This is a genomic window from Pseudomonas sp. MWU12-3088, from assembly GCF_023242405.1.
Classification (GTDB): domain Bacteria; phylum Pseudomonadota; class Gammaproteobacteria; order Pseudomonadales; family Pseudomonadaceae; genus Aquipseudomonas; species Aquipseudomonas kribbensis.
This window is the reverse complement of record NZ_JALJEA010000015.1, coordinates 57,672-114,475: the sequence shown is the minus strand read 5'-3', so window position 1 is coordinate 114,475 and position 56,804 is coordinate 57,672. Positions and strand designations below refer to the sequence as shown.

Genomic DNA, 56,804 nt, shown 5'->3' with positions numbered 1-56,804 from the left:
AGCACGGTGATCGTGATTGGTCTGGGGCTGGTTTATATGTGGATTGGCAAGCCGTATGACCATGGGAAGGCGCCGGCTGGGGATGCCTGGAAGGTGAGTCGCTAAACACAATCGCCCCGGAGATTCAGATACTTCCGGGGCGACTTACGAATCCAAGCTACTTAAAAACGTACCTACAAATCAGGAAGGTGTAATCAACTCGACGGAGGGGAAGTAATTGCGGTAGCGCTTAGAGTCTCGTGTTAACAACGGTAGTTTTTTTACAGCTGCATGAGCACCAATGAAAAAGTCCGCCAACACGTTGTGTTTTCCTCCGCCTACCTTTCGATAACGAACGAACGCTTTACCAGCCAAAAAGAGCGCAGGTCGCGGGATTTCCTGCATGACCAAGCCGAGCTGATTAACTACCCCATCCAGAGCTTCAAACGTTGAAAACGTCTGGGATAACTCTGCATAGACGATCGGGTTAATGACCAACTCATGAATTAGCGACTGAGCGCGAAGTTGCTGGATAGACCAGTCGGCCCAAGCTGGGTCGTCCTCCAAAACGTCAATCAATACATTGGTATCAACCAACACCATTAATCATCACCCCGAAGCAACGCCATCAAATCATCGGTTCGCCATTTGATATCGGCTTTGCCACGAACAGCATCAAATCGATCCGGAATTTTTGCTTTGCCTGTATCGGGCTTCGCACTGTGCAGTACCACCTCTCCCTGCTCATTGACACTGAACTCAATCGCCGAGCCCGGCGTGAGATGCAAGGCATCACGGATTGGCTTGGGAATCGTCACTTGACCCTTACTCGTCATGGTTGTCGTCATGTCATGCTCCTTGAGTATTACTCGATACACCAACGTAATACTTGGTTTCGGGATCTGCAACCGCCGCTGATCGTAGGACTACTCCGACCGATTTAAAGGACGACAGCGCAGTGCTTTAAAGCGTTTTGCTCTGACGATAAACAGCTGCCATAGGTCGCAGTGCCCCGCCTGAAACAAGCCGTAACTGGAAACCGAATATTGGATCGTCGGGAAGAAACCTGAGGTTCGTTCCGTGGATTCGAATGAATATAGGAAAAATTGTGGCTAAGGGGCCTCCTCTCTGCAGAACATGCAAAAACAGGAAATTCCTACAGATGCTGCCTACGAGAAAGATCTTCAATTCCGACAACAAGCGTCGAGTAACCGGGCTTGGCACCATAAGCACCTGACCGATACGCTTCCTTTCGGCAGCGAAGTCAGCAGCCCGGTGTCGAAGCCGGAACAAAATCAAAATGGCGCAACCGCACTCATCCGAGTGGCGGCTCTATTCTCAATATTGGAGTCGACAAATGCCCAATCAAACTCAAAATTCCTCTAAAGATCATCCTTACTTCATCCCCACCGTATTCACCCGCCACAACCGCTTCCTCCACGCCCTCCTGCTTGATCATCAAGCCTGGTTCTGCGCTCAAGATCTGGGCCGCATGATGGGCCATCCCTTGACCCCACGTGTCACCCTGAAACTCGACCCCGACCAACGCCGCACCGTCCGGCTGCGCAAGTACGGCAAAGTTGTCGAAACGCCGATGGTCAGCGAATCCGGCATGTACACGTTACTCGTGCACCATTTCATCCCGGAAAACCGCAATCTGCGGCAATGGCTGAGCAATGAGGTGATTCCCATCCTGCGGGAAACCAGCTCAGCAACAGAGGAAAACTACCCGAGCCTGAGCTCGGTGCATTGGGCCGGAGTCACTGTGCCGCTGCTGCACTGGCAACAACAGGCGTGGGTGAAATGGCGGGACATGCCTGAGTTGATGCAGGCACAGCGTCCACGGTAAACCTCAAGAGTGAAAAAGGGGCGGACTTCACAGTCCGCCCCTTTGGTTTTTCACGTCAAAACCGCGAAACACTCCTCATCGCATCCACCAGATACCGCATCGCAATACGGTCGCTCTCCGACAACTCCCGGTAACGCTCCACCAGCTTCAGTTCGTCAGGACTGAGCCGGCGTCTTCGCCGGACGTTGGTGAGGCAGGGAAAGATGCCCAACATTTCGGTAATGCCTTGTCCTTTTGCCATGGACGTTGTCCTTTTCCAGTACGTCAGAATTTTTCCAAAACCGCATCGCCCTGCTCCCTCAAGCAGCGATTTGAGCCCTGCCGGTCGGGTGAGTCGTGACCGGCCATGCCCATAGAATAGAAATTAAATCGGCGCTGAAAAGCGGTTTTTAGAGTAATTAGTCGAAAAAAGCAGATATGCCCTGTAAATCAGAAAAGGCTGTGGGATAAGTAACCGTAACGTCTTGTTTCATTGAGACGCTGTCGCCGTGTAATCAATGAATTTTGCAAAATCAGCGAACGGATTAAGCTAGCGCGCATCTGTTACTAGTCCGTAGCGTTTGGCCGAAGGCTTGTCCGAACCGTAATTTCTGATCCAGTACGTGCCAGGAACGGCGCGGGATTGTCCACGACAGGTTGTATCTATGCACCGCAGGAATTTGCTCAAAGCGTCCATGGCCATTGCGGCTTATACCGGTCTTTCGGCCACGGGCCTGCTGGCCTCCCGCGCCTGGGCCGCCTCTGGCGGTGCCGCCGACGGTGAAGCCCAGGCCTTCGACTTCGAAACGCTGAAGCGCCAGGCCAAGCAACTGGCCGGCAGCGCGTATCAGGACACCAAGCAGGTGCTGCCGCCGACCCTGGCGACCATGACCCCGCAGAACTTCAACGCGATCCGCTACGACGGCGAACACTCGCTGTGGAAGGAGAACAAGGGTCAGCTCGACGTGCAGTTTTTCCACGTCGGCATGGGTTTCCGCCAGCCGGTGCGCATGTACAGCGTCGATCCCAAGACCCGCACGGCCCGCGAGGTGCATTTCCGCCCTCAGCTGTTCAACTATGAAAACACCTCGGTCGACACCCAGCAGCTCAAGGGCGACCTGGGTTTTGCCGGCTTCAAGCTGTTCAAGGCGCCGGAGCTGGATCGCCATGACGTGGTGTCGTTCCTCGGCGCCAGCTACTTCCGCGCGGTGGATGCCACTGGCCAATATGGCCTCTCCGCCCGTGGCCTGGCCGTCGACACCTACGCCAAGAAACGCGAAGAATTCCCTGACTTCACCAAGTTCTGGTTCGAGACTCCGGATCAGAACGCGACCCGCTTCGTGGTCTACGCCCTGCTCGACTCGCCGAGCGCGACCGGCGCCTATCGCTTCGACATCGATTGCCAGGCCGAACGTGTGGTGATGGAAGTCGACGCCCACATCAATGCCCGTACCGCCATCGAACAACTGGGCATCGCCCCGATGACCAGCATGTTCAGTTGCGGCACCCACGAGCGCCGGATGTGCGACACCATTCACCCGCAAATCCATGACTCGGATCGTCTGGCCATGTGGCGCGGCAACGGCGAGTGGATCTGCCGCCCGCTGAACAACCCGGCGACCCTGCAATTCAACGCTTTCGCCGACACCGACCCGAAAGGTTTCGGTCTGGTGCAGACCGACCACGAATTCGCCAATTATCAGGACACCGTCGACTGGTACAGCAAGCGCCCGAGCCTGTGGGTAGAACCTACGACCGCGTGGGGCGAAGGCTCTATCGATCTGCTGGAAATTCCTACAACCGGCGAAACCCTCGACAACATCGTTGCGTTCTGGACGCCGAAGAAACCGGTAGCGGCCGGTGATTCGCTGAACTATGGCTACAAGCTCTACTGGAGCGCACTGCCGCCAGTCGGCACGCCACTGGCGCGGGTGCATGCGACCCGTTCGGGCATGGGTGGATTCGTCGAAGGCTGGGCACCGGGCGAGCACTACCCGCCGGTCTGGGCCCGTCGTTTTGCCGTGGACTTCACCGGTGGCGGTCTGGATCGCCTGCCGCAGGGCACCGGGATCGAACCGGTGGTGACTTGCTCCAACGGCAAGGTGCAGGACTTCAGCGTGCTGGTGCTGGATGACATCAAGGGTTACCGGATCCTGTTCGACTGGTACCCGACCAACGACAGCGTCGATCCTGTGGAGCTACGCCTGTTCATCCGCACCAACGATCGCACGCTGAGCGAAACCTGGTTGTACCAGTACTTCCCGCCGGCACAGGACAAGCGCAAGTACCCTTGATGCGTTGAGCCGTCAGGCCAACGGGCAGTACAAGTGGATATCGAGGGGTTCCAGTTCAAACAGCTCGGGATCCGGTTGTTCCAGCAACCGGCAACCCTGGCGCTGGTAGAACTCCACGGTATTGCGCGATTCGGTCGCCGAGACGTACAACGCCTCGGCGCCGACCTCCCGACCATGCTCGCAAGCCAGGGCAAACAATCGCCCGCCCAATCCCTGCCCACGCCAGGCAAGGCTGATGTGCAGAAACTTCAACTGCCGCATCTTCAGGCCCTGATTGTGAATAACCCGGTTATCCACAACCACTGCCGCCACCAGAGTCTCGCCATCGAAAATCCCGTGTAACCACCCGCCGCTGCGCCAGCACTTTTCCAATACCCGCGCATTCTCCTCCGCCTCCCCTTCGGGCCAGCCGCGCATGTCAAAACGCGCCGGATACAGGATCAACTCACCGTTCTCCACGCGATAACATTCCTCAACCAGCTCACTGCGATCGATCAGCGCCAGCAGCGGCAAGTCCGATTCAGTCAGCGCTCGTTCGATCAACATTGCAGTCCATTCCCTTGCGATTCCGGACGGCAGACAAGAAAAACCCCGCCGGTTCAATGGCGGGTTTTATAGGCTGTGCGGCGGGTCGGAATCAATCCCGCAGATCAGACTCGTGAATCGGCTGATCCCGATGGGTCGCACGTTGATACTGCGCCGGCCACACCGCTTTGCGTCCGCCCAGATCATCATCGGCGTGCAATGGCCAGTAAGGGTCACGCAGCAGCTCGCGGGCGAGGAAGATGATGTCGGCCTGACAGGTCCGCAGGATGTGCTCGGCCTGGGCCGGTTCGGTAATCATTCCCACAGTGCCGGTGGCGATGCCTGACTCCTTCCGTACCCGTTCGGCGAAGCGCGTCTGATAACCCGGTCCCACCGGAATCTCCGCGTTCGCTGCGGTGCCACCCGACGATACGTCGATAAGATCCGCGCCGAGGGTTTTCAGGCGTCGCGCCAACTCCACGGTTTCATCGGGGTTCCAGCCATCTTCAACCCAATCGGTGGCCGACAGACGGACGAACACCGGCAGTTCTTCCGGCCACACCGCGCGTACCGCCTCGGTCACTTGCAACACCAGACGGATGCGGTTTTCGAACGAGCCGCCGTACTGGTCGCGGCGCTGATTACTCAATGGCGACAGAAACTGGTGCAGCAGATAACCGTGCGCCGCATGCACCTCCACCACACTGAAACCGGCGGTCAGCGCGCGTTTGGCCGCGGCCACGAAATCCTGAATGACTTGGGCGATCTGCCCCTCATCCAGCTGTTTCGGCTGGGTGTGTTGCGGGTCAAAGGCAATCGGTGAAGGCCCGACCGGGGTCCAGCCGCCGTCATCCGGTTTGACGCTGCCATGCTTGCCAATCCACGGCCGATGGGTGCTGGCCTTGCGCCCGGCGTGGGCCAGTTGAATGCCGGCCACTGCGCCCTGCGCGTTGATGAATCGGGTGATGCGTTGCAGCGGTGCGATCTGTTCGTCGTTCCACAGGCCCAGGTCTTCGGCGGTGATCCGCCCGTCGGCCGTGATCGCCGTGGCTTCGGTAAACACCAGGCCCGCGCCCCCCACGGCTCGGCTGCCGAGGTGCACCAGATGCCAGTCGTTGGCCAGGCCATCGACACTCGAGTACTGGCACATCGGCGACACGGCGATGCGGTTGGACAGGGTCAGTTGGCGAAGGGTAAAGGGTTCAAGCAGCAGACTCATGGGGCACCTCTCAAATCAGTGGGCAGGCTCCAGGGTTCTGTTTGAAAAGTCGACGAGTGACAGGAAAAAGGTGCAGCACCCGCCCCCGCGGGCAAAAAATTCGACAAGACGTCACAAGGCCAATCAAGCAGTGCTTAGAGCCTAGTCGACATCCGGGGATGAGGGAGGGTTCAGAAATGAAACAGCACAATTGAAGCGTCCTGCGCCCCTTCAGTTAAGGGGCGCGAAGTCCTTTAGCGCGGTTCGATGTGGGCAATCATCAACTGCACGGTTTCATTACCACGAAACTCGTTGAGATCGAGTTTGTAGGCCAGTTCGACCCATTTGATCGTCGGGTTCGGCCAGATATCGCGATCGATGCCGAAGGCGATGCCATCGAGCTTCACCGAACCGCATTCGGTTTTCAGCACCACTTTGAGGTGCCGCTCGCCGACTACCCGCTGCTCGACCAGCTGGAACACGCCGTGGAACAGCGGCTCCGGGAAATGCTGGCCCCAAGGCCCGGCGTGACGCAAAGCGCGGGCCAGTTCCAGATGAAACTCCTCGACTGCCAGCGTGCCGTCCGACAGCAGTCGCCCGGTCAGATCTTCTTCACGAAGTTGCCTACGCACTTCGGCGTCGAAGGCCTCGGCGAACAACGGAAAATTCTCCTGCGGCAAAGTCAAACCAGCCGCCATCGCGTGGCCGCCGTACTTGCTGATCAGGTCCGGATGCTGCGCTGCCACCACGCTCAACGCATCACGAATATGAAAGCCTTGCACCGAGCGCCCCGAGCCCTTGAGCAAGCCGTCGCCAGCATCGGCGAACGCGATGGTCGGGCGGAAATACCGCTCTTTCATCCGCGACGCCAGAATACCGATAACGCCCTGATGCCATTCCGGATCGAACAGGCACAACCCGAACGGCATCGACTCGACCGGCAAGTCCTTGAGCTGGGCCAGCGCCTCGCGCTGCATGCCCTGCTCAATGGATTTGCGGTCCTGGTTCATACCGTCCAGTTGCGCGGCCATTTCCCGGGCCAGCGCAGCGTCGTGGGTCAGCAGGCATTCGATGCCCAGGCTCATGTCATCCAGACGCCCCGCCGCGTTCAGGCGCGGGCCGACGATAAAACCAAGATCGGTTGAAGTGATGCGCGAAGCTTCACGCTTGGCCACTTCCAGAATCGCCTTGATCCCCGGCCGCGCACGCCCGGCGCGAATCCGCTCCAGGCCCTGGTGCACCAGAATCCGGTTGTTGGCATCCAGCGGCACCACGTCGGCAACGCTGCCCAGCGCCACCAGATCCAGCAGTTCGCCGATGTTCGGTTGTGGCTTGCTCTCGTACCAGCCGAGGCTGCGCAGACGCGCACGCAACGCCATCAAAACGTAGAAAATCACCCCGACCCCGGCCAGTGCCTTGCTCGGGAACTCGCAGCCGGGCTGGTTCGGATTCACCAGGGCATCAGCTTGCGGCAGTTCATCGCCGGGCAAGTGGTGGTCGGTGATCAAGACCTTCAGGCCGTGACGTTTCGCGGCCGCTACACCTTCAACGCTGGAAATACCGTTGTCGACGGTGATCAACAGTTGCGGCTCGCGGGTCATCGCGACTTCGACGATTTCCGGGGTCAGGCCGTAGCCATATTCAAAGCGGTTCGGCACCAGATAATCGACGTGCGCCGCGCCCAGCAGGCGCAAGCCAAGCACGCCCACGGTGCTGGCCGTCGCGCCGTCGGCGTCGAAGTCGCCGACGATCAGGATCCGTTGACGCTGCTCCAGCGCCGTCACCAGCAGGTCCACCGCCGCATCGATCCCCTTGAGCTGCTGGAACGGAATCAACCGTGCCAGGCTCTTGTCCAGCTCCGCCTCGGACTGCACGCCCCGCGCCGCGTACAGGCGGGTCAGCAGGGGTGGCAGTTCACCGAGAAACGGCAGAGTGGCGGGCAACGGGCGAGGATCGATACGCATGGGGTGACAGAAGCTTCTCTTGAATACGTGGGATTTTTCGGGAGTAACGCGGACTTAACCGCGCTCGCCTTGCAGCCAGGTGAGCTGGACTTCGTGCTGACCGCGATCATCGGTGACGAAGATCGTGCCTTCACTGATCATCACGTCCCACTTGATGACGCGGGGCATGTCCTGAGCCAGGGTTTCCAGCACTTCCTGAGGAACAGCGGCAATGTTGACGTTCTTCAGGTTTTTGATCGCCGGAATCACCTTGCCTTCCCAGACACGCAGGCTGCCGTAGGCCAGCAGGCTGGTGCGTTCGGTGCGACGGGAGCACCAGGTCAGGCGATCCGCATCAGGCTGGCCGACTTCGATCCAGTGCAGGACGCGGTCGTCCAGGCTCTTTTCCCACAGCGCAGGTTCATCCACGTCCGACAGACCACGACCGAACGACAGTTGCTCGTTGTACCAGAGCGCGTAGGCCAACAGGCGCACGGTCATGCGCTCTTCGGTTTCCGAAGGGTGACGGGCGATGGTCTGCTTCACGTTCTCGTAAACGCTGCGGTCGAGATCGGTGAGGTTCAGTTCGAATTTGTAGGTAGTGGACGGCTGGGCCATGAACGGGCTTCTTGATACGAGGAAAGTCGGCAAGTCTAACCGATGCTGTAGGCAATCCACGAATTGATGGCGATCAACCTTGCGCGACTGACAGCCGGCTATGTTAAAACGCTGTATCTGCTCAGCCTTGTCCTACAGGATTTCGCATGCCGTTCGCCAATAAACCGCTCAGCGGTCTGAAAGTCATCGAATTGGGTACCTTGATTGCCGGGCCGTTTGCCTCGCGCATCTGCGGCGAGTTCGGTGCCGAAGTGATCAAGATCGAATCGCCGGACGGCGGTGATCCGCTGCGCAAGTGGCGCAAATTGTATGAAGGTACCTCGTTGTGGTGGTTCGTCCAGGCTCGCAACAAAAAGTCCCTGACCCTGAACCTGAAACACCCCGACGGCCTGGCGATCCTGAAAAAACTGCTGGGTGAAGCCGACATCCTGATCGAGAACTTCCGCCCCGGTGTGCTGGAAAAACTCGGCCTGAGCTGGGAAACCCTGCACGCGCTGAACCCGAAGCTGGTGATGGTGCGCTTGTCCGGTTTCGGCCAGACCGGCCCGATGAAGGATCAGCCAGGTTTCGGTGCGGTCGGCGAATCCATGGGCGGCCTGCGCTACATCACCGGTTTCGAGGACCGCCCACCTGTGCGCACCGGGATTTCCATCGGCGACTCGATTGCAGCCTTGTGGGGCGTGATTGGCGCGTTGATGGCTTTGCGTCATCGCGAGGTCAACGGTGGACTCGGCCAGGTGGTCGATGTGGCCTTGTACGAAGCGATCTTCGCCATGATGGAAAGCATGGTGCCGGAGTTCGATGTTTTCGGATTCATTCGTGAGCGCACCGGCAACATCATGCCAGGCATCACGCCTTCGTCGATCCACACCAGTGCCGACGGCAAACACGTGCAGATCGGCGCCAACGGCGATGCGATCTTCAAGCGTTTCATGCTGATCATCGGTCGCGAGGATCTGGCGAACGACCCTGCACTGGCGAGCAATGACGGGCGCGACACCCGCCGTGACGAGTTGTACGGCGTGATCGATCGCTGGGTCAATTCGCTGCCGCTGCAAACCGTGCTGGATCTGCTGAACCAGGCCGACGTCCCGGCCAGCCGGATCTTCAGCGCCGAAGACATGTTCAACGATCCGCAATACCTGGCCCGGGAAATGTTCCTGCACGCCAAACTGCCGGACGGCAAACCCTTCAAGATGCCGGGCATCGTGCCGAAACTCTCTGAGACACCCGGCACGTCCGAATGGGTCGGACCGCAGCTCGGTGAACACAATGCGCAGGTACTCCACGATCTTGGCTACGACGAGAAGCAGATCGCCCGGCTGCGCGAAGACGGAGCCATCTGAGCTGAAACGCCGACAGGCCTCAGCCTCCAACCGCGCCCGCCACTGGTGGACGTGGCGGCTGTTCGGCCTGCTTTTTCTGATGGTCTTGCCAGCATGGGCGCAGGCTAAACCGACGCTGATCTGGCTGCTGCGTGACCTGCCGCCGCTGACCATTCTCGAAGGCCCGAAAAAGGGTCAGGGCGTCATCGATCAACTGATGCCGATGCTGATAGCCGGCATGCCGCAATACGAACACACCCTGATGCGGGTCAACCGCGCCCGGGGCCTCCAGATGCTCCATGAACACCCGTTTGCCTGCGATCCGTCGCTGCTCTGGAACAGGGAGCGGGCACAGTGGATCGCGTTCTCCATCCCGGCTTTCCGCGCAGTCAGTAATGGTCTGGTGGTTCGTCGCAAAGATCGCGAAATGCTGGAGCCTTTTCTGGTCGAGGGGCAGGTCGATCTGTCGGCGTACCTGGCCAACGGCGAGAGAAAAGTCGGGGTGGTGGCCGAGCGAAGTTATGGCGAATACGTCGACACGCTGCTGCGTCAGGCACCCAGTGGCTCGCTGACGCCGCACTATGGCAACGATGCCCTTAGCAGCCTTCTGTCGATGCAGCGACTGGGTCGGCTGCAAGCAGTGCTGGGTTACTGGCCGGAAATCCGCTACCAGGCGCGTCAGGTTCAGATCGCTGAAGACGAGCTGGAGTTCTTCCCCGTTCACGGTGCGGACAAGTACATCTCGAGCCATGTCGGCTGCACCGATACCACCCAGGGTCGCCAGGCGATCCGCGAAATCGATCAACTGCTGCGCACCCTGCCCCACGAACACTTGAACCAGCTCTACGCCCAGTGGCTCGACCCTGAAATGCGTCCGGACTACCTGGAGCAGGCACGGATTTTCTTCCAGCAGCAGGCCGCGCAGTAAATCCCGGACAAAAGAAACCCCGAGAAGTGGGGAGACGACTCGGGGTTAAACGTGGTCTGTATCAAAGACCCGTAGCAGCAAGCGACAAGCACCGGAGCACAATGCTTGATCCTGCTGTTATGGGGTCTGACTGACCTGGATGCAGGAAGGTTCCCACAAAAGTCCCATCAGTTTCAGAGCAGCGGGCGCTTGTCGCGGGCAACGTTGCGCAATGCAGCAATCACACACGGCTCCAGCCGGCCTTCGGCGATCAGGATGTCGCGATGCAAGCCATCGACCACATCCGTCAGTTGGCGCTTGTCGCTCAACTGCGCCCGATTGAATTCGCGTTCCACCACAATGGCGCCACTGCCGTTCTTCAGTGTCACCAGGCATTCGCCCTGCAGACCGCGAGGGGTCAGCGTTACCTGATACGGGCTCAGAGCCTCACCGAGCAATAGACTGATACTTTCCATCTCGATCTCCACTCAATAGTCCGAAAACACAGTGCCTGGGGCGTGTCCACAGTAAATGACCACCGGCCCGAGAAGAAAGTTCTGCATATCGGCGGCCTCTGCGGGAGAGTCACCGACCTGTCGGAGCATGCATGGAGAAGATGACAGAAAAATAACCGATGGCTTCAGGCGCTGACCGAGCGTCGGGGCGACGACAGATAGCGATCGAGCAGATTGCGCATCAGCACCGCCGAAACCGGCGTATACAGTCTGCCCAGGAGCTCTACCCCGCTCTCCTCCAGTAAAGATTCCAGGTCGGCCAGTACGCTGGGAGCGACCACCCCCAGCAGAATCAACGATCGGGCATCCCGTCGGGCAACCAGATGGTTGATCAGTGCCAGCCCCTCACCACTTTTGAGCTGCGGATTGCAAATGGCGATATCGACAGCCCCCCGACGATCCAGCGAGCGCTTTGCCGCGCCCAGCGAAGGCGCGGTCAACACGTCGTAGATTCCAATGGCGTTGAGCATCTGGTGCAATGCCATCAACTGAAACGGGTCGGGTTCGAGAAGCAGGATTTTGAGCGAGCGCATTGGACGACCTCTTGCACGACAATCGCGGTTTCTCGCCGCAGTGGCTTGTCACTCTAGGGCAGTCGTCCTAAGCCTCCCATCAGAAAAGTAGCCAGGTTTTATAGGACATTTCCTATCTTCAACGCAGACATCGACACCCGCTATCGGTCTGCCTCTGAATGATGTCCGTCCAGCCCCCCAGCAAGCCGCGCAGCGCCCCATCGGCACCGTAAAAAGGCACCGTCCACTGATAGACCTGCCGAGAACCGCCCTTGAACATCAGATGCCGTCTGCTGAAGCGCGTCTTGCGGGTGCGCAGCTGCACCATGAACTCATCATGAAGCATCAATGCGGTGGCTTGCGGAAGCACGTCGAGCTCACACAGCGTCCGCCCCTGCACCTGCTCAAGACGCACGCCGAGCGCCTCTTCATAACTGCGATTGCACATGATAAGGCGCCCCTGAAGGTCACGCACGAACACCGGGTCCGGCATGGCATCGATCAACGCATGCTGAAAAGCCAGTTGATCGCCCAGATCTTTCTCTACCTCACGTCGCTGCTTTATCTCGACTGCGAGCCGGCGGCTCCATAGCAGCAAAAACAGGCCGAACACTCCGAGCACGCCCATGCCCCAGCATCCCCACTCGAGCATTCGCGCCCCGAGCGAAGGAGACGGAGCGGGAGAAATGCCGTCCAGCCATTTCAGGCGCATGGCACGCAGTTCGGCTGCCGAGAAGGCTCCAAGGGCCTTGTTGAGAATACTCAGCAACTCAGGCAAGCCCTTGCGCACTGCCAGATGATCCGCCTCCCACTTGCCCTCCACCAGACCTCCGACCTTGAGCAGGCCCGATGGAAACAACTGCGCACCGATCTCGTTTTCGATCGTGGCGTAAGCCTCGCCACTCTCCACAACCGCCCGGGCCTCGGCGTAGGTCTTGACCGAGCGTATCTCGATCAGCGGATGGTCGCGTCGGATACTTTCCTCCAGTGCATGCCTGGCCGGCAGCACAAGAACCCGCTTGTCCAACTCTTCAAGCGACTGCACCGCCGGCTCACCTGCACGCCCGACGAACACCCAGCCTGCACCACCGAAGGCATGGCTGAAATCGAGAAACTGCTTGCGCTCCTCGTTCATCGCCAGCGTGGTACTGATGTCGGCGACGCCACTTTCGAGCCGCTCAAGCATGTGGTTGGTGGAGAACGACTCCTGATGCACGAACTGCAAACCGGTCATGGCGCTGATGTGCTTGAGCACATCGTTGTTCAGGCCGCTCCACTGACCGTGTTCGTCCTGAAACAGATACAAGGGATACTGCACCGAGGCGACTGTCACCCTGGGGTTTTCACGAATCCACTGTTGCTCTTGCGCGTCCAGCTCAATGGGCTGGATGTTCAACTCTGCACCTTCTGAATGCATCGTCAGATGGGCCGCCTCGGTCAATTGCAGAACCCCCGACAACCCCAATAAAAACAACCAGCTCAGCGCTGGCCTCCATCCTGAATAAAACCGCATTGCCACATCCTTCGTCATCGACTCGCCCGTCCTTCGTGGGCGAAACAGGCGCAGTGTGGCATGCAAAAACAAGAAAGCCCGTCAGGAGACGGGCTTCAAAATGTGACAGCTTTCAGGGCTTAAAGCGGCTTGCCGCGATTGCCATGCTGGCTGACAAAGGCTTGCACGGCTTTCAGCTCGTTTGCCAGAACGGTGCAGCGCTCTTCTCTCTCAAACAAATCAGAAAGGTGTGCAGGCAGTTCGAGAGCTTTTCCTACGCCGGCTTTCTCCACCGCGTCCGGGAACTTGACCGGATGCGCCGTACCCAGGATCACCATCGGGATGTCCAGGCTGCGACGGCATTCGCGAGCGGCTTTCACGCCGATGGCGGTGTGCGGATCCAGCACTTCACCGGTCTGCGCGTAGACTTCGGCGATGGTTTCGCAGGTTTGCGCGTCGTCCACGGCCAGCGAATCGAAGAGCTTGCGGGCTTCGGTCCAGCGTTCCTGTTCGACGCTGAAACCGCCACCCTGCTTGAACGAGTCCATCAGGCCGGCAATCGCCGCGCCGTTGCGACCGTGCAGGTCGAACAGCAGGCGTTCGAAGTTCGACGAAACCATGATGTCCATCGACGGCGACAGCGTGGCGTGCAGGGTTTCCTTGACGTACTGGTTGCCGCTCATGAAGCGGTGCAGGATGTCGTTGCGGTTGGTGGCGACGATCAACTGGTTGATCGGCAGGCCCATGTTGCGCGCCAGGTAGCCGGCGAAGATATCGCCGAAGTTGCCGGTCGGTACCGAGAACGACACCGAACGTGCCGGGCCGCCCAATTGCAGCGCAGCGTGGAAGTAGTAAACGATCTGGGCCATGATCCGCGCCCAGTTGATCGAGTTCACCGCCACCAGGCGCGTGCCCTTGAGGAAGCTCTGGTCGGCGAAGCTGGCCTTGACCATTTCCTGGCAGTCATCGAAGTTGCCTTCGATGGCGATGTTGTGGATGTTCTCTCCGAGGATGGTGGTCATCTGCCGACGCTGCACTTCGGACACACGGTTGTGCGGGTGCAGGATGAAAATGTCGACGTTTTCGCAGTGCTTGCAGCCTTCGATGGCGGCCGAACCGGTGTCACCGGAGGTGGCACCGACGATCACCACGCGCTCGCCGCGTTTTTCCAGCACATAGTCGAGCAGACGGCCAAGCAGTTGCAGGGCGAAGTCCTTGAACGCAAGGGTCGGGCCGTGGAACAGCTCCATGACCCATTCGTTGCCGTTGAGCTGGCGCAGCGGTGCCACGGCGCTGTGAGCAAACACACCGTAGGTTTCTTCAAGGATCCTTTTGAAATCGGCGTCCGGAATGCTGCCGGTGACGAACGGGCGCATGACGCGGAAAGCCAGCTCGTGATACGGCAGGCCGGCCCAGGAAGCAATTTCTTCCTGGGTGAAACGTGGCAGGTTTTCCGGGACGTACAGACCGCCGTCGGTGGCGAGACCGGCCAGCAGGACGTCTTCGAAATTCAGGGCCGGTGCCTGGCCGCGGGTACTGATGTAACGCATGACTGACTCCAATGGACAGTGTTCACAACACCGGGCCCGCAGACGGGCCCAGTGCAGGAGATCGGCTTAATTCAGGTGCTCGACACGGATCCGCACGACCGGACCGACCACGCCCGCCAGGGCCTCGAGGGCAGCGATCGCATCGTTGATGTGCTGTTCCAGCACGCGGTGGGTCAGCAGGATCATCGGCACCAGACCGTCGTGTTCCTCGACTTCCTTCTGCATGATCGACTCGATATTGATGCCGCGCTCCGAGAGGATGCTCGCCACCTGAGCGAGTACGCCCGGGTGGTCCTTGGCCTGGATGCGCAGGTAGTAGGCGCTTTCGCAGGCTTCGATCGGCAGGATCGGATGGGCCGACAGCGAGTCCGGCTGGAAGGCCAGGTGCGGCACGCGGTTTTCCGGATCGGAGGTCATGGCGCGAACCACGTCCACCAGGTCGGCAATCACCGACGAAGCGGTAGGTTCCATGCCGGCGCCGGCGCCGTAGAACAGGGTCGAACCGGCAGCGTCACCGTTGACCATTACCGCGTTCATCACGCCGTTGACGTTGGCGATCAGACGATCGGCCGGGATCAGCGTCGGGTGTACGCGCAGCTCGATACCGGCGGCGGTGCTGCGTGCCACGCCCAGGTGCTTGATGCGGTAACCCAGCGCTTCCGCGTAGTTCACGTCGGCGGTGGTCAGCTTGGTGATGCCTTCGGTATAGGCCTTGTCGAACTGCAGCGGAACACCGAACGCGATGGACGCCAGGATCGTCAGCTTGTGCGCTGCGTCGATGCCTTCGACGTCGAAGGTCGGATCGGCTTCGGCGTAACCCAGCGCCTGCGCCTCGGCCAGCACGTCTTCGAAGGTGCGACCCTTCTCGCGCATTTCGGTGAGGATGAAGTTGCCGGTGCCGTTGATGATCCCGGCCACCCAGTTGATACGGTTGGCAGACAGGCCTTCACGGATCGCCTTGATCACCGGAATGCCGCCGGCTACCGCCGCTTCGAACGCCACGATCACGCCTTTCTCGCGTGCCTTGGCGAAAATTTCATTACCGTGAACGGCAATCAGAGCCTTGTTCGCGGTGACCACATGCTTGCCATTCTCGATGGCCTTGAGTACCAGCTCGCGGGCAACGGTGTAGCCGCCCATCAGCTCTATGACGATGTCGATCTCAGGGTTCGTGGCCACTTCGAAGACATCGTTGGTAATCGCAATACCGGTCGTCTGGAACTGAGGCTTTGGCGTGCGCATGGCAATTTGTGCCACTTCGATTCCACGCCCGGCACGACGAGCAATTTCCTCGGCGTTGCGCTGAAGTACGTTGAAGGTTCCGCCACCTACGGTCCCTAACCCACAGATGCCTACTTTGACCGGTTTCACTGTGAACTCCCCATAAAACGGCCGACGCGAGGCCGGCCGTGAAAACAACCGCGCATTCGCGGCTCTCTAATGATGGCCCGGCCATGTTGCCGCCGGGCCACGCTCGTCACGCCTTGGCGCAACGATGCGAATTACTTCGCGCCCAGCGCCAGTTTGGCGACTTGTGGCGCAGGCTGGTAGCCCGGAATGACTTGTCCGTCAGCCAAAACGATGGCCGGCGTGCCGTTCACGCCGATCGACTGACCGAGGGCGAACTGTTTGGAAACCGGGTTCTCGCACTTGGCGGCCTTGATTTCCTTGCCATCGACCATTTTGTCCATGGCTGCTTTCTTGTCTTTCGAGCACCACACGGCTTGCAGTTGCTCGTCACCCGGCGAGCCCAGGCCCTGGCGCGGGAACGCCACGTAGCGCACTTCGATGCCGCGCTTGTTCAGCTCAGGCACTTCGGCGTGCAGCTTGTGGCAGTACGGGCACGTGGTGTCGGTGAACACGGTGATGTGCGACTTGGTCTCGCCCACGGCCGGGTAAACCACGGTCTCGGCGACCGGAATCCCGTTGATCAGTTTGGAAATGCCCAGACGTTCGGTCTTCTCGGTCAGATTGACCGGTTTGCCGTCCTTGAGCTGGAACATGTAGCCCTGAACGATGTACTGGCCGTCGGCGCTGGCGTAGAGCACGCGGCTGCCCTTGAGCTTGACTTCGTACAGGCCCGGCAGCGGGCTGGCGGTGATGGTGTCCACCGGAACGTCGAGCTGGAGGTTTTCCAGGCTCTGGCGGATGGCTTTGTCGGCCGCATCGTCGGCGACGGCAAAGGTGCTGACCAACGCAATGGCTGCGGCGGCGAAAATCTGGGTCAGACGCATGTGAACTCCTGAAGGCGGACAAATGGAACGATCAGAACGCCCGTGCCGGAACACCGGGTCATAACCGTCCATCGTGCAAACCGGCAAAGCCTACCACATAAGGCTCCCGTGGCCGAATGCGCCTGTCGCAAGGCAGAACGCTCAGCCACGCGGGTGATGTCTGGCGTGCAGATCCTGCAACCGCGCCCGGGCGACGTGCGTGTAGATCTGTGTGGTGGACAGGTCGCTGTGGCCCAGCAGCATCTGCACCACCCGCAAATCCGCGCCATGGTTGAGCAAGTGTGTGGCAAACGCGTGACGCAGCGTGTGGGGCGACAGCGATTTGCCGATTCCGGCAACCTTGGCCTGATGTTTGATGCGGTGCCAGAAGGTCTGGCGGGTCATCCGCTCGCCGCGCTGGCTGGGGAACAACACATCGCTGGGGCGCCCGCCCAGCAACTCGCCGCGACCGTCGCGCAGGTAGCGCTCGACCCAGACAATCGCTTCCTCGCCCATCGGCACCAGCCGCTCCTTGCTGCCCTTGCCCATCACCCGCAACACGCCCTGCCGCAGGTTGACCTGCTCCAGGGTCAGGCTGATCAGCTCGGTCACCCGCAACCCACAGGCGTAAAGGACTTCGAGCATGGCACGGTCGCGCTGGCCGATGGCTTCGCTCAGGTCTGGAGCCTTCAGCAGCGCTTCCACGTCGGCTTCTGACAGGGATTTGGGCAACGGCCTGCCCAGTTGCGGCATGTCGACACGCAAGGTCGGATCGACCGAGATCAGTTTTTCCCGCAGCAAATAGCGATAAAAGCCACGCACGCCCGAGAGAAATCTCGCGGTGGAACGGGGTTTGTAGTTCTGCTCCAGACGCCAGGCCAGGTGATCGAGGATCAACTCGCGCCCGGCATTGATCAGTTCGAGATTTTTCTCCTGCAGCCAGCCGTTGAACAGCGCCAGATCACTGCGGTAGGCATCACGGGTGTTGTCGGACAGGCCTTTCTCCAGCCACAGGGCATCGAGGAATTGGTCAATCAGCGGGTGGTCGATGGCAGGCATGGGCACTCTGGGCGCGCCGGCACTGGCACGGCACGCAAATAAACAGTGAACGGTTGAAAGGCTCGCTAGTCTTTCATAGCCCGCTATTTCAAGGAACAGGGAGCTTCAATGAACGAGCAGCAAATTCTCTTGGCCTTCGGCGGTATTGGTGCTGCCGCTCTGGGCTGTCAATGGCTGGCGTGGCGGCTGAAGTTGCCGGCGATTCTGTTTCTGCTGTTGACCGGCATTCTCGCCGGACCCGTGCTGGGCTGGCTCGACCCGCAGGAAATGTTTGGTCCGCTGCTGATGCCACTGGTGTCACTGGCAGTGGCGCTGATCCTGTTCGAGGGCAGCCTGACCCTGCATCTGTCGGAGTGGCGCGAGATCGGCAGCGTCGTGCATCGGCTGGTGACCCTCGGCGCGCTCTCGACCTGGACAGTCATTGCGGTGGCGACCCACTGGCTGCTGGGCTTCGACTGGCTGCTCGCCATCCTGTTCGGCAGCCTGACCCTGGTGACCGGCCCGACCGTGATCGTGCCGATGCTGCGCGTGGTAAGGCCGAAGGCTTCGATCGCCAACATCCTGCGCTGGGAAGGGATTGTGATCGACCCGATCGGTGCGCTGCTCGCGGTGGTGGTCTACAGCTTCATCATTGCCCGGACCGAAGGCCATGGCCTGGAACAGAGCCTGCTCACGTTCGGCGGGGTGATTGTCTGCGGCAGCGCGTTCGGCATCGCCGGTGGCTGGCTGCTCGGTACGATCATTCGGCGTCAATGGCTGCCGGAGTATTTGCACAATCTGGCATCGCTCGCCGCCGTGCTGGGGATATTCATCGCCGCCAACCAGACCCTGCACGAATCCGGGCTGCTGGCGGTGACGCTGATGGGCATGTGGCTGGCGAACATGAAGGGCGTGGATGTGCGGCACATTCTGCACTTCAAGGAAAACCTCAGCGTGCTGCTGATTTCCGGGTTGTTCATTCTGCTGGCGGCGCGGCTGGACCTGAACGCGCTGATCGGTCTCGGACCGCTGGTGCTGATTTTGTTACTGGTGATCCAGCTGATCGCCCGACCGCTGAACGTAGTCTTGAGTACCGCAGGTTCGAGCCTGAGTTGGCGTGAGCGTGCATTGTTGTGCTGGATCGCCCCGCGCGGGATCGTCGCGGCGGCAGTCTCGGCGATCTTTGCGATTCGCCTGGATGCTGCCGGCCATGAAGGCGCGCTGTTGCTGGTTCCGCTGACCTTCGCCGTGATCATCGGCACCGTCGTGCTGCAAAGTGCGACGGCCCGACCACTGGCGCGCCTGTTGAAGGTGGCGGAACCGGCACCCAGCGGTTTCCTCATCGTTGGTGCAAACGGCCCGGCGCGCCTGCTCGGCAAGTCGCTGCAACAACTGGGCAGCCGGGTGCTGCTCACCGATTCGAGCTGGGAAAACATTCGGGCGGCACGCATGGATGGTTTGCCGACCTACTTCGGTAATCCGGCCTCGCAGCACGCGGATGCGCATCTGGATCTGGTGGGGCTGGGACATTTGCTGGCGCTGTCACCGTCCGGCGAACTCAATACGCTGGCAGCCATGCGCTTTCGACATGACTTTGGCCATCAACGCCTGTTCGGACTGGCCAGCGGTCATGAAAGCCGCCGCAGCGACAAGCACCGCGCCAGCCTGGAACATCGCGGCAATCAACTGGGGAGCGAGGCGCTGACTTACGCCAGGCTGGCCAGCCAGTTGGGCCAGGGCGCCGATCTGTACAGCACGACGCTGACGGACGGGTTTGGCTGGGACGATTACCGGGCGCTGCATGGCAACCGCGCGACACTGCTGTTCATGCGCGATGACAGTGGCTGGGTGCATGTGGTGACGCCGGAGACCGTGCTGAAACCGGGGCCGGGGTGGACGTTGCTGGCGTTGATTCAGCCTGAGATCAGCGACGGCGCATAAATCCAATCGCGGCTCGGTGCTGGATCAGGCCGCGAAGCCCGGCAGCACGGGCACTGGCCGCTTGTCATCATCGATGGCAACGAAGCTGAACTGCCCGTGGATAGCCTTTTCGCGTCCGTCACAGCTCATGCTTTCAACGAACACTTCCACCTCGACCTTGAGGCTGGTGTTGCCGACCTTGATCACCCGCCCGACCAGCTCGACGATGGAACCTGCCGGGATCGCATGGTTGAAATCGATCCGGTCGGTGGAGACCGTCACCAGCGGCAGACGGCAGAAACGCGTGGCGGTGATGAAGGACACTTCATCCATCCAGGCCAGCGCGGTGCCGCCGAACAGGGTGTTGTGGTGATTGGTGGTCGGCGGGAAGACCGCCTTGGTCACGCGGGTCACCGAGAGTTCGGTGCGGCGTTCGATTTCTTGCTCGCGAGATGTCATGGGTACGGCCTGAAACAATGATGCTGTGGATAAATTGCGGACAACAAAAAAGCAGCCCGTAGGCTGCTTTTTTCTGCATCGGAAGCTGGACTTAAGCCAGTTTTTCCTTGATGCGAGCTGCTTTACCCGACAGGTCGCGCAGGTAGTACAGCTTGGCTTTACGTACGTCACCGCGACGTTTGACAGCCATGCTGTCGATCTGCGGGGAGTAGGTCTGGAAAGTACGTTCTACGCCAACACCGTTGGAGATTTTACGAACGGTGAACGCACTGTTCACGCCGCGGTTACGCTTGGCGATTACAACGCCTTCGAACGCTTGCAGACGGGAACGATCGCCTTCCTTCACTTTCACCTGAACGACAATGGTGTCGCCCGGGGCAAAGGCTGGGATCTCTTTGGTCATCTGCTCTGCTTCGAGTGCAAGGATGATTTTGTTGGTCATGCTGTGCTCCTAAGGTAAATCGTCGGATCTACCATCGATACGTTGTTAACTATCGTCCCGCTCGCGGATGTATTCCTCGAGCAGCTTCTTCTCTTCTCCAGAAAGCGAGCGGCTTTCCAGAAGATCGGCGCGTCGTTCATAGGTCCGACCAAGGGACTGCTGTAAACGCCAACGCCGGATGTGTGCGTGATTGCCACTTAGCAATACGTCGGGAACACGCTGATCCGCATACACCTCCGGTCGGGTGTAGTGCGGGCAATCCAGCAAACCATCCGTGAAGGAGTCTTCCTCCGCGGAGTCCGCATGCCCTAAAGCTCCGGGCAGCAGTCGTGTAACCGCATCTATCAGGACCATCGCCGGCAGCTCGCCGCCAGACAGGACATAGTCCCCAATCGACCACTCTTCATCGACATGAGCATCAATAAAACGCTCGTCAATGCCTTCATAGCGACCGGCAATCAGGATCAATGCATCCGATTTCGCCAGTTCGCGTACCGCCGACTGAGTCAGTTGACGGCCTTGGGGGGACAGGTAAATCACCTTCGCCGCCTCCCCGGCTGCTGCCTTGGCCTGAACCAGAGCATCTTCCAGGGGCTTGATCTTCATCACCATGCCCGGACCACCGCCAAACGGGCGATCGTCCACAGTGTGATGCCGATCCGTCGTGTAATCCCGCGGATTCCAACAGGTCAGCTGCAAGAGCCCCTGTTTGACCGCTCGACTGGTGATGCCGTAGTCGCCGATGGCGGAAAACATCTCGGGAAACAAACTGATCACTTCTACGCGCAAGTTAGCCACGCTTAGAAGTCCGCGTCCCAATCCACCTTCATCTCGCCCGCTGCGAGGTCGACTGCCAACACGCATTGCTCCGTATAGGGCAACAGGCGTTCGCGATCATCCAGGCTGCCAGCGCAAGGCTTGACTACCATTACATCATTGGCGCCGGTTTCCAGAAGATGATCGATTTTCCCGAGCAATTGCCCAAGTGTGTCGATGACCTTCAGACCTTCCAGCTGGTACCAGTAGTACTCGCCTTCGGTCAATTCAGCGAACAGGCTGCGCGGCACGCAGATCTCGTAACCGGCCAGAAGACGAGCTTCTTCACGATCATCAAGACCCTTGAGCTTTGCGACCAGGAACTTGTCGCTCCCGCGTCCACTGACCAGCTCGACCTGTTTGACATTGCCTTCGCGCTTGAGCGTCCAGGTTTTGTACTGCAACAGGTTTTCAGTCGGATCAGTAAAGGAATAAACCTTCACTTCGCCGCGAACGCCGTGAACAGAATAAATTTTGCCAATAACGATCAAATCATCGGCAACAGCAGGCGTCGCGTTCATATTGCTCAGGCCGCAGCCTTAGCCGATTCCTTCAGCAACTGAGCAACACGCTCAGAAGGCTGTGCACCAACGCTCAGCCAGTAGGCTACGCGCTCTTGGTTCACGGACAGACGAACTTCCTGACCACGGGCAACAGGGTTGAAGAAACCAACCTGTTCTTTGTGGGAACCGTCACGCGGGTTGCGGGAGTCGGTTACGGTCAGGTGGTAAAACGGGCGCTTTTTGGAGCCGCCAAGGGCAAGACGGATTGTTAGCATGTGAACATCGTTCCTGTAGTCGGTGCTGCAAATCTAAATGCACAGCGGGCATGGGTGCCCGAAAGGCCGCATATTCTAAGGAATATCCGGACTTTTGCAAATGACTTTTTCCGGCGCCTATGGCATGCCGTGCTGATTTGCGGTAGAGCCGTCAATGAAAACGGCCAGTCAGCTCCCGCCGAATGCGGGTTTGCTGTTGATCCCGCGTCCTTGCGGGGTCTGCGCCGGTACGACGACCGGCGCGGATTCTTTACATTTTCGGCATGCCGCCGCCGGGCAGCATTCCGCCCATGCCGCGCATCATTTTCGCCATTCCGCCCTTGGCGGAGAATTTCTTCATCATCTTCTGCATCTGCTTGTGCTGCTTGATCAAGCGACCGATGTCCTGCACCTGGGTGCCGGAACCCATGGCGATCCGGCGCTTGCGCGAACCGCTGATCAGCTCGGGGTCGCGGCGCTCGGCCGGGGTCATGGAGTTGATGATGGCTTCCATCTGCTTGAACTGCTTCTCTGCCGCACTCTGGGCATTGCCCATCTGCGACAGGTTGACGCCACCGATGCTCGGCAGCTTGTCCATGAGGCCGCCGAGGCCGCCCATGTTCTTCATCTGTTGCAGCTGATCGCGGAAGTCTTCGAGGTCGAAGCCCTTGCCCTTCTTCAGCTTCTTGGCCAGTTTGTCGGCCTTGTCCTTGTCGAGGGTCGCTTCGGCCTGTTCGATCAGGCTGAGCACGTCGCCCATGCCGAGGATCCGCGAGGCAATACGCTCAGGGTGGAACGGGTCGAGGGCTTCGGTCTTCTCGCCCATACCGATGAACTTGATCGGTTTGCCGGTAATGGCACGAACGGACAGCGCGGCACCGCCACGGGCGTCACCGTCGACCTTGGTCAGGATCACGCCGGTCAGCGGCAGTGCATCGCCGAAGGCCTTGGCCGTGTTGGCGGCGTCCTGACCGGTCATGGCGTCGACCACGAACAGGGTTTCGACCGGGTTGATCGCGGCGTGCAGCGCCTTGATCTCGCCCATCATCTCTTCGTCGATGTGCAGACGACCGGCGGTATCGACGATGACCACGTCGATGAATTTCAGTTTTGCTTCTTTAATAGCCGCGTTGGCGATGTCGACCGGCTTCTGGCTCAGATCGGACGGGAAGAACGTCACGCCGATATCATTGGCCAGGGTTTCCAGCTGTTTGATAGCGGCAGGACGATAGATGTCCGCCGACACGACCATGACCGACTTCTTCTTGCGCTCTTTAAGGAAGCGCGCCAGTTTGCCGGCGGTGGTGGTTTTACCCGCACCCTGCAGACCGGCCATCAGGATGACGGCAGGCGGCACGGCGCTCAGGTTCAAGTCTTCGTTGGCCGCGCCCATCAGGCTTTCGAGTTCGGCCTGGACGATCTTCACGAACGCCTGGCCCGGCGTCAGACTGCGCGACACCTCGGTGCCGACTGCACGTTCCTTGACCGAATTGACGAAGTCCTTGACCACCGGCAGGGCAACGTCGGCTTCGAGCAACGCCATGCGCACTTCGCGCAGGGTGTCTTTGATGTTGTCTTCGGTCAGTTTCGCCTTGCCGGTGACATGGCGCAGCGTCTGCGAGAGACGGTCGGTTAAGTTTTCAAACATTGCGCGATCCTTTCAGGCCCTGTGTAGACCGGGATAATGGCGGCCCGGACCGGAATCAACATGTACTCGGCGAGCCTGCGGCGTGGGCAGGTCGCGGATTATAGCGAAGACTGCGTCTGGCGGACACCTCGCTGTCAGCTTGCCGGTCTTTCGTGTGATGACCGTTCTATGCCAAACTCAGCGCCTTTCGGGCTTGCCTAACAGGATTTATGCTCCCCTTGTCACCGAGTTTGCTGACCACCCTCGCCGCCGCCCTTCTCTATGCCGCTGCGACCCTTTATCAGGGCACCCGCCTGGCCACTGGCGCCAAGGCCAACAAGCGCCTGCTGGTCACGCTTGGCGTGCTCGCCGTGCTGGCCCACAGTGCCAGCCTGCTGACTCACCTGCTGACGCCGATCGGGCTGGGCCTGGACTTCTTCAGTGCGTCGAGCCTGATTGCCGCAGCGGTCATCGCCCTGACCCTGCTGGCCTGCTCGCGGATCCCGGTGGAAAACCTGCTGGTCCTGCTGTTCCCGCTGGGGGCGATCACCGTGTCGCTGGCGCAGTTTGCGCCGACCGGCACCGTGCAGATCATCGACGAGGAGCCGGGCATTCTTGCGCACATCCTGCTATCGATCCTCGCCTACGGCATGTTCACCATCGCCGTGTTCCAGGCCTTGTTGCTGCTGGTGCAGGATCACCAGCTCAAGAACAAGCACCCGTCCGGGCTGATCAAGAACTTCCCGCCGCTGCAAACCATGGAAAGCCTGCTGTTCGGCTTCCTCTGGGCCGGCTGGACGCTGCTGTCGCTGTCGCTGATTTCCGGCTGGCTGTTCGTCGAGAACCTGTTTGCCCAGCACCTGGTGCACAAGACCCTGCTGGCCTGCCTGGCCTGGATCGTGTTCAGCGTGCTGTTGTGGGGCCGCAACCGCCTGGGCTGGCGTGGCCACAAAGCGATTCGCTGGACCCTCGCCGGTTTCTGTCTGCTGATGTTGGCGTATTTCGGCAGCAAACTGGTCCGTGAATACATCCTGCACATCTGACGGGCGGCATAAATGGACGGTTTGCCCATAGGGCCGATGCTCGCGGTATTTGTCCTGCTGATTCTCTGGTCGGGGCTATTTACCGCCATCGAAGTGGCGCAACAGCATCTGCTGGCACAACGCACCGCGTCGCGCGCCAGTGACAAACCACTGGCCAAGCTCAGCTTCCCGCTCGACAGCCTGATCCTGTGCAACACCCTGTGCCGCGCCCTCGCCGTGGTGCTTGCCACGCTGTTGGCGATTTTCCTTTGTGAAGAAAATGGTCCCTGGGCAGCCACCCTGGGTGCCGGCGCCGTCTTGCTGGTGTTTGCCGACTATTTCCCGCGCACCCTCGCCCAACGTTATCCGGATGCCGTGCTGTCATTCGGCAACACGTTGCTGGCAGTGCCGCTGAAAGTGATCTATCCGCTCGCATGGCTGCTGAGCAGCATCAGTGGATTGCTGCTACGTCCGCTGGTGCGCAAACCTCAGGTCGTGCAGCAGAGCGAAGACGATGTCCCCGCGGAGCGCCATGACGATCCGGAACACCCGTCTCGCCCGCACCCGGTTTCCGGCATCCATGCACTGGACAACATCACGGTCAACGACATCCTGGTGCCTCGCAGTGACGTCGACGGCATCAATCTCGACGATCCGATCGAAGAGATCATCGAGCAATTGCGCCACAACAAACGCACCCGCCTGCCGGTCTTCCACAGCGACATCAACCAGGTCGAGGCGGTCCTCAACACCCGGCAGGTCCGTCATTTGCTGGACGATCACAGCCTGACCCGCGAAGCCCTGCTGGCCGCCAGTTACGAGCCGTACTTCGTCCCGGAGAGCACACCGCTGCAACTGCAGCTACTGAATTTCCACAAGCAGCAGCGGCGCCTGGGCATGGTGGTGGACGAATACGGCGAAGTACTGGGAATCGTCACCCTGGAAGACATTCTCGAAGAGATCGTCGGCGAATTCGAAAGCGAACACAGCCTCGACAACCCGCACATCCATCCGCAGGCCGACGGGCGCATGGTGATCGACGGCGCGGCATCGATCCGCGAACTGAACAAATGCCTGGGCTGGCATCTGCCCAGCGACGGCCCGCGAACCCTGAATGGCCTGGTGACCGAAGCGCTGGAAACCATTCCGGAAAGCGCGGTGTGCCTGAAGATCGGGCGCTATCGCCTGGAGATCCTCGAAACCGAGGAAAACCGCGTGAGCAAAGTGCTCATCTGGCACACCAGCTCGGCACCGGCACTCACTCCCGTCCGCTAGCTCGCCCCTTGTTCAATCGTTAGCCACCTTCCTATAATCGCGGTGCTTACCCAAGCCCCGCCGAACCCCGTGCTTACCCCGCACCTGACAGGTTCCGGCCGGTTCATCGCCGCTTTCCGCATCACACCGACGACTGTTCCTACCTGAAACAGCGCTCGCGCCCTATCCCACATCCCCGGGTAGTCGACCATAATAATTCGCTCCAATGGAGCTCATGACTGTCAGGGATCACCGCATGACGACCAGTACCGCTTACAGCGACACCGCGCCGACCCAACCGGCCAACTCCGCCACCCGGGTGGCCACCGCGAGCTTCATCGGCACGGCCATCGAGTTCTACGATTTCTACGTCTATGCCACCGCCGCCGCACTGGTGATCGGTCCGGTGTTCTTTCCGCAGACATCCGGCACCGCGCAGATGCTCTCGGCCTTCCTCACCTTCGGTATCGCCTTCCTCGCCCGCCCGCTGGGTTCGGCGCTGTTCGGCCATTTCGGCGACCGGATCGGGCGCAAATCCACACTGGTGGCTTCGTTGCTGCTGATGGGTGTCTGCACCACGCTGATCGGCGTACTGCCGGGTTACGACAGCATCGGGGCGTGGGCACCGATCCTGCTATGCGTGCTGCGCTTCGGCCAGGGCCTGGGATTGGGTGGCGAATGGGGCGGCGCGGCACTGCTGGCGACCGAAAACGCACCAAAGGGCAAACGAGCCTGGTTCGGCATGTTCCCGCAGCTTGGTCCTTCGATCGGATTTCTGGCAGCCAACGGCCTGTTCCTGACCCTGGCCATGACGCTCAATGACGAACAGTTCCGCAGTTGGGGCTGGCGGATACCGTTCCTGCTCAGTGCGGTACTGGTGATGGTCGGGCTGTATGTGCGTCTCAAGCTGCACGAAACCCCAGTATTCGCCAACGCCATCGCCCGCCAGGAGCGGGTGAAAGTGCCGCTGGTCGAGCTGTTCAGCCAATACTGGGCGCCAACGTTGTTGGGTGCTGCCGCCATGGTGGTCTGCTACGCGTTGTTCTACATCTCTACGGTGTTTTCCCTGAGCTACGGCGTGTCGACGCTGGGCTACAGCCGCGAGACATTCCTCGGTCTGCTGTGCTTCGCCGTGCTGTTCATGGCAGCCGCCACGCCACTGTCAGCCTGGGCAAGTGACCGTTACGGGCGTAAACCAGTGCTGATCGTCGGCGGTGTGCTGGCGATTCTTTCCGGATTCCTGATGGAGCCGTTGCTGACTCAGGGCTCGACCTGGGGCGTGGCGCTGTTTCTGTGCATCGAGCTGTTCCTGATGGGCGTGACGTTCGCCCCGATGGGCGCGCTGCTGCCGGAACTGTTTCCGACACACGTGCGGTATACCGGTGCATCGGCGGCCTACAACCTCGGCGGCATCGTTGGAGCCTCGGCGGCGCCGTTCTTTGCGCAGAAACTGGTGGCGATGGGTGGTTTGAGTTACGTCGGCGGGTATGTATCGGGGGCGGCGGTGCTCAGCTTGATCGCCGTGCTGTGCCTGAAGGAAACGCGCCATAACGACCTGAATCAGGTGTCGTAAGCGAAATGATCGCTCCCGCGCGGGCGGGAGCGATCAGACAGCGAGATTACAGCTCTACAACGACCGCCTGGGAAGCACGGGTCGCCTTGGCACGAGCGGCCTCGATCGACTCGTCGCGGGCCAGTGCAACACCCATGCGGCGCTGGCCATTGACCTCAGGCTTGCCGAACAGGCGCAGCGCGGTATCCGGCTCGCTCAGCGCAGCGCCAAGATTGGCGAATGCGGTCTGGGTCGACTGGCCTTCCACCAGAATCACCGCCGATGCCGATGGACCGAACTGACGGATCAGCGGCACCGGTAAACCAAGGATTGCCCGGGCGTGCAGGGCGAACTGCGACAGATCCTGGGAAATCAGGGTCACCAGACCGGTGTCGTGCGGACGCGGCGAGACTTCGCTGAACCACACCTGATCACCCTTGATGAACAACTCGACGCCAAACAGGCCACGGCCACCCAACGCCTCGGTCACGGCTTTGGCAACGCGCTCGGACTCAGCCAGAGCAATCGGGCTCATGGCTTGTGGCTGCCAGGATTCCTGATAGTCGCCCTTTTCCTGACGGTGGCCGACCGGTGCACAGAACGTGGTGCCGCCGATATGACGCACGGTCAGCAGGGTGATTTCGTAGTCGAAATCGATGAAGCCTTCGATGATCACCCGGCCTTTACCGGCACGACCGCCCTCTTGTGCGTAGTCCCAGGCTTTCTGCACGTCATCGGCGCTGCGCAGCAGGCTCTGGCCCTTGCCTGACGAACTCATCACCGGTTTGACGACGCACGGGAAACCCAGGTCCTGAACAGCCTTGCTGTAGTCCTCGAAGGTGTCGGCGAAGTGGTATGGCGAAGTCGGCAGATCCAGCTCTTCGGCGGCCAGACGACGAATGCCCTCGCGGTTCATGGTCAGCTGAGCGGCGCGGGCGGTCGGTATCACGGTGAAACCTTCGGCTTCCAGCTCGACCAGGGTGGCGGTGGCGATGGCTTCGATTTCCGGCACGATGAAGTGCGGCTTCTCGGCTTCGATCACCGCACGCAGGGCGGCGCCGTCGAGCATGTTGATCACGTGGCTGCGATGGGCGACCTGCATGGCCGGCGCATTGGCGTAACGGTCAACGGCGATCACTTCAACGCCCAGGCGTTGCAGCTCGATCACCACTTCCTTGCCCAACTCACCACAGCCACACAGCAATACGCGGGTCGCGGTCGGCGACAATGGAGTTCCGATACGGGTCATCTCAGGTCCTCAAAGAAGCGGATCATCGAGGAAAGCAACGCCAGACGCGCTTTCCATGGGGAGAAAGCGCGGCATTTTACATGAACCTGAGGGTTTGGCTTCAGCCGGCGACAGCCTGTTTGCGTTCGCGCCAGGCCATGATCAGCCAGACCGCAGTCACACCGGCGAACTTCGAGGCCAGGGCGGTGATGATCACCGGCGGTGTCAGCAGGTCGATCATGCCGAAAAAGATGAAGGTATCAAGGGGAATGCTCAGCGCCGAACTGATCCACAGACGATCACGCAACGGACGCTTGGTGATGCTGAACACCAGCCAGTCGATGCACTCGGACACCGCGAACGCGGTGGCGCTGGCCAGCGCGATCGATGGATCGGAGGTGACATAGGACAGCACCAGCGCCGCCAGCATCGCCACAATCGCGCCATGGCCGAAACGGATCTGCACCATGTCGCGCAGCACGAACACCAGCCCGCCCCAGGCCGACCAGATGATGTCCAGATGCGGCGCGGTGGAGAAAGCGAAGTTGATCAGCACGACGCTGCTGATGTAGGCGATGAGGAAGAGCATGGGCGTGACCTGTCAATTTGGCGCACAGGTTACTGGACCCGAAGATCAAGAGCCACCCCCTCACCCCAGCCCTCTCCCCCATGGGGGGAGAGGGGGAAAGGGAGCAGATCGGGGGCTTTTCAAATCTTGAGTTCGACTCGGTATTTCAGGTCGATGTAGATCGGAAGAACAGCTCGGTCAGTCCCCTCTCCCTTCGGGAGAGGGCTAGGGTGAGGGCATTTTAAAGGTTGATTACGACTTCGAAGAAGGCAACATCCAAATCAAACCACTCGCCTTCGCCCGCTCATGGCACAACCCCAGTACCACCCGCCGTTCGTCGTTGGTCATCCGGCTCCAGCGGGTGATTTCCTCGACCGTGCGCTGGCAACCGGTGCAAATGTCATCCTCGTCCAGCGCGCAAATGCTCACGCACGGCGAGGCGACAGGTCTTTCCGGGGTTGTCATTCTTCCTGCTCGACCAGATCGCGCGCATAGCGCTGGGAGTTATGCACATAGTGCGCGGCGCTGGCTTCGAGCATCTTCTTCTGCGGCTCGGTCAGTTCACGCACGACCTTGCCCGGAGAGCCCATTACCAGCGAACCATCCGGGATATCCTTGCCTTCGCCGATCAGCGAATTGGCGCCGATGATGCAGTTCTTGCCGATCTTCGCGCCGTTGAGGATGACGGCGTTGATGCCGATCAGGCTGTAGTCGCCGACCGTGCAGCCGTGGAGCATGGCGTTGTGGCCGATGGTCACGCCGGTACCGATGGTCAGCGGATAACCCATGTCGGTGTGCATCACCGTGCCATCCTGCACGTTGCTGTTCTTGCCGATCAGGATCAGTTCGTTGTCGCCGCGCAACACGGCGTTGAACCAGACGTTGGCGCCCTCTTCCAGCTTGACCTTGCCCACCAGCACGGCGTTGGGGGCGACCCAGCTCTGCGGATGGGTTTCGACGCGGGCGTCGCCCAGGCGATATTTCATCTTGTTTTCCTCAGGGCTCACGATGGCTGACCATTCGAACGATGGCTTCAGGTATTGATAAAGCTTTTAGGCGGTCGATGCAGGCTGATTTTGGCGTCATAGAGCAGGTTGATCAACTCGACGATCATGATCGCCGTCAGCCCCCAGATCTTGTATTCGCCGTAACGATAGCTCGGCACGTACCAACTGCGGCCCTGATAGTCGATACGGTGGGTGTGTTCGCGCGGGTCCTTGCGGAAGAATTCCAGGGGCACGCTGAACACCGCAGCGATCTCGGCATCATTGGCCTGGTATTCGACAAAATCGGGAATCACCCCGACATACGGCGTGACCTTGATGCCATGCAGGGAAATCAGCGGGCTGAGCGGACCGATCACTTCGACCAGGCCGGGCGGCAGGCCGATTTCCTCTTCGGCCTCACGCAGCGCGGTGAAGATCAGGTCCGGGTCTTCCGGGTCGCGCCTGCCACCGGGAAAGGCGACTTCGCCACCGTGGGTCGAGAGCCCGCTGGCGCGCAGGGTGAGGACAAGCTCGGGTTCGTCACTGCGAGTAATCGGCACCAGGACGGCGGCCTCGGGGAAACGCGTGTCGGTCTCCAGCGTGCGCGGCGTGTGATTGCTTACCCGGTGCAGTAGCTCGTCCAGCATAAGTGTTCTCGATCTGTGCCTTGCCCTGCATCATGCACCAATCAATGCGACCGCCCAAGCCCTGAACAAGGGTCATGTCGCGAAACGACAACTTGCCGACTGACACCGCTGCACGCCAAGATAGGCGCAGCATTCAGGAACCCCAGCATGAAATTTTGCAGCCAGTGCGGCAACCCGGTGACCCAGCGCATTCCCGAAGGCGACTCGCGGCTGCGATTTGTCTGCGACAGCTGTCAGACCATTCACTACCAGAACCCCAATATCGTGGCCGGCTGTGTAGCGACCTGGGGCAGCAAAGTCCTGCTCTGCCGTCGTGCCATCGAACCACGCCTCGGTTACTGGACGCTGCCCGCCGGTTTCATGGAGAACGGCGAGACCATCGAGCAGGCCGCCATCCGCGAAACCGCCGAGGAGGCCTGCGCCCGGGTGCGCAACCTGAGCATCTACACCCTGATCGACGTGCCGCACATCAGTCAGGTGCATGTGTTCTTTCGCGCCGAGCTCGCAGACCTGGATTTTTCCGCCGGCCCCGAGAGTCTCGAAGTGCAACTGTTCGACGAAGCGCAGATTCCATGGGACGAGCTGGCTTTCCGCACGGTGGGCCGTACCTTAGAATGCTTCTTCGCTGACCGCCGCGCCGAGACTTACCCGGTTCGTTCGGAATCGATCCCGCCGCTCGCTCAACCGGCCATCACTTGATTTCAGCGCCAGCCGGCCGATAACCAGCGTGCGCAGCCCGCGACAGCGCCTGCATAAGATCTATAAATAAATTATCTGCATCACCTTCTGGGGAATCGTTTCAATGCGCTGGTTGCTTGCCCTGTTTTGCCTGTCGTTCGTCACCGTCTCCCAAGCGTCGTTCGTGACCACCGTGACGCCTTCGAACACCCCGCTCATCGAAAAAATACTGGTGCTCAAATCAGCTCATCAACTGCAGTTGATCGCCGACGGCAAACCGCTCAAGAGCTATCGCATTTCCCTGGGCAAGGGCGCGAAGAAAGGTCCGAAACTGATTGAAGGCGATAAACGCACACCCGAAGGTTTCTATTGGATCGACTGGCGCAAGACCAGCGACAAATTCAACCTGTCGATGCACATCTCCTACCCGAACATCAGCGACTCCGCCCGCGCCCGCCGTGAAGGCGTCGAGCCCGGCGGCATGATCATGATCCACGGCACGCCGGATTCCGCAGAGAACCCGGAAAACCTGTTCCACACCCTGGACTGGACCGACGGCTGCATCGCCATGCGCAACGTCGACATGCGCGAAGTCTGGAACCTGGTGCCGGACGGCACGATGATCGAAATCCGCCCCTGATTCTGTCACCAGGGCACCCGCTCTCTCCGGGCCGCGAAGCGGCCCTTTCCCCTGACCATTGGTCGCCCGCAAAAAATAAATGCAAAAGATCGCAGCCTGCGGCAACGCCTGAACGGTGATACCACTTTCACCCGCCGGAACTGCCGCAGACTGCGATCTTTTGCGTTTCAGCACCCACCTCTAATACCACTTGAAACCACCCGCCCTCAAACACCCGATTCCAAAGGACTACAGGCCTTTCCACTGCGTTGACATGGTATGCAAGTGGTATTAGTTTTTGCCGAAATAGCGAGCGACAACAAATCAATATCAGCTCCGGAAATGCCTGCATGAATGACCTACACGCCCTGCGCCCTGACGACTCCCAGCCGACGCCGCTGTACCTGCAACTGGCGCGCAACCTGGAAGCAGCGATTCATGCCGGCCAGTGGAAAGCCGAACAGGCGATGCCATCGGAGCGCAATCTCAGCGAGATGCTGGGGATTTCCCGGGTCACCGCCCGCAAGGCGCTGGAAGTCCTGCTCGATCAAGGTTTGATCCGCCGCCTGCAAGGTTCCGGCACTTTCATCACCCCACGCCTTGAACAACCACTGTCGCGCCTCTCGGGCTTCAGCGAAATGCTCCGCCTCAAGGGCTTCGTGCCCAGCTCGCAATGGCTGGAGCGGGAAATCACCCTGCCAACCCACGAAGAACTGATCCGCCTCGGCCTGTCGCCGAACGACAAGGTCGCGCGCATGAAACGCCTGCGCAAGGCCGACGACACCGTGATGGCCATCGAGATGAGCACCCTGCCCGCCTCGATCATGCCCAGGCCACAGGTGGTGGGCGACTCCCTCTACGAACACCTCGACAGCATCGGCAAACCGATCGTGCGCGCCTTGCAGCACATCCAGGCGATCAACGCCTCGGATGAGTTCGCCGCGCTGGTCGGCATCGCCCCCGGCACCGCGATGCTGCTGATGACCCGGGTCGGCTACCTGGAAGACAACACGCCGATCGAAGTCACCGACACCTATTGCCGCAACGACTACTACGACTTTGTTGCAGAGCTTCGCCGCTGATCAGCAGCCAGGCCAAACGAGAGAAGCGAAATGTCCGAAGACAACATCCTCACCGCTGACGGCTGGATTCGCGGCCGGCTGATCCACGAACACGGCAGAGTCGTGTCCATCGAAGGCGTGCCCTGCGATCCGGCGGACAACGACCTGCCTTACCTGCTGCCGGGTTTCATCGACCTGCACGTTCACGGCGGCGGCGGCAAGGACATCATGGAAGGCACCAGCGCCTTCGAGACCATCACCCGAACCCACGTGCGTTTCGGCACCACCTCGCTGCTGGCCACCACGATGACCGCGCCGAGTGCCGAGATTGCCAGCGTGCTTAAGGATGTCGGCGAATTCTGCGAACAGCGTCCGAAAGGTGCCGCCCGGGTCCTCGGCGTTCACCTCGAAGGTCCGTACATCAATCCCGGCAAACTCGGTGCCCAGCCGAACTTCGCCCACACCGCGTTGATGGCCGAGGTGGAAGAGTATCTGGCACTGGCGCCGATCCGGGTGATCACCATCGCCCCGGAAATCGCCGGTCACGACGGTTTGATTCGTGAACTGAGCCGCCGTGGCATCCGCATGCAGATCGGCCACACCCTCGGCAGTTACGAGGAAGGCGTCGCCGCTCTCGAAGCCGGCGCTACCAGTTTCACGCATTTGTACAACGCCATGAGCCCGCTGCATCACCGCGAACCGGGCATCGTTGGCGCGGCACTGGCCCACGCCAAGTTCGCTGAACTGATCCCGGACTTGCTGCACGTGCACCCCGGCGCAATCCGCGTGGCCCTGCGCTCGATTCCGTGCCTGTACTGCGTCACCGATTCGACCGCCGCCGCCGGCATGCCCGACGGCGAGTACAAGCTCGGCAGCCACACCGTCACCAAATGCCTGGGCGGCGTGCGCCTGCCGGACGGCACGCTGGCCGGGAGCACCCTGACCATGGATCAGGCCCTGCGCAATCTGGTGAAGATCGGTCTGCCGATTGCCGAGGCCTCGCAACGTCTTTCGCAATTCCCCGCCGACTATCTCGGCATCACCGAACGCGGGCGCCTGCAACCCGGCGCCTGGGCCGACTGCGTGCGGCTGGATCGCTCACTCACACTGACCGCCGTCATGGTCGAAGGAGAAGACATTGACTTCAAAAATGCTTGAGGAGGCGCTGTCCTCGTTCGAGGCCGTGCAAGCCCAACTGCAACAGCTCGATGGCTCGATGATCGAGATCGCCGGGCGCCTGCGCCGTCAGCCACCGCAAGTGGCGATGACCGTCGCCCGCGGCAGTTCCGATCATGCGGCCAGCTATTTTGCCTACCTGACGATGCAGCAACTGGGCATTCCGGTGGCGTCGCTGCCGATGTCGGTGGTCACCATGCAGCAGGCGCCGTTGAAGGTCAGCGGTCAGGTCGCGTTCGCGTTTTCCCAGTCGGGCCAGAGCCCGGATCTGGTCAACAGCCTGCGTCTGCTGCGCAAGCGCGGTGCCTTGAGCGTGTCGATGGTCAACGCCTCCGATTCGCCGCTGGAAGCCGCGTGCGAGTTCAGCCTGCCGTTGCTGGCCGGCACCGAAAGCAGCGTCGCCGCGACCAAGAGCTTTATCGCCACCCTCAGCGCCAGCGCCCGCCTGATCGCGCACTGGAAAGAAGACCGCGAATTGCTGGAGGCACACAACGCCCTGCCCGAAGGCTTGCGTAATGCCGCGCAACAGGACTGGAGCCCGGCCATCGACGCCCTGCGTGATTGCGAGCGTTTGATGGTGATCGGCCGTGGCGCCGGTTTTGCCATCGCCCAGGAAGCCGCGCTGAAATTCAAGGAAACCTCGGCGATCCAGGCCGAAGCCTTCAGCAGTGCCGAAGTGCGTCACGGCCCGATGGCCCTGATCGACGCCAACTACCCTTTGCTGGTGTTTGCCCCGCGCGGCGCCGAGCAGGCCGGCCTGCTGAGCCTTGCGGCGGAAATGCGTCAGCGTGGTGCTCGTGTGCTGCTGGCGGCGCCGGACGATGTGCTCGAACGCGACCTGACCCTGAGCCGGGCTGAACACCCGGCGCTCGACCCGATCCTGGCGATCCAGAGTTTCTACGTGATGGCCGCCAACCTGGCCGTGGCCCGTGGCATGGACCCGGATCAGCCGCGACACCTGAGCAAAGTCACCCGTACGCACTGAGTCCGAACCGAACGTTTTCCTGATGAGACCGAGCCATGCACAACAACAATAAAGAGCTGACTTTAAGCGCCCCGCTCAGCGGCCCGGTGCTCACGCTCGCCAAAGTTCCGGACGCGGTGTTCGCCAGCGGCGCGATGGGCGACGGCATTGCCATCGACCCGCTCAACGACACCCTGTACTCGCCCTGCGCCGGGGTGGTGATCCACGTCGCCCGCACCGGCCATGCGCTGACCGTGCGAGCCGACAACGGCGCGGAAATCCTCCTGCACCTGGGGCTCGACACTGTCGAGTTGCAGGGCGAAGGTTTCTCGATGCTGGTCAAGGAAGGCACGCGGGTCAGCAGTGGCCAGCCATTGCTGCGCTATGACCTGGACAAGGTCGGCCGTCAGTGCAAAAGCCTGGTCAGCCTGTTGATCCTGACCAACAGCCAGGATTTCCAGGCACGCCCCATCACCCTGAAAACAGTGAAGGTCGGCGAGCCGCTGTTGCACATCGTCGCCCGACACGGCACGGCGGCGAACGCGGAAGAATCCGGTGGCCCGGAAGTTCACGGTCATGTGCGGGTCGCTCATCGTGGCGGTCTGCATGCACGTCCGGCGGCGTTGATCCGCCAGACTGCGCAAGGTTTCAAGAGCCAGTCGCAGCTGCATTTCGCCGGCAAGTCGGCGCCGTGCAACAGCCTCATCGGCTTGATGGGCCTGGCGATTGGCGAACAGGACGAAGTGCAAGTCAGTTGCCAGGGTTCCGACGCGCAAGCGGCGCTGCAAGCCTTGCTCGCTGCCCTGGCCACCGCCCTGCCGGAGGATCATCACGCCGCTGCACCGGTTGCTGCCGCCCCGCGTAATCGCCCGGCCGAGGCTGGCGTGTTGCACGGCGTGTGCGCTGCACCGGGTCTGGTCGGTGGGCCGTTGTTTCGCCTGAACGCGATCAGCCTGCCGACGGACACAGGCAATCATCAGCCCGAGCAACAATTGCAGATCCTCGACACGGCGCTGAATCAGGTTCGCAGCGAAATCGACGGCACCCTCGCCCAGGCGAAAAAACAGCGTAATGCCGACGAAGAAGCGATTTTCGCCGCGCATCTGGCGCTGCTGGAAGACCCGGCCCTGCTCGACGCCGCGCAACAATCGATTGAAACCGGTACTGCGGCGACTCACGCCTGGAGCCAATCCATCGATACGCAATGCGAAGTGCTGCAAAACACCGGCAGCCCGTTGCTCGCCGAGCGCGCCAACGATCTGCGCGACTTGAAACAACGAGTTCTGCGTGCCCTGCTTGGTGAAGCCTGGCATTACGAAGTGCCGGCCGGTGCCATCGTCGCCGCTCACGAACTGACGCCGTCGGACCTGCTGCAACTGAGCGCGCAAGGCGTCGCCGGATTGTGCATGGCCGAGGGTGGCGCAACGTCACACGTGGCGATTCTGGCCCGGGGCAAAGGCCTGCCGTGCATGGTCGCACTGGGCTCGGCGCTGCTTGATCAAACGCAAGGCCAATCGGTGGTGCTCGACGCCGACGGCGGACGCCTCGAACTGACGCCGAACGCCGAGCGCCTGGCCGAAGTCCAACAAGCGCAAATCGACCGTCAGCAACGTCGCGATGCCCAGCAAGCCAAAGCCCATCTGCCGGCCGAAACCCGCAACGGCGTGGCCATCGAAGTGGTCGCCAACGTCGCCTCCAGCCATGAAGCGGCGGATGCGTTTGCCAACGGCGCCGATGGCGTCGGCCTGTTGCGCACCGAGTTCCTGTTCGTCGATCGCCACACCGCGCCGGATGTCGAAGAGCAGCGCGCCGCCTATCAAGCGGTGATCGATGCCATGGGCGAAAAATCAGTGATCATCCGCACCATCGACGTCGGTGGCGACAAACAACTCGACTATCTGCCGCTGCCAGTGGAGGCCAACCCGGTACTTGGCCTGCGCGGTATTCGCCTGGCCCAGGCCCGCCCGGAAATCCTCGATCAGCAACTGCGCGCCCTGCTGCAGGTCAGCCCGTTGCAGCGCTGCCGGATCCTGTTGCCGATGGTCACCGAAGTCGACGAACTGCTGCACATCCGCCAGCGGGTCGATGCGCTGTGTCTGGAACTGGGCATCAATCAACGTCCGGAAATCGGCGTGATGATCGAAGTCCCCGCGGCTGCGCTGCAGGCCGAACAACTGGCCGAACACGCCGACTTCCTGTCCATCGGCACCAACGACCTGTCGCAATACACCCTGGCCATGGACCGCGACCACGCCGGCCTCGCCGCACGGGTCGATGCCCTGCACCCGGCGCTACTGCGCCTGATCGCCATGACCTGCGAAGGCGCGGCGGTACATAAACGCTGGGTCGGCGTGTGCGGCGCACTTGCTTCCGATCCGCTGGCGACGCCGGTGTTGATCGGCCTGGGCGTGACCGAGCTGTCGGTGAGCCCGGTACAAATTGGTGAAATCAAGGATCGCGTGCGCCAACTGCACGAAGCCGAATGCCAACGCCTCGCCCGGGACTTGCTCAAGCTGAGCAGCGCCGCCGCGGTGCGTCATGCCTGTCATCAACATTGGCCTCTGCGCTAACAAAAACAACAAGGACAAACGCCATGTACCAACTCTTCATCGAAGGCCTGCAACGCCTCGGCCGGGCACTGATGCTGCCGATCGCGATCCTGCCGATCGCCGGCCTGCTGCTGCGCCTGGGCGACACCGACCTCCTGAACATCGCGATCATCCACGACGCCGGTCAGGTGATCTTCGCCAACCTGGCGATGATCTTCGCCATCGGCATCGCCGTCGGTTTCGCCAAGGACAACAACGGCACCGCCGGCCTTGCCGGGGTGATCGGTTACCTGGTGATGATCTCCACGCTGAAGGTGCTCGACGCCAGCATCAACATGGGCATGCTCGCCGGGATCGTCAGCGGCCTGATGGCCGGCGCGCTGTACAACCGCTTCAAGGACATCAAGCTGCCGGAGTACCTCGCGTTCTTTGGCGGCCGGCGCTTCGTGCCGATCGTCACCGGTTTCGCGGCGGTCGGTCTGGGCGTGGTGTTCGGCTACATCTGGCCGCCGATCCAGCACGGCATCAACAGCTTCGGCAGCCTGATGATGGAAAGCGGCAGCTTCGGCGCCTTCGTCTTCGGCGTGTTCAACCGCCTGCTGATCGTCACCGGCCTGCACCACATCCTCAACAACATGGCGTGGTTCGTGTTCGGCAACTTCACCGACCCGACCACCGGCGCACTGGTCACCGGCGACCTGTCGCGTTACTTCGCCGGCGATCCGAAGGGTGGCCAGTTCATGACCGGCATGTTCCCGATGATGATCTTCGGCCTGCCCGCCGCCTGCCTGGCGATGTACCGCAACGCCCTGCCGGAACGGCGCAAGGTGATGGGCGGGATCTTCCTGTCGATGGCCCTGACCTCGTTCCTGACCGGCGTCACCGAACCCATCGAATTCGCCTTCATGTTCCTCGCACCGCTGCTGTATCTGGTGCATGCGCTGCTGACCGGCCTGTCGATGGCGATCACCAACGCCTTGAACATACATCTGGGCTTCACCTTCTCCGGCGGCTTCATCGACATGGTGCTCGGCTGGGGCAAGTCCACCAACGGCTGGCTGGTGATCCCGGTAGGCCTGGCTTATGCAGTCATCTATTACGCGGTGTTCGATTTCTGTATCCGCCGCTTCAACCTGAAGACACCGGGGCGTGAAGACGTTGCCAACGCCGACAAAGCGGTGCTGACCGAAAACGAACGCGCTGGCGCTTACATAAAGGCACTCGGCGGCGCGGAGAATCTGGTCACCGTCGGCGCGTGCACCACGCGGTTGCGACTGGAAATGGTCGACCGCAACAAAGCGTCGGATACCGACTTGAAAGCGCTGGGTGCCATGGCCGTTGTGCGACCGGGCAAGGGCGGCAGTTTGCAGGTCGTTGTCGGGCCGATGGCCGACAGCATTGCCGATGAAATTCGCCTGGCGATGCCGGCGTTAGGCCGTGCCGTAGTGGCTGCACCTGTCGCAGTCATCGAAGCCAGCGAACCGGTTGCAGTCGCCACACCGCTGGCACAGCAATGGCTGAGCGCTCTGGGTGGCAGCGACAACGTGCTGCAACTCGACTGCATCGCGATGAGCCGGATTCGCCTGCAACTGGCCGATGGCAAGATGTTGTCGGAAAGCCGATTGAAAGAGCTCGGCTGTTTGGGTGTGAGCGCGCTGGAGGACGGCGTTTGGCACTTGCTGGTGGGTGAGCGGGCGCAGAGTCTGAGTACGGCGCTGGAGGGGTTGGTTAATCGGAGTGAGGTGAGTGCAAAAGTCTGATGGTTGCCATCCTGTTTTGACTTGAGCGGTCAAAACCAGGAAACCCGGCCTTGGCCGGGTTTCTTGTTTACGCCCATTAACCTCAAGACATTTTTCCTCGCTGTTCTGCCTCGTAATGCCGGGTCTGGAATGGCATGAGTGTCTGAACTTTCAAACCCAGACTTTCTTTCAATCCCCAAGCGACAGCCAACTCATCACAACGATTGCGTAAAGAAACAGCTTTTTGAGGCGTCACGTTCTGCTTGGGTGTTGAATGGGTGAAAAGCTCAAGCGCAGAAAGCGCTTCCATTACGCGATTATCCGATACGCAAGCAAAACGAGTGAATCGCTCAAGCAGATAAGCAGCGCGACGGCGCTCGGTTTCATCGCAATGAAATGCGAGGAAGGTTTTGACCTCACTCTCAAGATTCGACTCTGAATACCAGACCTCTTTGGCGGCACTCACCAACGCTACGCCATCAGCCTGATCCAGAGGACTTCTGACCAAAGTGTCCAATGCGGATGAAAGGACGTGATCGTTAAACGACTTCAACATCTGATTCCTCCAGGTAGTCACCTCGTGCTGTTGTAAGTAGAGCTGACAGGCCATTTGAGACACCCCGACCACAATAGGACCGGGACTTCCGAGGGGCAACCTGAAAAGCCTGTGGGAAGTCTCGGTAAATCCCCCACATATTTAAACATTCGAAAATGGAACGCGGAGCGTCCCGGGCGGCATTCCCACGCAGAGCGTGGGAACGATCAAAAGGAGCCCGCATTCGCTTCCCGCTTCTCACCACTCAACACGATGAGCGTTAGCTCGAGTAAGGCTCTTGATCTTTTGGCCCCATCGGCAGGCTGAGTGGAGGGATTTATCCGGGGGTGGGCGCGCAGCGCCGTTCGACGAAGTCGAACACACCGAGAGGAGGTGCAGCGAAGCAAACCGTAGGCGGTGCCCCCGGATGAATCCCGGAACGAAGGAACACCGAGCCAAAGCGAGGTGCCGAACGCCGGGGCCCAGCGTTTTGGTTACTTTGGGGCGTTTGCCAAAGTGACTCGCCGTAAGGGCGAAACCGCCAGCCGCAACACCCGAAGAAACGGATATTCACTCAACCCCAAAACCCAAAAACCAAAAAACCCGCTGAAATCACTCTCAGCGGGTTTTCCATTTCAGCAGCCAAGGAAGATCAAAAATCCTCCAACCGACAAACCTCATAAGCCGGCGTCTCGTAAGGATGGCTAGCCTTCAAAGCCCCCACCACCCCACGAATCAACTCATCGCCAACAACAAGCTCAACCTTCCACTCCTCGACCCGCTCAACCTGCCCCGCCTCGCCAATGAACGGCTGACTGCCGTCCAAAGGCCGAAACTGACCAGTACCAAGCACCTGCCAGGCACAGTGGTCATAGTCACCGATCCGCCCGCCACCGGCAGCGAATACAGCGTCCTTGACCACCTCGACATGGCTGTCGGGAACAAAAAACGCGAGCTTGTACACAGCGCTTAGTTCACCCACACACGAGCGTTACGGAACATGCGCATCCAAGGAGCGTCTTCGTTCCAGTCTTCCGAACGCCACGAGTTCTGCACGGCGCGGAACACACGCTCCGGGTGCGGCATCATGATCGTTACGCGACCATCGCGGCTGGTGAGGCCGGTGATCCCGCGCGGCGAGCCGTTCGGGTTGGCCGGGTAGGCTTCGGTGACCTTGCCGTGGTTGTCGACGAAACGCATCGCCACGCAACCGGACAGGTCGGCTTCGAGCAGTGCCTCTTCGCTTTCGAATTCGGCATGGCCTTCACCGTGAGCGATGGCGATCGGCATGCGCGAACCGGCCATGCCCTGCAGGAAGATCGAGTTCGACTCCTGAACCTGAACCATCGCCACGCGCGCTTCGAACTGCTCGGAGCGGTTGCGCACGAAGTGCGGCCAGAACTCGCTGCCCGGGATCAGCTCGTGCAGGTTGGACATCATCTGGCAACCGTTGCACACGCCGAGGGTGAAGCTGTCGTTGCGCTCGAAGAAGCCCTGGAACGCATCGCGGGCACGGCTGTTGAACAGTGCGGACTTGGCCCAGCCTTCACCGGCGCCGAGTACGTCGCCGTAGGAGAAACCACCGCAGGCCACCAGGCCTTTGAACTCGTTCAGGTCGACACGGCCGGCCAGAATGTCGCTCATGTGCACGTCGATCGCGTTGAAACCGGCGCGGTCGAACGCGGCCGCCATTTCCACCTGACCGTTGACGCCCTGCTCACGCAGCACGGCAACCTGTGGGCGAATGCCTTTCTTGATGTAAGGCGCGGCGATGTCCTGGTTGACGTCGTAGCTCAGCTTGACGCTCAGACCCGGATTGTCTTCTTCCAGCAGCACGTCGAATTCCTGCTGGGCGCAGTCGGCGTTATCGCGCAGACGCTGGATCTGGTAGCTGGTCTCGGCCCACTGACGCTGCAGCAGACGACGCTGGCCTTCGAACACGGTGTCACCGTTGAAGGTGATGTTGATCTGGCCGTTGTTGATCGGCTGACCGATCACCGACACGCAGTCGCCCAGACCGGCCGCGCTGAATTGCGCGAGGATGTCCGGGGTGGCGTCCTGGCGAACCTGGATCACCGCACCCAGTTCTTCGTTGAACAGGATGGCGGCGATTTCAGCGGCGTTTTCCGCAACGCTGTCGAGGTTCAGGCTCAGACCGCAGTGGCCGGCGAAGGCCATTTCCACCACGGAGGTCAGCAGACCACCGTCGGAACGGTCGTGGTACGCCAGCAGGTGACCATCGGCGTTGAGACCCTGGATCACAGCGAAGAAGGCTTTCAGGTCTTCGGCGTCGTCGACGTCCGGAGCCTGCTTGCCGAGCTTGCCGTGAACCTGCGCGAGGATCGAGGCGCCCATGCGGTTCTGGCCGCGACCGAGGTCGATCAGGATCAGGTCGGTGGTGCCCTTGTCCATGCGCAGTTCCGGAGTCAGGGTCTGACGGATGTCAGCCACTGGCGCGAAACCGGTCACGATCAGGGACATCGGCGAAGTAACGGTCTTGTCTTCGCCGTTATCGTTCCAGCGGGTGGCCATGGACATGGAGTCCTTGCCCACCGGAATGGTCAGGCCCAGCTCGGGGCACAGTTCCATGCCGACCGCTTTCACGGTGTCGTACAGACGCGCGTCTTCGCCCGGGTGGCCGGCAGCGGACATCCAGTTCGCCGACAGTTTGATGTCGGAGAGCTTGTTGATGCGCGAGGCAGCAATGTTGGTCAGGGTTTCGCCGATGGCCATGCGGCCCGACGCCGGAGCGTCCAGCAGTGCCAGCGGAGTGCGCTCGCCCATCGCCATCGCTTCACCGGTGTAGACGTCGAAACTGGTGGCAGTGACGGCCACGTCGGCCACCGGAACCTGCCATGGGCCGACCATCTGGTCACGGGCAACGAGGCCGGTGATGGTGCGGTCGCCGATGGTGATCAGGAAGCTCTTGCTCGCCACGGCCGGGTGATGCAGGACGCGCTCGATGGAATCGGCGATGCCGAGGTCCGACGGATCGAAGTCATCGCCCAGCTCGGCTTCGCGAACCACCGAACGGTGCATGCGCGGTGCCTTGCCCAGCAACACTTCCAGTGGCATGTCCACCGGGTTGTTGCCGAAGTGGCTGTCGGTCACGGTCAGTTGCGGCTCGGCGGTGGCTTCACCGACGACGGCAAACGGGCAACGCTCGCGTTCGCAGATAGCCTTGAAGCGCTCGAAGTCGGCCGGGCCGACTGCCAGAACGTAACGTTCCTGGGATTCGTTGGACCAGATTTCGTGCGGGGCCATGCCCGGCTCGTCGTTTGGAATGTTGCGCAGTTCGAAACGGCCACCGCGGTCGCCGTCGTTGACCAGCTCCGGGAAGGCGTTGGACAGACCGCCCGCGCCCACGTCGTGGATGAAGCTGATCGGGTTCTTGTCGCCCAGCTGCCAGCAACGGTCGATGACTTCCTGGCAGCGACGTTCCATTTCAGGGTTTTCACGCTGAACCGAAGCGAAGTCCAGATCCGCCGAGCTGGTGCCGGTGGCCATGGAGGAGGCAGCGCCGCCGCCCAGACCGATCAGCATCGCCGGGCCGCCGAGGACGATCAGCTTGGAGCCGACGACGATCTCGCCTTTCTTGACGTGCTCTTCACGGATGTTGCCCATACCGCCAGCCAGCATGATCGGCTTGTGGTAACCACGAACTTCGTCACCGTGCGGGGTGGTGATCGATTGTTCGAAGGTACGGAAGTAGCCGGTCAAGGCCGGACGACCGAATTCGTTGTTGAACGCAGCGCCGCCCAGCGGGCCTTCGATCATGATGTCCAGCGCATTGACGATGCGTTCAGGCTTGCCGTACGGCACTTCCCACGGCTGTTCGAAGCCCGGGATCTGCAGGTTCGACACGGTGAAACCGGTCAGGCCGGCCTTCGGCTTGGCACCACGACCGGTTGCGCCTTCGTCGCGGATCTCGCCACCGGAACCGGTGGACGCGCCCGGGAACGGAGCGATCGCGGTCGGGTGGTTGTGGGTTTCGACCTTCATCAGGATGTGCACCGGCTCCTGCACCGCGCCGTACTGGCGGGTTTCCGGATCCGGGAAGAAGCGGCCGGCAACGTTGCCGACGATCACCGAAGCGTTGTCCTTGTAAGCGGACAGCACGCCTTCGCTGTGCATCTGATAGGTGTTCTTGATCATGCCGAACAGGCTTTTTTCCTGGCTCTCGCCGTCAATATCCCAACTGGCGTTGAAGATCTTGTGGCGGCAGTGCTCGGAGTTGGCCTGGGCGAACATCATCAGTTCAATGTCGTGCGGATTGCGCTTGAGACCGTTGAAGGCGTTGACCAGGTAATCGATCTCGTCTTCGGCCAGGGCCAGGCCCAGCTCGACGTTGGCCTTCTCCAGCGCGGCGCGGCCACCGCCGAGGATGTCGATGGCGGTCAGCGGCTTCGGCTCAGCGTGGCTGAACAGACCGGCAGCCTGTTCGAGGTTACCCAGAACGATCTGGGTCATGCGGTCATGCAGTACGTCGGCGATCTGCTGCGCCTGGGCATCGCTGAACTGACCGGCCACATAGAACGCGATACCGCGCTCAAGACGCTGTATCTTGCTCAGGCCGCAGTTGCGGGCGATGTCGCTGGCCTTGCTCGACCATGGCGAGATGGTGCCGAAACGCGGCAACACCAGGAACAGACGACCGGTCGGCTCTTGAACCGGAACGCTTGGACCGTACTTCAGAAGGCGCGCAAGCACCTGCTGTTCGTCGCCGGTCAGGACGCCGGTGACTTCGGCGAAGTGAGCGAATTCAGCATACAGGCCACTGACAGCTGGAACCTTCTGGCTCAGTTGCTCAAGGAGTTTGCTGTGGCGAAAGGCAGAAAGGGCAGGAGCGCCGCGCAGGATCAACATCTTCGGGACAGCCTCGGGAAGGGGTGTGCTTTGAGGCCGTGCATTCTAGCCTAAACCGCCCTCAACATCACCCGAAACGCTACGCACGGTTGCACTCGGACCGCAATCTGTGTTTCTGCCTCTGAAGTCAGATTTGGAGCCTGCGGGACAACAGCTTATTTTTTCTGTCACAAAATGCTGTCCGGCCCCATTCCTGCGGGGTTGCGGGTGCTTTTTCAATCGCTAGCAGACTACCCCTCCACTGTCGAGATATGGCGCCCGTTGCGCTTTGCGTATACTGCGCACATGTTTTCCCCAACGGCTTTGCGTCCGCGGTACGCCAAATGGCTGATCGCTACCGGACTCTTCCTGATGCTCAGTGGCTGTGTTGATAAACCCAACACACTCGAGCGCGTAAAGGAGGATGGTGTGCTGCGGGTGATCACCCGTAACAGCCCCGCCACCTACTTTCAGGATCGCAGCGGCGAGACCGGCTTCGAATACGAGCTGGTGAAGCGCTTCGCCGACGATTTGGGGGTGGAACTGAAGATCGAGACCGCCGACAACCTCGACGACCTGTTCGACCAGATCGGCAAACCCAACGGCCCGGTGCTGGCCGCCGCGGGTCTGGTCAGCAGTGAACAGCGCAAGAAGCAGGTGCGCTTCTCCCACTCCTACCTCGAAGTCACCCCGCAGATCATCTATCGCAACGGCCAGTCCCGGCCGACCGACGCCAGTGAGCTGGTCGGCAAGAAGATCATGGTGCTCAAGGGCAGTACCCACGCCGACCAGCTCGCCGAGCTGAAACAGAAATATCCCGGGATCGAATACGAAGAGTCCGACGCCGTCGAGGTGGTCGACCTGCTGCGCATGGTCGACGAAGGCCAGATCGACCTGACTCTTGTCGACTCCAACGAAGTGGCGATGAACCAGGTGTACTTCACCAACATCCGCGTCGCCTTCGACCTCGGCGATGCCCGCAGCCAGAGCTGGGCGGTGGCCGCTGGCGAAGACAACAGCCTGCTCAACGAGATCAACAGTTATCTGGACAAGGTGCAGAAGAACGGCACCCTGCAACGCCTGAAGGACCGCTACTACGGCCACGTCGATGTCCTCGGCTACATGGGCGCCACGACCTTCGCCCAGCATTTGCAGCAGCGACTGCCCAAGTACGAACAGCACTTCAAGACCTACGCCAAAAAAGAGAAAGTCGACTGGCGCCTGCTCGCGGCCATCGGTTATCAGGAATCGCTGTGGCAACCGGCCGTCACTTCGAAGACCGGCGTGCGCGGCCTGATGATGCTGACCCAGAACACTGCACAGGCCATGGGCGTGTCCAATCGCCTCGATCCGAAGCAGAGCATCATGGGCGGCGCGAAGTATCTGGCCTACATGAAGGATCAACTGGATGACTCGATCCAGGAGCCGGATCGTACGTGGTTTGCACTGGCTGCCTACAACGTCGGCAGCGGCCACCTGGATGACGCACGCAAACTGGCGTCCCGGGAAGGCCTGAACCCGGACAAGTGGCTGGATGTGAAGAAGATGCTGCCCCGCCTGTCGCAGAAGCAGTGGTACAGCAAGACCCGCTATGGTTACGCCCGTGGCGGCGAACCGGTGCATTTCGTGGCGAACATCCGTCGCTACTACGACATCCTGACCTGGGTAACCCAGCCGCAGCTTGAAGGCGATCAGGTCGCCGAAGGCAATCTGCATGTGCCGGGGATCGACAAGTCCAAACCGGCGCAGGAAAACCCACCGCTCTGATAAACACTGCGGGAGCAGGCTCCCACAGTGTCTGTGTTGAGGCTTAGTGTTTGGCGGCCGCCAGAATCAACGCCTTCATCTCCGAAACCGCCGACTTGAAGCCGACAAACAAGGCATGCGCCACCAGCGCGTGACCGATGTTCAGTTCGTTGATGCCCTTGATCGCGGCCACGGCTTCAACGTTGTGGTAGTGCAGACCGTGACCGGCATTGACGATCAGGCCTTGGGCCAGTCCAAATGCCACGCCGTCCGCCACACGTTTCAACTCTTCGGCCACTTCTGTCGGTGTTTCAGCATCGGCATAGCGCCCGGTGTGCAGCTCGATAGCTGGAGCGCCGACTCGTTTCGAAGCAGCGATCTGCCGCTCGTCAGCGTCGATGAACAGCGACACTTCGCTGCCGATCTTCGACAGACGCTCCACCGCAGCCTTGATGCGTTCTTCCTGACCCGCCACGTCCAGACCGCCCTCGGTAGTCAACTCCTGACGGGTTTCCGGTACCAGGCAAATGTGGGCCGGACGGATGCGCTCGGCGAACGCCATCATTTCTTCGGTGACGCCCATTTCGAAGTTCATGCGGGTTTGCAGCACATCCTTGAGCAGCAGCACGTCGCGCTCCTGGATATGGCGACGGTCCTCACGCAGGTGCACGGTGATGCCGTCGGCGCCCGCCTCTTCCGCGTCCAGCGCAGCCTTGACCGGATCCGGATAGCGTGTGCCCCGAGCCTGACGCAGGGTGGCGACGTGGTCGATGTTCACGCCAAGAAGAATGCGATTGCTGGTGGTCACGGATGCGCTCCTGAAGGGAAAGATTCGGCGCACAGCATACACGGGGCTACGGTTTGCGAAACAGTTCGCGACTGACCAAGGGGCGACCGCCCAGGTGAACGGCCAGTGCCTGACGCATCAAACGCTTGGCGGCAGACAGAGCGCCGGGGGCAGACCAGTCCGCTTCGGCCATGGCCAGCAGTTCGGTGCCATTGAACAGACCGGGTTGCAGCAGGTAGACCCGCTCGAGTCCGGCGTCCACCTGCAAGCGATAGAGACCGTCCGCAGCGATAGGCTCGTCATTGATGTCGGTGTTCAGGGAAAAGCCATAGCCGAGGTCATCGAGCAGACGCCATTCGAAGGAACGCAGAAGAGGCTCCAGTGGACGGCCTTCGGCGAGGGCCAGCAGCGTGGCGGCGTAATGATCGAACACCGCCGGATGCGGATCTTCGGCCGGCAGCAGGCGGATCAGCAACTCGTTGAGATAGAGACCGCTGAACAGTGCCTCGCCGACCATCCATGTCGCGTTACCAACACTCTCCATGCGCCCGACGTTCTTCAACTCGCCCTTGCCGCGAAACTCGACCTCCAGCGGCACGAATGGTCGCGCCAGTGTTCCTGCCTTGCCCCGCGCACTGCGCAACACCGCCCGCAGCCGACCTTGCGGCGTGAGGAAGTCCACCAAGGCGCTGGTTTCGCGGTAGGCGCGGGAGTGGAGGACGTAGGCGGGTTGGGCGGGAGGCGCTTGAGACATGGATTTCTCGTTGAGGGAAACGCGGTTTACTCATCACCCAAAACCAATGTGGGAGCTAGCTTGCTCGCGAAATAGGTGCAACAGTCAACATCAATGCTGAGTGTTACATCGTCTTCGCGAGCAAGCTCGCTCCCACAATGGATCGATGTGCCAGACGCTTTACAGGTCGCCGTAACCCAGCGAACGCAGCGCGCGCTCGTCGTCGGACCAGCCGCCCTTCACCTTGACCCACAGGTTGAGCATGATCTTGGAGTCGAACAGCAGCTCCATGTCCTTGCGCGCCTCGGTGCCGATGCGCTTGATGCGCTCGCCCTTGTCGCCAATGATGATTTTCTTCTGGCCGTCACGCTCGACGAGGATCAACGCATGGATGTGCAGGGTCGCGCCCTGCTGCTTGAACTCTTCGATTTCCACGGTGATCTGGTACGGCAGCTCGGCACCGAGCTGGCGCATGATCTTCTCACGCACCAGTTCGGCGGCGAGGAAGCGGCTGCTGCGGTCGGTGATCTGGTCTTCCGGGAAGAAGTGATCGTTCTCCGGCAGGTGATCGGCGATCACTTTTTCCAGCGCGTCGAGGTTGTGCCCCTGCTGCGCCGAAATCGGAATGATCTGCGCGTTCGGCAGCTGTTCCTGCAACCAGGACAGGTGTGGCATCAGCTCGGCCTTGTCCTCGATGCGGTCGGTCTTGTTCAGTGCGACGATCAGCGGGCCGGTCACGTACTGCACGCGCTCCAGCACCATCTGGTCTTCTTCGGTCCACTTGGTGCGGTCGACCACGAAGATCACCACGTCGACGTCTTTCAACGCCGCCGAAGCGGTCTTGTTCATGTAACGGTTCAGGGCCTTTTCGCCGCCCTTGTGCATGCCGGGAGTGTCGACGTAGATCGCCTGCACGTCGCCTTCGGTCTTGATCCCGAGCATGTTGTGGCGAGTGGTCTGCGGCTTGCGCGAGGTGATCGCGAGTTTCTGGCCGAGGATGTGGTTCAGCAGCGTGGACTTGCCCACGTTCGGACGGCCGACGATGGCAACGTAGCCACAGCGAGTTGCGTTTGTATCAGTCATTGCCATTCTCCACACCCAGGGCAATCAGTGCTGCGGCGGCCGCTACCTGTTCGGCAATGCGACGGCTCACACCCTGACCCCGGCTTTTTTCATTCAATAGGACAACTTCGCACTCGACGAAGAAGGTACGGCAGTGCGGCTCGCCCTGGATATCCACGACTTCGTAGCGTGGCAGCTCGCAACCGCGCGATTGCAGGAATTCCTGCAGGCGGGTCTTCGGATCCTTGTTGGTGTCGACCAGCGTCAGGCCTTCGAACTCGCCGGCCAGCCAGGCCAGGACGCGCTCGCGGGCGACTTCCATGCCGGCGTCGAGGTAGATCGCGCCGATCAGCGCTTCCAGGGCATCAGCCAGAATCGACTCACGACGGAAACCACCGCTTTTCAGCTCGCCGGAACCCAGGCGCAGGTATTCGCCCAGATCGAAACCACGGGCCAGTACGGCCAGGGTCTCGCCTTTCACCAGACGCGCACGCAAACGCGACAACTGGCCTTCGCGGGCCAGCGGGAAGCGCTCGAACAGGGCTTCACCGGCGACGAAGTTGAGGATCGCATCGCCGAGGAATTCCAGACGCTCGTTGTTGCGTCCGGCAAAACTGCGGTGCGTGAGGGCCAGGACCATCAGTTCCTGGTCCTTGAAGGTGTAACCGAGCTGACGCTCGAGACGGCTGAGAGAAACGCTCACGGTTTGACCACGCTGAGTTCGTGGCTGGATTCCACCGCCATCACCGGGATACGGCGCAGGCCTGGGACAATTAACGCTGTGTTCAAAAATGACGTCCTGAATATCGTGGCTTCATGCCCCGGAGCCGGTTGTGCCGACGCCAGAAATGCATTCGGCGCTGTGGTCAACAGCGCCGTGATTGTTTACTTGATCAGGCCGACCCGCGAGAAATTCGGCAGGTGGCTGAGTTTCGGTTCCGGCCAGCTCATCCAGACCGCGAAGGCCTTGCCGACGATGTTCTGGTCGGGAACCATGCCCAGCAGATCCTTGGGAATGTTCGGGTCATCCCAGTAGCGACTGTCGTTCGAGTTGTCGCGGTTGTCGCCCATCATGAAGTAGTGCCCGGCCGGCACGGTCCAGGTGTGGTCCGGCGTGGCACGGTAGCGGCTCATTTCCTTGCGGATCAGGTGCTCGGCGGCGCCGAGTTTTTCCTTGTAGAGTTCCGCGCTGCCGAGGGTGCCCGGCTCGGAGCCGACCAGTTGCTCGGCAATCGACTCGCCATTGACGAACAGACGCTTGTCGGCGGTGTAACGTACCGTGTCGCCCGGCAGGCCGACCACACGCTTGATGTAGTTGACGTTCGGGTCGCTCGGGTAGCGGAACACCATCACATCGCCGCGCTGCGGATCACCGACTTCGATGACTTTCTTGTCGATCACCGGCAAGCGGATCCCGTAAGAAAACTTGTTCACCAGAATGAAGTCGCCAACGTCCAGGGTCGGTTTCATCGAGCCGGACGGAATCTGGAACGGTTCCACCAGGAACGAACGCAGCACCAGCACGATGAACAGCACCGGGAAGAACGACTTGCCGTATTCGACCAGCAGCGGCTCCTTGTTCAGCTTCTCCACCACCAGCACATCAGGCTGGCTGACGCTACCCTGATAGGAAGCGATGGCGGCGCGCCGACGCGGTGCCAGGATCAACAGATCGAGCAACGCCAACAGGCCGCAGAAGAACACGGCGATAACCAGCAACAGCGGGAAATTTAGTGACATAGGACCTGACTATTCCAACCTGAGCACAGCAAGGAAGGCTTCTTGTGGAATTTCCACGTTGCCGACCTGCTTCATGCGTTTCTTACCGGCCTTTTGCTTCTCGAGCAGTTTCTTCTTACGACTGACGTCACCGCCGTAGCATTTGGCCAATACGTTCTTTCTGAGCGCCTTGACGGTTGTCCGGGCGACGATCTGACCGCCAATGGCGGCCTGGATGGCCACGTCGAACATCTGACGAGGAATCAGTTCTTTCATCTTCTCGGTCAGCTGGCGACCTTTGAAGTGCGAATTGTCACGGTGCACGATCAACGCCAGGGCATCGACCTTGTCGCCGTTGATCAGCACGTCCAGTTTCACCAGATTAGCCGATTGGTAACGATCGAAATGGTAGTCCAGCGAAGCATAGCCGCGGCTGGTGGATTTCAGACGGTCGAAGAAGTCGAGGACCACTTCGTTCATCGGCAGGTCGTAGGTCACCTGGACCTGATTGCCGAGGAACAGCATGTCGACCTGGACACCGCGTTTTTCGATGCACAGGGTGATGACGTTGCCCAGGTGCTCCTGCGGAACCAGGATGTTGGCCCGCACGATCGGCTCGCGCATGTCTTCGATGGACGACACGTCCGGCAGCTTCGACGGGTTGTCGACGTAAATCGTTTCACCGGTTTTCAGCACCAGTTCGAAGATTACCGTCGGCGCCGTGGTGATCAGGTCCAGGTCGTATTCGCGCTCCAGGCGCTCCTGGATGATTTCCATGTGCAGCATGCCGAGGAAGCCGCAACGGAAGCCGAAGCCCAGGGCGTCGGAGCTTTCCGGGGTGTACTGCAGCGACGAGTCGTTCAGGGTCAGTTTCTGCAGCGCTTCGCGGAAATCCTCGAAGTCGTCGGAGCTGACCGGGAACAGACCGGCGTAAACCTGTGGCTGGATGCGCTTGAAGCCTGGCAGCACTTCAACGTCCGGGGTGGAGCTCAGGGTCAGGGTGTCACCTACCGGCGCACCGTGAATGTCCTTGATGCTGGCGATGATGAAGCCCACTTCGCCGGCCTTCAGGTCAGCGGTGGCGGTGTGTTTCGGGTTGAACACGCCGACGCTGTCGACCAGGTGCACCTTGCCGGTGGATTTCACCAGGATCTTGTCGCCCTTCTTCACGCGGCCATGACGCACGCGCACCAGGGAAACAACGCCCAGGTAGTTGTCGAACCAGGAGTCGATGATCAACGCTTGCAGCGGATCTTCGATGTTGCCGGTCGGCGCAGGAATGGTGGCGACCAGACGCTCGAGCACTTCGTCGACACCCAGGCCGGTCTTGGCGCTGCAGGTGACGGCGTCGGTGGCGTCGATGCCGATGATCTTCTCGATCTCGTCCTTGACGCGGTCAGGCTCGGCCTGCGGCAGGTCGATCTTGTTCAGTACCGGCATGACCTCGAGGCCCTGCTCGATCGCGGTGTAGCAGTTGGCCACGGACTGGGCTTCTACGCCCTGACCCGCGTCGACCACCAGCAAGGCACCTTCACACGCGGCCAGGGAACGGCTGACTTCGTAGGTGAAGTCGACGTGGCCCGGGGTGTCAATGAAGTTCAGCTGATAGGTAACGCCGTCTTTGGCCTTGTAATAGAGGGTAACGCTGTGGGCCTTGATGGTGATCCCGCGTTCGCGCTCCAGCTCCATGGAATCCAGTACCTGGGCTTCCATTTCACGCTCGGCCAGGCCACCGCACATCTGGATGAATCGGTCAGCCAGCGTCGACTTGCCATGGTCAATGTGGGCGATGATGGAGAAATTGCGGATATGACTCAAATCACTCACGGATCAACACTCAAAAAGGCTGCAGGCTTGGCCCGCCGAAAAATAGCCGGGAATTGTACCTGATACACGGCGCAAGCGTCACGTTCGCCTGTCACCCGGATTGCATGCAAAAACGCCCCGGTCTGGCGACCGGGGCGTTTTTCAAGGTTGAAGCAAGGGTGAAACCTTGTTCATCAACCGGCTCGACGCAGCAACCAGACACCCGCCAGCGCACAGACGCCCGCCGGAACCAGCACCGCGAACAGCGGCGAGAAACCGAACACCAGGCTGGATGGACCCAGCAGATCCTGGACGATCCGGAAGGTGAACCCCACCAGCACACCGGTGAACACTCGCTGACCCAGGGTCACCGAACGCAACGGGCCGAAAATGAAGGAAATCGCCATCAACACCAGCGCAGCGGTCACCAGCGGCTGCAACACCTTGACCCAAAACGCCAGCCAGTAACGGCCATTGCTCAGCCCCTGATCCGCCAGGTAATGGATATAACCCCACAGGCCGCTGATCGACAGCGCTTCCGGTGCCATGACCACGGTATTCAACAGTTCCGGACTGATGGAAACATCCCAGTCTTCAGTCGGCTTGTTGACGACTTCGGTGCTGCGCTCGTGGAACAGCGTGGTGGTGATATCGGTCAGCTGCCAGCGCTTGCCATCGAATTCGGCGCGCTTGGCGAAGCTCGAACTCTGCAGGTGGCGCTCTTTGTCGAAGTGATAACGGGTCACGCCATACAGCAGGCCATCGGGTTGAACGGCGTTGATATGGATGAACTCGTCACCCTGACGGTGCCACATGCCGTGCTTGGCGCTCTGTGCGTCACCGCTGCCCTGAGCCAGCGAACGATTGGCCTGGGCCATGCTTTCGGTGGCCGGCGCAACGTATTCACCGATCAGCACGCCGGCCAGCATCAGAACCAGCATCGGCTTCATGACCGCCCAGACGATACGCCCGATGGACACACCGGCGGCACGCATGACGGTCAGTTCGCTGCTGCTTGCCAGACTGCCGAGGCCGATCAGACAGCCGATCAGCGCCGCCATCGGCAGCATGTCGTAGAGCCGGCGCGGTGCGGTCAGCAGTACAAAGCTCAGCACATCGACCAGCGTGTAGGTTTCGCTGACGTCGCCCATTTCGTCGATGAAGGCAAACAGGGTGGCCAGGCCAAGAATGATCGCCAGCACCGCGATGATCGCGATGAATACGCTGCTGCCGATGTAGCGGTCGAGTTTAACCACGGGTCACCTCCAGCGCAGCGCTGCGACGGCTGGCCATTTTCAGGCGCAGCGGTTCCCAGTACAGCAGGCCGATACCGATGGCCAGGAAGATCCCGTGCACCCACCACAGACCCAGGCTCGCCGGGATCTTGCCTTTTTCGAGGGCGCCGCGGGCGGCAATCAGGATGGTCAGGTAAGCCATATAAAGAAGAATCGCCGGCAGCAACTTGAGGAAGCGCCCCTGGCGCGGATTGACCCGCGACAGCGGCACCGCCATCAGGGTCACGATAAATACCAGCAGCGGCAGCGACAGGCGCCATTGCAGTTCGGTTTTCGCACGGATGTCGTCGCTGGCCATCAGGGTCGAGGTCGGCATCGCGTCACGATCGGTGACTTCCTCGCTGACATCCGGCTTTGGCAGCAGCACGCCATAGGTTTCGTAATGGATGGCACGGTAGTTGGCCAGCCCCGGGCTGCCGTCGTAGCGGTAGCCGTTGTGCAGGATCAGGTAACGGTTGCCGTCAGGACGGACTTCCTGCCGGCCTTTTTCGGCCACCAGCACGGAAATCCCGCGATCCGCCTGATTGGCGCCGAGGTTTTTCTGCGAAATGAACACGCTGCCCAGATTGACCCGATCGTCGCTCAAAGTTTCGGTGTAGGTCACCCGGGTGCCGTCGCGCAAGGCCTGGAAACGACCTGGCTCGAGGGTGTCGAACTCGGTCAGGGCGTCCTGTTTATTCAGCAGCAGCTGGAACTGGTTGGCGCCTTGCGGGGCCAGGCTCAGGCTTAGCCAAGCCACCACCAGTGCCACCAGAGTGGCCGGGAACAGGGTCATGCGGAACAGGCGCTGCTGGCTCATGCCAGTGGCCGACAGCACGGTCATTTCGCTTTCCAGATACAACCGGCCATACGCCAGAAGGATCCCGAGGAACAGGCCCAGCGGCAGGATCAACTGCATGAAACCCGGCAGACGGTAGCCCATGATCAGGAACAGCGATCCCGGATCGAGCTGGCCCGCAGCGGCCTGGGCAAGGTATTTGATGAAGCGACCGCTCATGATGATGACCAGCAGCACGGCGCTTACCGCACTCAGGGTCAACAGGACTTCGCGGGACAGATAACGGAAGACGATCAAACCAGACACTCCAGGGTTGTCAGGCTAAGGCGGCCAAACAAGCAAACGTATCGACAGGCCCGCAAGGCAGAGCCGTCGAAAAAAGATGCGGCATTATCCTGTGATTGAGGGCGCCTGTCACTGCGCACACTCACGCAAGCATGCAATCCGTTGAAGATCGTACAACCGAGGGTTGTCAGGCGCGGTGAGCGAGGTTCAAACTGCCGCCTCTGTCGCAGGCACTGGCCTGCGCCTCTTCTCTCTATAAGCAGGCGACGGCGGACACCGTCGAACGCCTGCGTGTTGACCATTCATTCAGGGATCCGGACATGGAACTGGTTGTAAAAAGCGTTAGCCCAGAAACGTTGAAAACCGCCACCCTGGTGGTTGCCGTCGGCGAAGGCCGCAAACTCGGCGTTGCAGCCAAGCAGGTCGACGAACTGAGCGGCGGCGCCATCAGCGCTGTCCTCAAGCGTGGCGACCTGGCCGGCAAGGTCGGTCAGAGCCTGTTGCTGCACAGCCTGCCAAACCTGAAAGCCGAGCGCGTGCTGCTGGTCGGCGTGGGCAAGGATGAAGAACTGGGCGACCGCCCGTTCCGCAAGATCGTTGCCGGCATCCTCAACACCCTCAAGGGCCTGGGCGGCAGCGATGCTGTGCTGGCGCTGGATGAAATCATCGTCAAGGGTCGCGACAGCTACGGCAAGACCCGCCTGCTGGCCGAGACCCTGGTCGACGGCGAATACACCTTCGACCAGTTCAAGAGCCAGAAAGCCGAACCCCGCGCCCTGAAGAAAATCACCCTGCTGACCATCAAGGCTGCACAAGCCGAAGTGCAGCGCGCCGTGAACCACGCCACCGCAATCGCCAACGGCATGGCCTTCACCCGCAACCTGGGCAACCTGCCGCCGAACATCTGCCACCCGACCTTCCTCGGCGAGCAAGCCAAGGACCTGGGTAAAGAGTTCAAGGATCTGAAAGTCGAAGTCCTCGACGAGAAGAAGATCAAATCCCTGGGCATGGGTTCGTTCTACGCCGTCGGCCAGGGCAGCGCCCAGCCGCCGCGCCTGATCGTCATGCAATACAACGGCGGCAAGAAATCCGAGAAGCCGTACGCGCTGGTCGGTAAAGGCATCACCTTCGACACCGGCGGCATCAGCCTGAAGCCGGGCGCCGGCATGGACGAGATGAAGTACGACATGGGCGGCGCCGCCAGCGTGTTCG

General features: G+C 60.7%; 54 protein-coding genes (2 of these 54 cut by a window edge). 18 read left to right on the top strand and 36 right to left on the bottom strand.

Annotated features, from left to right (window positions below; translation table 11 throughout):
• Positions 1–105, top strand: the final stretch of a protein-coding gene (locus M5B98_RS26775) for an APC family permease (RefSeq protein WP_248744473.1). Its footprint begins 1,380 nt before the window's first position; the window shows 105 of its 1,485 coding nt (coding positions 1,381–1,485); its start codon lies off the left edge, out of view; the stop codon is at positions 103–105.
• Positions 106–180: 75 nt separating this feature from the next.
• On the opposite strand, the gene M5B98_RS26770 is transcribed toward M5B98_RS26775, so the two are convergent.
• On the bottom strand, positions 181–582 hold the full coding sequence (locus M5B98_RS26770; RefSeq protein WP_179692533.1) for a type II toxin-antitoxin system VapC family toxin: 402 nt from the start codon (positions 580–582) through the stop codon (positions 181–183).
• Entirely contained in the window at positions 582–827 is a 246-nt protein-coding gene (locus M5B98_RS26765) for an AbrB/MazE/SpoVT family DNA-binding domain-containing protein (RefSeq protein WP_248744472.1), read from the bottom strand. The genes M5B98_RS26770 and M5B98_RS26765 overlap by 1 nt, the downstream gene beginning before the upstream one ends.
• Positions 828–1,336: 509 nt before the next feature.
• Between M5B98_RS26765 and M5B98_RS26760 the strand changes: the two genes are divergently transcribed.
• Positions 1,337–1,828, top strand: a complete 492-nt coding sequence (locus M5B98_RS26760; protein WP_248744471.1) for a Bro-N domain-containing protein — start codon at positions 1,337–1,339, stop codon at positions 1,826–1,828.
• 55 nt (positions 1,829–1,883) lie between these two features.
• On the opposite strand, the gene M5B98_RS26755 is transcribed toward M5B98_RS26760, so the two are convergent.
• On the bottom strand, positions 1,884–2,069 hold the full coding sequence (locus M5B98_RS26755; protein ID WP_039769577.1) for a hypothetical protein: 186 nt from the start codon (positions 2,067–2,069) through the stop codon (positions 1,884–1,886).
• Positions 2,070–2,472: 403 nt separating this feature from the next.
• Between M5B98_RS26755 and M5B98_RS26750 the strand changes: the two genes are divergently transcribed.
• Positions 2,473–4,101 carry a glucan biosynthesis protein D gene (locus M5B98_RS26750; protein ID WP_248744470.1) on the top strand — a complete coding sequence of 543 codons (1,629 nt, stop codon included), beginning with the start codon at positions 2,473–2,475 and terminating at the stop codon, positions 4,099–4,101.
• 12 nt (positions 4,102–4,113) lie between these two features.
• Here M5B98_RS26750 and M5B98_RS26745 read toward each other — a convergent pair whose 3' ends face one another.
• The 4 genes from M5B98_RS26745 to M5B98_RS26730 all read right to left on the bottom strand — a co-directional run bounded on the left by M5B98_RS26745 (position 4,114) and on the right by M5B98_RS26730 (position 8,385).
• Positions 4,114–4,647, bottom strand: coding sequence for a GNAT family N-acetyltransferase (locus tag M5B98_RS26745; protein ID WP_248744469.1), 534 nt, complete (start codon positions 4,645–4,647; stop codon positions 4,114–4,116).
• Between the two features lie 91 nt (positions 4,648–4,738).
• On the bottom strand, positions 4,739–5,845 hold the full coding sequence (locus M5B98_RS26740) for an NADH:flavin oxidoreductase/NADH oxidase (protein ID WP_248744468.1): 1,107 nt from the start codon (positions 5,843–5,845) through the stop codon (positions 4,739–4,741).
• A gap of 233 nt (positions 5,846–6,078) precedes the next feature.
• Positions 6,079–7,788 (bottom strand): single-stranded-DNA-specific exonuclease RecJ, encoded by a 1,710-nt coding sequence (gene recJ / locus M5B98_RS26735; RefSeq protein ID WP_085609150.1) that lies wholly within the window; start codon positions 7,786–7,788, stop codon positions 6,079–6,081.
• 54 nt (positions 7,789–7,842) lie between these two features.
• Complete coding sequence (locus tag M5B98_RS26730) at positions 7,843–8,385, bottom strand: YaeQ family protein (RefSeq protein ID WP_007954646.1); 543 nt, start codon at positions 8,383–8,385, stop codon at positions 7,843–7,845.
• A gap of 146 nt (positions 8,386–8,531) precedes the next feature.
• Between M5B98_RS26730 and M5B98_RS26725 the strand changes: the two genes are divergently transcribed.
• Positions 8,532–9,731, top strand: coding sequence for a CaiB/BaiF CoA transferase family protein (locus tag M5B98_RS26725; RefSeq protein WP_248744467.1), 1,200 nt, complete (start codon positions 8,532–8,534; stop codon positions 9,729–9,731).
• Positions 9,658–10,638, top strand: coding sequence for a TIGR02285 family protein (locus M5B98_RS26720; RefSeq protein ID WP_248744466.1), 981 nt, complete (start codon positions 9,658–9,660; stop codon positions 10,636–10,638). The genes M5B98_RS26725 and M5B98_RS26720 overlap by 74 nt, the downstream gene beginning before the upstream one ends.
• A 173-nt stretch (positions 10,639–10,811) precedes the next feature.
• Here M5B98_RS26720 and M5B98_RS26715 read toward each other — a convergent pair whose 3' ends face one another.
• The 7 genes from M5B98_RS26715 to xerD form a co-directional block, all read right to left on the bottom strand.
• On the bottom strand, positions 10,812–11,093 hold the full coding sequence (locus tag M5B98_RS26715; protein ID WP_119429023.1) for a DUF3509 domain-containing protein: 282 nt from the start codon (positions 11,091–11,093) through the stop codon (positions 10,812–10,814).
• Positions 11,094–11,257: 164 nt separating this feature from the next.
• Positions 11,258–11,665, bottom strand: coding sequence for a DNA-binding protein (locus M5B98_RS26710; RefSeq protein WP_248744465.1), 408 nt, complete (start codon positions 11,663–11,665; stop codon positions 11,258–11,260).
• Between the two features lie 118 nt (positions 11,666–11,783).
• Complete coding sequence (locus tag M5B98_RS26705) at positions 11,784–13,157, bottom strand: transporter substrate-binding domain-containing protein (RefSeq protein WP_248744484.1); 1,374 nt, start codon at positions 13,155–13,157, stop codon at positions 11,784–11,786.
• Positions 13,158–13,276: 119 nt separating this feature from the next.
• Entirely contained in the window at positions 13,277–14,686 is a 1,410-nt protein-coding gene (gene thrC, locus M5B98_RS26700; protein ID WP_248744464.1) for a threonine synthase, read from the bottom strand.
• Between the two features lie 66 nt (positions 14,687–14,752).
• Complete coding sequence (locus M5B98_RS26695; protein WP_011332618.1) at positions 14,753–16,057, bottom strand: homoserine dehydrogenase; 1,305 nt, start codon at positions 16,055–16,057, stop codon at positions 14,753–14,755.
• Between the two features lie 131 nt (positions 16,058–16,188).
• Positions 16,189–16,920: a bifunctional protein-disulfide isomerase/oxidoreductase DsbC gene (dsbC, locus tag M5B98_RS26690; protein WP_085711641.1), complete on the bottom strand. Its 732-nt coding sequence runs from the start codon at positions 16,918–16,920 to the stop codon at positions 16,189–16,191.
• A 141-nt stretch (positions 16,921–17,061) separates the two neighbouring features.
• Positions 17,062–17,958, bottom strand: a complete 897-nt coding sequence (gene xerD / locus M5B98_RS26685; RefSeq protein WP_248744463.1) for a site-specific tyrosine recombinase XerD — start codon at positions 17,956–17,958, stop codon at positions 17,062–17,064.
• A gap of 108 nt (positions 17,959–18,066) precedes the next feature.
• On the opposite strand from xerD, the gene M5B98_RS26680 reads away from it, so the two are divergent.
• Positions 18,067–19,878 carry a cation:proton antiporter gene (locus M5B98_RS26680; RefSeq protein WP_248744462.1) on the top strand — a complete coding sequence of 604 codons (1,812 nt, stop codon included), beginning with the start codon at positions 18,067–18,069 and terminating at the stop codon, positions 19,876–19,878.
• Positions 19,879–19,902: 24 nt separating this feature from the next.
• Here M5B98_RS26680 and M5B98_RS26675 read toward each other — a convergent pair whose 3' ends face one another.
• The 6 genes from M5B98_RS26675 to ffh form a co-directional block, all read right to left on the bottom strand.
• Positions 19,903–20,316, bottom strand: a complete 414-nt coding sequence (locus M5B98_RS26675) for an acyl-CoA thioesterase (RefSeq protein WP_114881518.1) — start codon at positions 20,314–20,316, stop codon at positions 19,903–19,905.
• A gap of 91 nt (positions 20,317–20,407) precedes the next feature.
• Positions 20,408–20,758, bottom strand: a complete 351-nt coding sequence (rplS, locus tag M5B98_RS26670) for a 50S ribosomal protein L19 (protein ID WP_009047143.1) — start codon at positions 20,756–20,758, stop codon at positions 20,408–20,410.
• Between the two features lie 45 nt (positions 20,759–20,803).
• Entirely contained in the window at positions 20,804–21,556 is a 753-nt protein-coding gene (gene trmD, locus M5B98_RS26665) for a tRNA (guanosine(37)-N1)-methyltransferase TrmD (RefSeq protein WP_085711645.1), read from the bottom strand.
• A gap of 2 nt (positions 21,557–21,558) precedes the next feature.
• The gene (gene rimM / locus M5B98_RS26660) at positions 21,559–22,095 is read right to left on the bottom strand and encodes a ribosome maturation factor RimM (protein WP_085711646.1); all 537 of its coding nucleotides are present in this window, start codon (positions 22,093–22,095) and stop codon (positions 21,559–21,561) included.
• 5 nt (positions 22,096–22,100) lie between these two features.
• Entirely contained in the window at positions 22,101–22,352 is a 252-nt protein-coding gene (gene rpsP / locus M5B98_RS26655) for a 30S ribosomal protein S16 (protein WP_003198088.1), read from the bottom strand.
• A gap of 250 nt (positions 22,353–22,602) precedes the next feature.
• On the bottom strand, positions 22,603–23,979 hold the full coding sequence (ffh, locus tag M5B98_RS26650) for a signal recognition particle protein (protein WP_248744461.1): 1,377 nt from the start codon (positions 23,977–23,979) through the stop codon (positions 22,603–22,605).
• A gap of 209 nt (positions 23,980–24,188) precedes the next feature.
• On the opposite strand from ffh, the gene M5B98_RS26645 reads away from it, so the two are divergent.
• From M5B98_RS26645 to M5B98_RS26635, 3 genes are all read left to right on the top strand, one after another.
• Positions 24,189–25,001, top strand: a complete 813-nt coding sequence (locus M5B98_RS26645) for an inner membrane protein YpjD (protein WP_248744460.1) — start codon at positions 24,189–24,191, stop codon at positions 24,999–25,001.
• A gap of 12 nt (positions 25,002–25,013) precedes the next feature.
• Complete coding sequence (locus M5B98_RS26640) at positions 25,014–26,255, top strand: transporter associated domain-containing protein (RefSeq protein WP_248738220.1); 1,242 nt, start codon at positions 25,014–25,016, stop codon at positions 26,253–26,255.
• A gap of 235 nt (positions 26,256–26,490) precedes the next feature.
• Positions 26,491–27,807 (top strand): MFS transporter, encoded by a 1,317-nt coding sequence (locus tag M5B98_RS26635; protein ID WP_248744459.1) that lies wholly within the window; start codon positions 26,491–26,493, stop codon positions 27,805–27,807.
• Positions 27,808–27,853: 46 nt separating this feature from the next.
• On the opposite strand, the gene purT is transcribed toward M5B98_RS26635, so the two are convergent.
• The 5 genes from purT to M5B98_RS26610 all read right to left on the bottom strand — a co-directional run bounded on the left by purT (position 27,854) and on the right by M5B98_RS26610 (position 31,215).
• Positions 27,854–29,035: a formate-dependent phosphoribosylglycinamide formyltransferase gene (purT, locus tag M5B98_RS26630; protein WP_024011715.1), complete on the bottom strand. Its 1,182-nt coding sequence runs from the start codon at positions 29,033–29,035 to the stop codon at positions 27,854–27,856.
• Between the two features lie 100 nt (positions 29,036–29,135).
• Complete coding sequence (locus tag M5B98_RS26625) at positions 29,136–29,603, bottom strand: VUT family protein (protein WP_248738222.1); 468 nt, start codon at positions 29,601–29,603, stop codon at positions 29,136–29,138.
• A 231-nt stretch (positions 29,604–29,834) separates the two neighbouring features.
• Positions 29,835–30,047: a DUF1289 domain-containing protein gene (locus tag M5B98_RS26620; RefSeq protein ID WP_248744458.1), complete on the bottom strand. Its 213-nt coding sequence runs from the start codon at positions 30,045–30,047 to the stop codon at positions 29,835–29,837.
• A complete protein-coding gene (locus M5B98_RS26615) occupies positions 30,044–30,568 on the bottom strand; it encodes a gamma carbonic anhydrase family protein (RefSeq protein ID WP_248744457.1) in 525 nt (174 codons plus the stop codon). Before M5B98_RS26615 ends, M5B98_RS26620 begins: the two co-directional genes overlap by 4 nt.
• Positions 30,569–30,615: 47 nt before the next feature.
• Positions 30,616–31,215, bottom strand: coding sequence for a CoA pyrophosphatase (locus tag M5B98_RS26610; protein WP_085711654.1), 600 nt, complete (start codon positions 31,213–31,215; stop codon positions 30,616–30,618).
• A gap of 147 nt (positions 31,216–31,362) precedes the next feature.
• Here M5B98_RS26610 and M5B98_RS26605 point away from each other — a divergent pair, with 147 nt between their 5' ends.
• The 7 genes from M5B98_RS26605 to nagE all read left to right on the top strand — a co-directional run bounded on the left by M5B98_RS26605 (position 31,363) and on the right by nagE (position 40,022).
• Positions 31,363–31,914: an NUDIX hydrolase gene (locus M5B98_RS26605; protein ID WP_096819233.1), complete on the top strand. Its 552-nt coding sequence runs from the start codon at positions 31,363–31,365 to the stop codon at positions 31,912–31,914.
• A 103-nt stretch (positions 31,915–32,017) separates the two neighbouring features.
• Positions 32,018–32,533, top strand: a complete 516-nt coding sequence (locus tag M5B98_RS26600) for a L,D-transpeptidase family protein (protein ID WP_085711656.1) — start codon at positions 32,018–32,020, stop codon at positions 32,531–32,533.
• Between the two features lie 329 nt (positions 32,534–32,862).
• Positions 32,863–33,594, top strand: a complete 732-nt coding sequence (locus M5B98_RS26595; protein WP_192559858.1) for a GntR family transcriptional regulator — start codon at positions 32,863–32,865, stop codon at positions 33,592–33,594.
• Positions 33,595–33,624: 30 nt separating this feature from the next.
• The gene (nagA, locus tag M5B98_RS26590) at positions 33,625–34,731 is read left to right on the top strand and encodes an N-acetylglucosamine-6-phosphate deacetylase (RefSeq protein ID WP_248744456.1); all 1,107 of its coding nucleotides are present in this window, start codon (positions 33,625–33,627) and stop codon (positions 34,729–34,731) included.
• Entirely contained in the window at positions 34,724–35,734 is a 1,011-nt protein-coding gene (locus tag M5B98_RS26585; protein WP_248744483.1) for an SIS domain-containing protein, read from the top strand. The genes nagA and M5B98_RS26585 overlap by 8 nt, the downstream gene beginning before the upstream one ends.
• Before the next feature lie 35 nt (positions 35,735–35,769).
• Entirely contained in the window at positions 35,770–38,283 is a 2,514-nt protein-coding gene (ptsP, locus tag M5B98_RS26580; RefSeq protein WP_248744455.1) for a phosphoenolpyruvate--protein phosphotransferase, read from the top strand.
• A 23-nt stretch (positions 38,284–38,306) separates the two neighbouring features.
• The gene (nagE, locus tag M5B98_RS26575; RefSeq protein WP_248744454.1) at positions 38,307–40,022 is read left to right on the top strand and encodes an N-acetylglucosamine-specific PTS transporter subunit IIBC; all 1,716 of its coding nucleotides are present in this window, start codon (positions 38,307–38,309) and stop codon (positions 40,020–40,022) included.
• An 82-nt stretch (positions 40,023–40,104) separates the two neighbouring features.
• On the opposite strand, the gene M5B98_RS26570 is transcribed toward nagE, so the two are convergent.
• From M5B98_RS26570 to purL, 3 genes are all read right to left on the bottom strand, one after another.
• A complete protein-coding gene (locus M5B98_RS26570; RefSeq protein ID WP_248744453.1) occupies positions 40,105–40,557 on the bottom strand; it encodes a hypothetical protein in 453 nt (150 codons plus the stop codon).
• Positions 40,558–41,188: 631 nt separating this feature from the next.
• Positions 41,189–41,500, bottom strand: coding sequence for a YqfO family protein (locus M5B98_RS26565; RefSeq protein WP_248744452.1), 312 nt, complete (start codon positions 41,498–41,500; stop codon positions 41,189–41,191).
• Between the two features lie 5 nt (positions 41,501–41,505).
• A complete protein-coding gene (gene purL, locus M5B98_RS26560) occupies positions 41,506–45,402 on the bottom strand; it encodes a phosphoribosylformylglycinamidine synthase (protein ID WP_248744451.1) in 3,897 nt (1,298 codons plus the stop codon).
• Positions 45,403–45,687: 285 nt separating this feature from the next.
• Here purL and mltF point away from each other — a divergent pair, with 285 nt between their 5' ends.
• Positions 45,688–47,148: a membrane-bound lytic murein transglycosylase MltF gene (mltF, locus tag M5B98_RS26555; RefSeq protein WP_085711664.1), complete on the top strand. Its 1,461-nt coding sequence runs from the start codon at positions 45,688–45,690 to the stop codon at positions 47,146–47,148.
• Between the two features lie 43 nt (positions 47,149–47,191).
• Here the strand turns inward: mltF and pdxJ are convergent, their stop codons facing one another.
• The 8 genes from pdxJ to lptF all read right to left on the bottom strand — a co-directional run bounded on the left by pdxJ (position 47,192) and on the right by lptF (position 55,604).
• Complete coding sequence (gene pdxJ / locus M5B98_RS26550) at positions 47,192–47,935, bottom strand: pyridoxine 5'-phosphate synthase (RefSeq protein ID WP_038357694.1); 744 nt, start codon at positions 47,933–47,935, stop codon at positions 47,192–47,194.
• Positions 47,936–47,981: 46 nt separating this feature from the next.
• Entirely contained in the window at positions 47,982–48,668 is a 687-nt protein-coding gene (recO, locus tag M5B98_RS26545) for a DNA repair protein RecO (protein WP_085688939.1), read from the bottom strand.
• A gap of 159 nt (positions 48,669–48,827) precedes the next feature.
• Positions 48,828–49,730 carry a GTPase Era gene (era, locus tag M5B98_RS26540; protein ID WP_011332590.1) on the bottom strand — a complete coding sequence of 301 codons (903 nt, stop codon included), beginning with the start codon at positions 49,728–49,730 and terminating at the stop codon, positions 48,828–48,830.
• Positions 49,723–50,412 (bottom strand): ribonuclease III, encoded by a 690-nt coding sequence (gene rnc / locus M5B98_RS26535; protein WP_085711665.1) that lies wholly within the window; start codon positions 50,410–50,412, stop codon positions 49,723–49,725. Before rnc ends, era begins: the two co-directional genes overlap by 8 nt.
• A 182-nt stretch (positions 50,413–50,594) precedes the next feature.
• On the bottom strand, positions 50,595–51,449 hold the full coding sequence (lepB, locus tag M5B98_RS26530) for a signal peptidase I (protein WP_248744450.1): 855 nt from the start codon (positions 51,447–51,449) through the stop codon (positions 50,595–50,597).
• 9 nt (positions 51,450–51,458) lie between these two features.
• Complete coding sequence (gene lepA, locus M5B98_RS26525) at positions 51,459–53,255, bottom strand: translation elongation factor 4 (RefSeq protein WP_085711666.1); 1,797 nt, start codon at positions 53,253–53,255, stop codon at positions 51,459–51,461.
• 173 nt (positions 53,256–53,428) lie between these two features.
• Entirely contained in the window at positions 53,429–54,490 is a 1,062-nt protein-coding gene (gene lptG / locus M5B98_RS26520; protein WP_085711667.1) for an LPS export ABC transporter permease LptG, read from the bottom strand.
• The gene (gene lptF / locus M5B98_RS26515) at positions 54,483–55,604 is read right to left on the bottom strand and encodes an LPS export ABC transporter permease LptF (protein ID WP_248744449.1); all 1,122 of its coding nucleotides are present in this window, start codon (positions 55,602–55,604) and stop codon (positions 54,483–54,485) included. Before lptF ends, lptG begins: the two co-directional genes overlap by 8 nt.
• A gap of 308 nt (positions 55,605–55,912) precedes the next feature.
• Between lptF and M5B98_RS26510 the strand changes: the two genes are divergently transcribed.
• Positions 55,913–56,804, top strand: the 5' portion of a protein-coding gene (locus tag M5B98_RS26510) for a leucyl aminopeptidase (protein ID WP_114881502.1). The gene runs 599 nt beyond the window's last position; 892 of the gene's 1,491 nt are visible here — the first part of the coding sequence; the start codon lies at positions 55,913–55,915; the stop codon falls past the right edge of the window.

What these genes read in the sequence shown, in the direction of transcription:
- M5B98_RS26600 (WP_085711656.1), top strand. Translation starts at nt 32,018, where the DNA reads ATGCGCTGGTTGCTTGCCCTGTTTTGCCTGTCGTTCGTCACCGTCTCC.
- M5B98_RS26750 (WP_248744470.1), top strand. Translation starts at nt 2,473, where the DNA reads ATGCACCGCAGGAATTTGCTCAAAGCGTCCATGGCCATTGCGGCTTAT.
- ffh (WP_248744461.1), bottom strand. Translation starts at nt 23,979, where the DNA reads ATGTTTGAAAACTTAACCGACCGTCTCTCGCAGACGCTGCGCCATGTC.
- recJ (WP_085609150.1), bottom strand. Translation starts at nt 7,788, where the DNA reads ATGCGTATCGATCCTCGCCCGTTGCCCGCCACTCTGCCGTTTCTCGGT.
- M5B98_RS26715 (WP_119429023.1), bottom strand. Translation starts at nt 11,093, where the DNA reads ATGGAAAGTATCAGTCTATTGCTCGGTGAGGCTCTGAGCCCGTATCAG.
- xerD (WP_248744463.1), bottom strand. Translation starts at nt 17,958, where the DNA reads ATGCCTGCCATCGACCACCCGCTGATTGACCAATTCCTCGATGCCCTG.
- M5B98_RS26710 (WP_248744465.1), bottom strand. Translation starts at nt 11,665, where the DNA reads ATGCGCTCGCTCAAAATCCTGCTTCTCGAACCCGACCCGTTTCAGTTG.
- lepB (WP_248744450.1), bottom strand. Translation starts at nt 51,449, where the DNA reads ATGTCACTAAATTTCCCGCTGTTGCTGGTTATCGCCGTGTTCTTCTGC.
- M5B98_RS26635 (WP_248744459.1), top strand. Translation starts at nt 26,491, where the DNA reads ATGACGACCAGTACCGCTTACAGCGACACCGCGCCGACCCAACCGGCC.
- thrC (WP_248744464.1), bottom strand. Translation starts at nt 14,686, where the DNA reads ATGCGTTACATCAGTACCCGCGGCCAGGCACCGGCCCTGAATTTCGAA.
- M5B98_RS26725 (WP_248744467.1), top strand. Translation starts at nt 8,532, where the DNA reads ATGCCGTTCGCCAATAAACCGCTCAGCGGTCTGAAAGTCATCGAATTG.
- M5B98_RS26720 (WP_248744466.1), top strand. Translation starts at nt 9,658, where the DNA reads ATGCGCAGGTACTCCACGATCTTGGCTACGACGAGAAGCAGATCGCCC.
- M5B98_RS26675 (WP_114881518.1), bottom strand. Translation starts at nt 20,316, where the DNA reads ATGACATCTCGCGAGCAAGAAATCGAACGCCGCACCGAACTCTCGGTG.
- M5B98_RS26770 (WP_179692533.1), bottom strand. Translation starts at nt 582, where the DNA reads ATGGTGTTGGTTGATACCAATGTATTGATTGACGTTTTGGAGGACGAC.
- M5B98_RS26760 (WP_248744471.1), top strand. Translation starts at nt 1,337, where the DNA reads ATGCCCAATCAAACTCAAAATTCCTCTAAAGATCATCCTTACTTCATC.
- rimM (WP_085711646.1), bottom strand. Translation starts at nt 22,095, where the DNA reads ATGAACGCGACGCCTGCTGTTGCCGATGATTTGATCGTTATTGGCAAA.
- dsbC (WP_085711641.1), bottom strand. Translation starts at nt 16,920, where the DNA reads ATGCGTCTGACCCAGATTTTCGCCGCCGCAGCCATTGCGTTGGTCAGC.
- recO (WP_085688939.1), bottom strand. Translation starts at nt 48,668, where the DNA reads ATGTCTCAAGCGCCTCCCGCCCAACCCGCCTACGTCCTCCACTCCCGC.
- M5B98_RS26615 (WP_248744457.1), bottom strand. Translation starts at nt 30,568, where the DNA reads ATGAAATATCGCCTGGGCGACGCCCGCGTCGAAACCCATCCGCAGAGC.
- M5B98_RS26705 (WP_248744484.1), bottom strand. Translation starts at nt 13,157, where the DNA reads ATGCGGTTTTATTCAGGATGGAGGCCAGCGCTGAGCTGGTTGTTTTTA.
- rplS (WP_009047143.1), bottom strand. Translation starts at nt 20,758, where the DNA reads ATGACCAACAAAATCATCCTTGCACTCGAAGCAGAGCAGATGACCAAA.
- M5B98_RS26730 (WP_007954646.1), bottom strand. Translation starts at nt 8,385, where the DNA reads ATGGCCCAGCCGTCCACTACCTACAAATTCGAACTGAACCTCACCGAT.
- nagE (WP_248744454.1), top strand. Translation starts at nt 38,307, where the DNA reads ATGTACCAACTCTTCATCGAAGGCCTGCAACGCCTCGGCCGGGCACTG.
- M5B98_RS26745 (WP_248744469.1), bottom strand. Translation starts at nt 4,647, where the DNA reads ATGTTGATCGAACGAGCGCTGACTGAATCGGACTTGCCGCTGCTGGCG.
- purL (WP_248744451.1), bottom strand. Translation starts at nt 45,402, where the DNA reads ATGTTGATCCTGCGCGGCGCTCCTGCCCTTTCTGCCTTTCGCCACAGC.
- purT (WP_024011715.1), bottom strand. Translation starts at nt 29,035, where the DNA reads ATGACCCGTATCGGAACTCCATTGTCGCCGACCGCGACCCGCGTATTG.
- M5B98_RS26570 (WP_248744453.1), bottom strand. Translation starts at nt 40,557, where the DNA reads ATGTTGAAGTCGTTTAACGATCACGTCCTTTCATCCGCATTGGACACT.
- M5B98_RS26645 (WP_248744460.1), top strand. Translation starts at nt 24,189, where the DNA reads ATGCTCCCCTTGTCACCGAGTTTGCTGACCACCCTCGCCGCCGCCCTT.
- M5B98_RS26610 (WP_085711654.1), bottom strand. Translation starts at nt 31,215, where the DNA reads ATGCTGGACGAGCTACTGCACCGGGTAAGCAATCACACGCCGCGCACG.
- ptsP (WP_248744455.1), top strand. Translation starts at nt 35,770, where the DNA reads ATGCACAACAACAATAAAGAGCTGACTTTAAGCGCCCCGCTCAGCGGC.
- M5B98_RS26585 (WP_248744483.1), top strand. Translation starts at nt 34,724, where the DNA reads ATGCTTGAGGAGGCGCTGTCCTCGTTCGAGGCCGTGCAAGCCCAACTG.
- mltF (WP_085711664.1), top strand. Translation starts at nt 45,688, where the DNA reads ATGTTTTCCCCAACGGCTTTGCGTCCGCGGTACGCCAAATGGCTGATC.
- M5B98_RS26765 (WP_248744472.1), bottom strand. Translation starts at nt 827, where the DNA reads ATGACGACAACCATGACGAGTAAGGGTCAAGTGACGATTCCCAAGCCA.
- era (WP_011332590.1), bottom strand. Translation starts at nt 49,730, where the DNA reads ATGACTGATACAAACGCAACTCGCTGTGGCTACGTTGCCATCGTCGGC.
- M5B98_RS26605 (WP_096819233.1), top strand. Translation starts at nt 31,363, where the DNA reads ATGAAATTTTGCAGCCAGTGCGGCAACCCGGTGACCCAGCGCATTCCC.
- M5B98_RS26620 (WP_248744458.1), bottom strand. Translation starts at nt 30,047, where the DNA reads ATGACAACCCCGGAAAGACCTGTCGCCTCGCCGTGCGTGAGCATTTGC.
- M5B98_RS26595 (WP_192559858.1), top strand. Translation starts at nt 32,863, where the DNA reads ATGAATGACCTACACGCCCTGCGCCCTGACGACTCCCAGCCGACGCCG.
- M5B98_RS26740 (WP_248744468.1), bottom strand. Translation starts at nt 5,845, where the DNA reads ATGAGTCTGCTGCTTGAACCCTTTACCCTTCGCCAACTGACCCTGTCC.
- M5B98_RS26755 (WP_039769577.1), bottom strand. Translation starts at nt 2,069, where the DNA reads ATGGCAAAAGGACAAGGCATTACCGAAATGTTGGGCATCTTTCCCTGC.
- M5B98_RS26625 (WP_248738222.1), bottom strand. Translation starts at nt 29,603, where the DNA reads ATGCTCTTCCTCATCGCCTACATCAGCAGCGTCGTGCTGATCAACTTC.
- rpsP (WP_003198088.1), bottom strand. Translation starts at nt 22,352, where the DNA reads ATGCTAACAATCCGTCTTGCCCTTGGCGGCTCCAAAAAGCGCCCGTTT.
- nagA (WP_248744456.1), top strand. Translation starts at nt 33,625, where the DNA reads ATGTCCGAAGACAACATCCTCACCGCTGACGGCTGGATTCGCGGCCGG.
- M5B98_RS26680 (WP_248744462.1), top strand. Translation starts at nt 18,067, where the DNA reads ATGAACGAGCAGCAAATTCTCTTGGCCTTCGGCGGTATTGGTGCTGCC.
- M5B98_RS26640 (WP_248738220.1), top strand. Translation starts at nt 25,014, where the DNA reads ATGGACGGTTTGCCCATAGGGCCGATGCTCGCGGTATTTGTCCTGCTG.